The organism is Nocardioides aurantiacus (assembly GCF_003752505.1).
In the GTDB taxonomy this organism is placed as follows: Bacteria; Actinomycetota; Actinomycetes; order Propionibacteriales; family Nocardioidaceae; genus Marmoricola; species Marmoricola aurantiacus.
In genome coordinates, this window is the sequence record NZ_RKHO01000001.1 from 2,669,103 (window position 1) to 2,719,585 (window position 50,483).

The window sequence follows — 50,483 nt, forward strand, 5'->3', positions numbered from 1 at the left end:
CCGGACACATGACCCACCAGATCGGAGCAAACCATGAGTGATCGCACGAACCAGATGAAGACCGAGACCCTGACCGTGATGACCCGCCACAGCCTTCTGATGTACCCCCACATGCGACTGTCCGACGACGGGCTCGTGGCTTACTCGACCGTTGAAGACGAGAGCGGTGTGCGTCAGCGAACGATCTACCTACACCGGACCACGGTCAACGAGATGGGCGGCCCGGTCTGCATCACGGTCACCGTTGAGCCCGGCGACCACCTCAACCCCGCGTCGGTGGCACCGTGAGCCACGGACGCCACCTCCACTTGAGCGACGACAACCTGACCGCCCGTCGCACCGCCCAAGACGCGGTTGAGGCTGCGCTGGTCCTGGTGCACGACGTCATATACGGGACCGCGAAGCCGATCGAGACGCTATATCGGGTCGGGGTAGTGCTCGAACACTGCTCGGTCGTCAAAGGGGGGGAGTAATGCAGAGCCAGCCGAACAGCGAAGACCGGGCTGCCATGCAGCGCCTCAATGACTACCTGAACCAGAACCCGACGCTCACTTGGCGACGGCTACGGGCTAGACAGAGCCGTCCGCTACCTGGCCACCGTCTGCGCCGGCCACCCCGACTATGAGGTTGACTGGAGCCCATGAGGCAGGTTCGCGAGTACGTCGCCAAGGACGGCACCAAGACCCACCGTGTCCGCTACCGCCTCGACGGCACCGAACACAGCCAGACCTTCCGCAGCAAGAAGGACGCCGATACGTTCGCCAAGATGGTCGACGTCGGAGTCATCGACGCGCTCAGGTGGCTAGCCGACCGAGGAGCAGGCACACCCGACGGACCCACCTTCGCCCAGTTCTTCGAGACCTACGTCGACCAACTCACCGGCGTCACCATCCGCACCCGCGACGACTACCGCGCCCAGAAACGCCGCTACCTCACCGAGCTCGACCCACTCCCCCTGCCGCTCATCACCCGCGGGCGTGTGACCAGCATCGTCAACCGGCTCGAGCGTGAAGGCCGCTCACCGAAGACGATCCGCAACGTCGTGCACATGCTGTCCTCCTGCATGGGTCTCGCGCTCTACGACGGCCACATCGCACGCAACCCCTGCCACCGGATGCAGCTGCCCAAGGAAGGCGTCAACCGCGACCGGGCACGCTTCCTCACCCACGACGAGTTCGGCGCCCTCTACGACGCCATGCCCGATCACTACCAGCCACTCGCCGCGTTCATGGTCGGCACCGGACTCCGCTGGTCCGAAGCCACCGCGCTCTACTCCCGCCACGTCGACCTCAAGGCCGGAACCGTGCGCGTCGAACAGGCATGGAAGAAGGTGCCCGGCGGCTGGGAGATCGGACCACCCAAGTCGGCAAAGTCCTGGCGCACCGTCAACGCCGCCACCGGAGCACTCGCCGCAGCACAGCCGCTCCTGCGTCGGCCGCGCGACCACGTATTCACCACGCCCAACGGTCTCGTCGTGCGTCACGCCAACTTCTACAACCGCGTCTGGCAGACAGCCTGCGTCGACGCTGGCCTAGGCGACTGGGTAGACGGACCAAACAAGCGCCAGTGGGAAGGCCCGAGCCCCCACGACCTGCGCCACACGCACGCGTCGTGGCTCATCAGCGACGGACAATCGCTGGAGTCCGTCCAGGACCAGCTGGGCCACGAATCGATCCTCACGACCCGCAAGGTCTACGGCCACCTCCTGCCAGCGATCGGCGTGGAGGTGGGCCGTAGTGCCTCGGCGGGGCTTGAGCGCGCCCTAGCGAACCGGGTGCAGCCCCTCGCTCTCGGCTGACCTGGCCGCGTCACGCATCAACAGCGTCCGCATCAGCGTCTGCGTCCGGCACGTGAAGCGCCGGATATGCAGCGTCGCCGCCACGGCTGACGACGCGCACGCCGTGAACCCGCACGCCTGAGCCACCGGCTCGTGCCCAACCCACAGCGATACCCATAGGCCGACGATCAACGCGCCGACCACTCCCCACGCGCCCCAAGTCGCTACTGCCATCGTGCTGTGCTGCTGTCCTTCGTTCATCCCCGAGTCTCCACTCTCATCCTTGACTTCCAAAGAGGAGTCAACGACCGAGGTGTGACAACCGGCACGAGTTCGGCGTGTCCTGTCCCGGATGGTGAACAGAAGGTGCTAACGCCACCCCTCGGGGTGAGGTTGGTGGGCCGCGCGGCAACCGGTGAACCATCACGACGCCTCCTCCGCCCGCTGCTCACGAAGCTGCCGCAGATAAAAGCCCACCACGACGTGCTGCCGGTCCTCGCTCAACTCTGAGCGGTACACGGCAGCCTCGACCGGATCGCCGGCGTAGTCATAGGCGCCCAGCAGGTCGCGCAGTTTCGCGCGGTCGGACTCGCTCGGCATCGTGTGACCGGCGCGCCAGTTGTAGACCGTCTTCTTGCCTACGTCGATGGCGTCGGCCAGCGCCTCGTTGCTCACGCCATGCGACGCCATAGCCGCTTTCAGGCGCTTGCCGTGGTCTGCCTTGTCCATGCCCCAAGACTGCCGCAGGTTGCCGCTTAGGGCGAGGTTCTGTGCCTTTCAAATGCTGAGACAAGTCTGAAAATCCGGCTTGAAACACAAGATTCCGATTCGCAGCAGAACCGCAGGTCAGCGCCACTTTCGGGCAGTTTCAAGGCGATCATTTGCAAGAACTTGCCGCGTTGGCGTTGACCCTGTCGGTAGTCGGGTGCATCCTTACGTCTATGAGTAAGAGAGTGGTTCTCCACCGGGGCCTGCGGACCATCCGCCAGCTCAAGTCCATGAGTCAGGGCCAGCTCGCAACGGCGGCATACATCTCGTCGCCGCAGCTCAACAACATCGAGGCCGGTCGACGGCCCGCCAGCCAGGAGTCCATTCCGCTCCTTGCTGCCGCCCTCGGCGTCGAGGTCGACGCCATCTCCTACGAAAGCGAGTCCGTCGCATGACGCTCCCCGAGCTCCACCCCCTGGCCCAAGTGGCGAAGTCGCTCGGCATGTCCGAGCGGTGGGTCCGCCAGAAGCTGGCCGAGGGTGCCGAGCACACCCGCCTCGGCCACAAGATCCGCTTCACCGACGAGCAGGTCGAGGCGCTGATCTCCTCGCACGCCCAGGTGCCGGTCAAGCAGTCGATCACCACCGGTCGCCGGAAGAAGGCGTCGTGACCACCACCCCCCTCGCCCTCAAGACCCACGGCCAGCACCAGGCCGAGTCCGCAGCCGACCCCCGAGTCATCGCCGCCATCGACGCAGCGATCGCCCGTCACGCGAAGTCGGGCCGGCGCTTCTCGGCGAACACGATCCGCGACGAGTTCCCGACGACCTCGAGCCGCGGTCTCGTCGGAGCCAGGGTCGACGCAGCCAGGAAGCGCGGCGAGCTCATCGCCACCGACCAGCGCGTGAGGTCGACGCTGCTGTCGACGCGGGGTGCGTGGCTGACCGTCTGGGTCGGTGTGTCGTGAGCGCCGCCGAGGTCCGGCTGGCCGAGAACCTGTCCCGCCGCATCGAGCTCATGTGGCAGCGCTTCGACGAGACCGGCGACGTCCGCTGGCTCATCGCCGCCGACAAGTCCGAGGCGGCGTTGCAGCGGCTCAGGCAGCGGGTGGCGTCGTGACGACCTCGCTCATTGGCGGCTTCGGTGTCGTCGGCCTGGGTGTCTCCGGTCAACCCGCGCGCCACCGTCCGAGCCCCGAACTGTGCGCCGAGTTTGACCACCCGGGCGCGACCTACAACCCGTGGCAGGACAAAACGTGGTGCCTGTGTGGCGACGTCATCCGTCAGGGCAACCACGCGACGCACGACGCCTGCTGCTGCGGTGGTCGGCTCGTCGCCTGCCAGCACCCCTAGCCCCACAACAGCAGCGAAGCCGGCTGCCACATCCCCGCAGAAACCGGCCTCGCTACCAACGGAAAGGTACCGCAAATGAACATCCTTGAGGCGCGTGCTGCGATCGAGGCCATCTTGGCCGCGATCCCGGACAAAGAGCTTCCCAAGTTCGACAGGCGCGAGGTGCAGGCCGATGGCCGTGTCCTCGTATGGTGGGGCGGCACCGGGCACTACCTCGGCAGCGCCACCACCGACGGCGAACGCGACCCGCTGGCTTACCGCCGCAGTGCTTCCTGGTCCGCCATCGAAGGCGAGATGACGTGTCGCGCCGACGCTAAGCACCTCAAGCGCGAACGTGCCGGCCGCGCCAAGCAGGTTTCGGCATGACCCCCCTCACCCACCTCCACACCGGCCGCATCGCCAACACCCTCGTCCTGGTCCGCACCTACGCCGACCACACCCTCACCATCGAACCCCTCGACGCTGACGGACGCGGCACGGGCGAGTGCGAGCTGACGGCGCAGGGAGTGTCGTGATGTCGCGCGAGTTCGAGTTCAAGATGCGCGTCACTGCTTGCGACCGCGAGGGCTACTACTACCCGCGCTGGGACCAGGCCCGCACAGTCACCGCGATAGCCACCACCGAGCAGCAGGCCATCAACGATGTCGCCGCCGCCCTCGGTCCGTGCCGCGACGGTCGCAACTGGTACTGGGGCTTCAAGGTCGACGCCATGAAGGCGGTGACCCCATGATCCGCCTGGCTCCCGACCTCGCCCTCGTCACCCACAACGGCACCTCGACCGTCCACCACATCCCCACCCGCGGCGAGGTGCTGGACAAGCACGGGCTGCACGGGGTTGTTGGGCTCGCTGACGTGCTGCACGGGTGGGCTGTCCAGTGAGCGCCGAGATCTGTCCCGTATGTGGTGGACCCAACTCAACCGGAACGCGGGCATGCGGCGTCAGTTGCGACCTGGTAATGGGCTCGCCGGAACCCTTCGGAGAAGTGCTGCTTTCGCTGTCCTTTGGCCTTGCTTCTCTCGTGGTGGGCATCTGGATCTTGGCGGTGGTCCTCTCATGACCCCCGACCACCTCGTAGGCGCCGCACTGGTCCTCCTGTCACTCGCCGTCCTCCTCGTGATCTACGGCCCCCGGTTCGCCGCGTGGGTCGGGGGGCGCAAGGACGACCTCGCCCGTGACCGACAGGCGCGCGACGACAAGGCCGTGCGGACGTGGATGGACCGGGGTGCGGCATGAGCGGGCGCAGGTTCGACCACGGCGAGCTCAACATCCCCGGCCGACTCAAGAACCTCGACCGCGAGATCGACCGCCACCTGGCCGAGCAAGCGCGCGAGGGACGCAAGCAAGCACGTCTCGACATCGCTCAGCGGAAGGCGGACCGCGAGGCCGAGAAGGCAGCCGAGGCAGCGCGGGTCAAGTTCACCGCCGCCGACCTCGCCGACGCCATCGCGGTCCGCGACAGGTGGGGATGGCACCGAGTCGCCCGCGTCTCAGCCAAGTCCGTGACGGTGGAGACCGCCTACTCGTGGACTGAGCGCATCCCGCTCGCCAACGTGCTGGAGGCCAAGCCATGACCCGCCGCCGACCACCCACCTGGATCACCACCGCCGCGGGATGGGTGGGGGGCAAGGTCGCCGACGGGTGCAGCTGGTTCTTCGAGACGAAGGTGGACGAGCCCCGCTGTCGGTGGGCGAACGAGACGCACATGGGGCGTGGTCCCGATGACTGAGTCCCACGCCCTCGCCGCCGAGCGCGACGAGCAGAACCGCAACCCCGACCGCCGCAGCCACCTGTCCGTGGCGCGGGAGGAGTGGGCGGGGGGTGAGCCGATGCCGACACGACTCGTCTACGGCCCACGAGGGTCCGACCCCTGGTTCTGCTGGTGCGGCGAGGCCATCGACATCGACGAGCCGGCGTGCATCCACGGTCGATACCTCTGTCCCGAGCACGTCGACGAGTGCGGTGAGTGCGTCGACGAGAAGGCCGACGCGCGTGAGGACTTCGAGCGCAAGTACGAGAAGGAGCAAGGCCGATGACGCTCGTTGAGTACCCCCGCCTGGAGCAGGGCACATCGAAGTGGCACGAAGCCCGTCGCGGCATCGTCACGGCCTCAGTCGTGGGTCGCCTCATCATCCTGGGGCCGCCTGACGCCACGACTGTCGCCTGCCCGGCATGCAAGGTCGAGGTGGGCGCATGCATCAGCCTGTCGCGCAAGGTTCCGACCGCTCTCAAGAAGGTGCATGACGAGCGGGCCGCGGCCGCCGGCGAGCTGCCGTCTATCCCTCGGGTTGCCGACAACGAGACCTCGAGCACCCTGACGGCCAGCCTCGTCGCTGAGCGCATCACCGGCATCAGCGAGACCCTGCCGCCGAACCGCGACATGAACCGCGGCATCTGGTCCGAGCCCTACGCCCGCGACCTCTACGCCGCCCACTACGGCAAGGTCGCCGAGGTCGGCTTCATGCGCTACGACGGCGACGGCTGGACGCTCGGCTACTCCCCGGACGGCCTCGTTGGAGACGACGGGCTGATCGAGATCAAGGCGCCCAGGTCCAAGACGCAGGTGCTCACCGTCCTCACCGACGACGTACCCGCTCACTACATGGCCCAGTGCCAGGCCGGGCTACTCGCGTCAGGCCGCAAGTGGCTCGACTTCGTGTCGTACGCGGGCGGGATGCACGTCTACGTCAAGCGCGTCCTGCCCGACCCTGCGTGGTTCGCAGCCATCGAGGCCGCCTGCCGCACCTTCGAGACCACCGCCGCCGCGATGGTCGCCGACTACCACGAACGCGTCGCGGGTCGGCCCGTCGCGCCTCTCATCGATTTCGAACTGGAAGTGATCTGACATGCCCGACATCACCGACACCCTCGCCCCCAAGAGCGACCAGCTCGACAACATCGACCTCCGGGGAGGCGAGCCGCGCATCTTCACGGTCACCGGGGTCGACGTCCGAGTGGGCAGCGACCAGCCCGTCTCGGTCTACCTCGCCGAGTTCGATCGCCCTTGGAAGCCCGGCAAGAACATGCGCCGCGTCATCGCCCACTGCTGGGGCCGCGAGTCCGACAACTGGGTCGGCAGGCGCGTGGAGCTGTTCGCCGACGAGAGCGTGACCTTCGGCAAGGAGACGCCGGGCGGGACTCGGATCTCGCGGATGTCCCACATCGACGGCGTACAGAACGCTCCGATCCTCGTCAGCCAGGGACGCGCCGGCACCTACAAGGTGTCGCCCCTCCCCGACACCCCCAAGCCGCCCCCCGAGCCCACCGCCGAGGAAGTCGCCGCGTGCGTCGACCTGGACGCACTCCGGGGCATGTGGCGTGCGTCCGGCCCGGATCTTCGCAAGGTGATCGAGGTGCGGATCGAAGACCTCAAGAACGAGCCGACGCGTGACGAGCTGCCGATGGACCAGCCATGAACTCCCTCATCCGCCGCCGCCTCAAGCCCGACGCCCAGCGCAGCAACTACGGCGACTCATGTGCGGGTTGCGCGCCACATCGGTGGCACGGGCTCGCCTGCAACGTGAGCCTCTGCCCGTGCCCGACGTCGTGGATGGAGCCGGCATGATTACCGAGCTCACCTTCGAGATCCCCAAGTCGTTGTGGCTCACCAGCAACCGCCACATCGTCAACCTCCCCTACCGCGCCCGTCTCGTCCGCGACCTGCACCAACTCGCAGCAGCCACCGCGACCATCGCGCGGCTCGAGCCCGTCAAGGGACAGGTGCACGTCCACTGGACAGTCCGCTACCCCAAGGGCGTCCGGCGCGACAAGGGCGAGGCTAGCAACGCGCAGCCCACGACGAAGGCGCTTCTCGACGGCTTGGTGCCGACCTGGCTGACAGACGACGGCCCGCAGTACGTCGTCGCCGAGACCTTCCAGCGCGGCCCCAACCTCGACGAGCGCGAGATCCACACCGTGCGGCTCGTGATGACGCCGCAGGAGGTGCCGTGGTGAGTTTCGACTACCGCACCCTGAGGAACGAGCCCTTGCTGCTCGAGTCCCCGATGTTCCGCTACGAGTGCTGCGAGCACTGCCGCACGAGTCGGTGCCCGCGACACGACGGGCACCCCGACCCGTGCTCAGCCGACCCGCTAACGACTAACGGGTGCCAGGCGGGCAACACGATGCTCGGCGAGGTGAGGCCATGACCGACACCCCGCACCCCCCAGCCCCCTTCCCCCACCACCTCACCCCCAAGGTCCGCGCATCCATCGCCGCCCACGAAGCCGTCGCCCGTCGACAGCGCGAAGCCGACACCGAGCAGGAGGAAGCAGCATGAAGACCCCCGAGAACAGCCCGCCACCACCATGTGCCGGTCAGCACGAACTGTTCGACAGCCGCGAGGAGGAAGACCACCTCCAGGCGCGCGCGCTCTGCAACGGCTGCCACGTGTTCGCCGCCTGCTGGGACAACTTCCAGGCTGTCAGGAACGCGCCCTCCCACCTCGGCGGCGCACCCGAAGGCACCTGGGCCGGGATGCTCATCGGCACCGCGAAGCTCCCGTCCAAGTTGGCGCCGTGCGGCACCGAAAGCGCCTACCAGCGGCACCGCTACAACCGCGAGGACGCCTGCGAGGACTGTCTCCAGGCGCACCGCGACATCGTCAGGCAGCGAGCGGCAGCCAAGCGTGCTGAGGCGAACCCGATGGACGCGGCATGACAGGCAATTCGGCGTCTGACCTGCGGGTTTACGGCAATCAGTCTGCTAGACTGTCGTTGGAAACAACGGAGCCCCAGCCGCGTTTTTGGCGATCCGCAGCTGAGGCTCCTATCGACTGTAAGGAGTCGACAGTGCCTAGTTTGCCACCCACCACGGCCACCCGCATAGGTGACCCGCTGACTGCCGCGATGAGCCGCCTCGATGGCTGCCCGCGGTGCGTCCACAACACCGAGACGCCCACCGCCGCTGTGCCCACCGATACCGGCTGGCGATGCCACTACCGATGCACCGACTGCGGACACACGTGGGTCGCCTGCTGGATGGAGGACTGATGGCGAGCAATCGTGAAGCTATCGGGGCCCGACTGCGGTTCGAGGTTCTGCGCCGCTGCAACTTCGCTTGCTACTACTGCGGCGTCCCGGCCTCGATGGGCATCAAGCAACTGCACATCGATCACGTCGTCCCTGTCGACCTGGGTGGCGCCAATCAGCCATGGAATCTCGTCGCTGCGTGCTGGGACTGCAACGCAGGCAAGACCAACGGCGTCCCGACCAGGGAGTTGATCGACCGCGTTCGCAGCGACTACTGCGGATATCTCGAGTCCACTGGCGAGCAGGTCGTCTCCTGCAAATTCTGCTCCTTGCCCTTCCAGCTTCTTCCCGACGAGGACTGGACCGACCGTTGCGACACCTGCGACGCGATCCTGTTCTACGGGTATGACGCCGGCGCCGGAACCCCTCGAGAGTGGGTGGCTCCCTGATGCGCATCCGATCCATCCGACCAGAGTTCTGGTCATCCGAGGACGTCGCAGCGATGGACTGGCACACCCGCCTCGTCTACATCGGACTGTGGTCCTACGTCGATGACAACGGCGTCGGGCGCGACAAGGAGCAGCTGGTGACAGCCGCCCTCTTCCCGCTAGACGAGGCACTACGGGAGTCCTCCCGGAGGGTTACCGGAGCCCTCCGGCACCTTTCCGACCATGGTCAGATCACCCGCTACGTGGTCGACGGCAAGCCATTTCTGCACGTCACCGCCTGGACCACCCACCAGCGCATCGAGAAGGCGTCGAAGGGTCGCTACCCCCTTCCGACCTGCGACAAAGCAGAAATCACGGAGCCCTCCCGGAATACTCCCGGAGCCCTCCCGGACATGTCGACCCTTGGAGAAGGGGAGAAGGGGAGAAGGGGAGAAGGGGAGAAGTCTTCTTCGTCCGACACGTCGGACAGCCCCGACCGCTTCGATGACTTCTGGGCGACCTACGGCTACAAGATCAAGCGGGCCGATGCGGCGAAGGCGTGGGCGAAGGCCGTCAAGAAGGCGGACGCGGACCAGATCATCACCGCCGCTGCCGCCTACGTGAAGCGAGTTCGAGCCGACAAGGCAGCCCGAGGGGACCGGGCGCCCGACCAGGCGCACGCCTCCTCCTGGCTCAACGCCGAACGATGGGCCGACGAGCCAGATGGCGGCAACATCCACTACCTCCCAGGTGGCGAGGTCGACCCAAGCACGATCGTGTGGCCCGAGCACCAGGCTGACTGGATGAACTCGTGATGGGCGACGACGAGCGGCCGACCTACGACCGCAACGCCGAGGTCTCAACCCTCGCCGCCTGCCTCTCGACGCGCACCGCCCGCGACGAAGCGCGCCGCTACGTTTCCGGTCGCGACTTCCTCGATCCGGCCCACGAGCTGCTGTGGAACACGATGGCCGACCTTGACCGCACCGAGGCCGGGGTCGACCCTGCGGCGCTCATGTCCAAGGTGCAGGGCAAGGGGCCGCTCAAGGAGACCGCAGCCCGACTGCTGCCCGACCTGATCACCTGGCCCGCGCTGCCCGACCACGTGGCGCAGTACGCCGAGACGGTCCGCGAGTGGGCCACCCGTCGCCGGCTCATCACTGAGGCGACCCGCACCACCCAGCAGGCGCTCGACACCAGCGAGCCTGCGACCAGCCTCGCCGCGGCCGTTGCCAACCGGTTCGCTGCGATCCGCGACACCGGCAACCCAGACGACGTCGAATCGCTGACGCTGGGCGAGGTTCTGTCGCAGCCGGAGGACGAGCCGGACTGGCTGGTGCCGGGGCTGCTCGAGCGCCGTGACCGGTTCATGCTGACCGGCGAGGAAGGGCTCGGCAAGTCGCACCTGCTGCGGCAGATGGCGATCCTCCCCGCCGCTGGCCTCGACCCGTTTGGGCTGGACCGGATCGACCCCGTCTCGGTGCTGATCATCGACTGCGAGAACTCGGTCCGTCAGGTGCGGCGCCGGGTCCGCGGCCTGGTGGAGAACGCCCGCCGCTGGGGCAACGGTGACCCCGACCGCGTCAACCTGCTCTGCTCGTCGCGGATCGACATCACCGCCGACCGCGACCTGGCCCGCATCCACCGCGAGCTCGACGCTTGCCAGCCGGACCTCGTCGTCATCGGCCCGCTGTACCGGCTGGTCCCGCGTGCATTGCAGACCGACGACGACACGGCACCGATGCTGGCTGCGCTCGACACGATCCGTGACCGGGGTGCTGCGTTGCTTATGGAGGCCCACGCGGGTCACGCGGTCGGCAAGCAGGGTCAGCGCGACCTGCGGCCCCGCGGGTCCTCCTCACTGCTGGGTTGGCCGGAGTTCGGCTACGGCCTGCGAGGTGTGGCGTCCAAGTACGCGGCGCTCACCAAGTGGCGCGGCGACCGTGACCAGCGCGCATGGCCGACGCAGCTTCGTCACGCCGACGACGGGACTCGCTGGGTTCCGCACGACCTGCCTGAGCCCTGGGAGGCCGCATGAGCCACGCACCCCGCCCCACACCCGTCCCCGCAGATGACCACCAACCGGAGGAAGCATGAGCACCGAGATCCGCCGCACGACGCAGTCCAGGTACGCCGTGACCGTTGAGGACGGCGAGATCCGCGCATGGCCGTACACCAGCTCGGGTCGACGATTTCAGGTTTCCCGGGTGGAGGTGGTGGTCGACCACGAGCGCGGTGGGCCTGCGCTACAGACGCCCCACCTGCTTGGTCCGCTGGTCAAGAAGGACGGCAGCCACGGAGTCGACTGGGCCGACGAGTCGATCTGGTACTCGGATGAGACGCCTGAGTGGCTCCCCGCCGTGCTTGAGCGGGTCCGCAAAGACGCCGACCGCCTGACGTGGACCACCACCGAGACCCACCGATGACCCCCACCCTCGCCCTCACCGACGCCATCACCTGCCTCGGCATGGAGTGGGCCGAGCGGGTCCGTGAGGCAGTAGACACCACCACCCGCACCAGGCCCACCCGGGCCGCCAACCAGGAGGACGACCGTGGGAATTGACGTGAACCTGTACGCCGAGGTCAACCCGACCGACGAGCGACTAGCGCAGGCCGAGGAGGCGTTCTTTGCACGCTGTGGAATCGCTGACCGCTACGAGAGCGACGGCAAGGTGCGCTGGCTGTCGCTGGCCCGCGAGAACTACGAGTGGACCGGCCCGCGGGTCGTCGCCAACGTGACGTGCCGCTACTGGGGTCCGGGCTACGAGCGCGGCGACTGGCCCGCGATCTACGGCGCGATCCGGCTGATGCAGGCGCTGTTCCCGGAGGCGCGCGTCTTTTACGGCGGCGACTCGTCCGACGACGGCGAGATGTGTGACGAGGCCATGTTCGCCGAATTCTGGGAGCACTACCTGAGCCCGGCTGGTGACAACTACCGCAACCGGATGCGCGTCGAGTTCAGCGAGCACCCGCCGTCGCCGTGGCCCACAACCCCCACCCCCGTTGCCTCGGCGACCGACACGACAGGAGCAGGCGCATGAGCGAGACCGGCTACCCGGCGTTGATCTGCGACCACGAGGACGGCTGCGACGAGTACGCACTCGACCACACGCTCGGTGGTTTGGGTCGGCTCATCGACAGCGAGACGCAACTACCTGAGGGCTGGTCTGGTGCGCGGCCGGGCGACAAGGGCGAGCACTTCTGCCCCGAGCACAGCGCCGACCGAGCCACCGAGGGGGCAGGCGCATGAGCGAGACGCTGCGGGAGCGCCAGTTGCGGTCCATCGTCCGGCGCATCGAGAGCGAGGCCGATACCTCGAGCCGAGCCGGGCAGTACGCCAGCCTGAACCGAATCGCCGACGATCTGCGCGAGGTGATCGAGGGGCTGGCCGCCACCGCCCCGACGCCCGAGGCGCACGGTGTCGCAAGCCTCAGCCTGGAGGAGCGGGACGAACTGACGCCCTTCGACAACGGGTCGTACATCTGCGCCTGTCCGACCGACCAGTGTCCAACGCTTCCCTGCCCGACCGCCGAGGGTCTGACTCACGCCGTCGAGCGCATCCTCGCCGCACGCACCCGGGCCGCCCCAGTTGTCCACCAGTGCCCGGCTGGCGACGACACGCTGACGGGCTGCTGCAACCGCTCGCCAATGTCGCTGCCGCGCACCGACCGCATCACGGTCGACGACGCGCTGGTGACGTGCGCCACCCCCGACCCCACCCGCACCGTCCACCCGGCCGGCGCGGCAGACACGCACACGACAGGAGCAGGCGCATGAGCGAGCAGGTGGCTAGGGCAGTCGACGAGGTGCTGGCACCCAAGACGTGCGCAATGGACGACCCGGCGGTGAACATGTGCCCGCACGATGCGTGCTGGCTGGGCATCACGTGCGCGGTTCCCAACGTCACCACCGAGGGGGCAGGCGCATGAGCGAGACGCTGCGGGAGGTTGAGCGGTTGGGTCGCATGGCCGCGCAACAGGGCGACGACTACTGGCTCACCCACCTCCGCGCTCTGCTGGCCGCCACTGCCCCGACGCCCGACGAGGTGGGGTTGGTGGAGTACCCGCTTGCTGGCCTCACTGAAGACGAGGTGGCCGAGATGACGGGCCGTTTCATCGGCACCTCGTTTGCACGAACGGGAACGGCCGATGTGAATCTGATCCCGCACCTTCTGGGTGACGTCATCAAGATCCTCGCCGCACGCACCGGAGCCCGAGCATGACCGCCCCGGTGCCCGAGGTCGACCCGGGGCTGCTCGAGGTGTTGGCGGCGAGGCTGTCCGAGCTGGACATCGAGCGCGGCAACGAACTGGCCACCCACCTCGCTCGTGCCGTGCAAGCCCACGTCGAGGGTCGCGTCGAGGCGGCTGTGGTGGGGGCGCTGGAGGGGGCGGCTGCTGCTGTCGAGGGCGTCACGCGAAACCACACGTTCGGCGACTGGAGCGACGCTGAGCAACACTGCCTGACCATTGCCGCCCGCATCGTCCGCGAGCAGGCCCCAGACGCGCGACGTTCGCCGGAGACGGCCTCAACGCCTGACGGTGGGCGCGAGCTGTGACGCCCGCCATGTGCATAACCGCAGGTCAGCGGCCTGTTGTGCTAAAATCGGAGGACAACACAAGACGGCGCCGGACGCGGAGTTGGTACCTCCGGCCGGCGCCTAATCGACTAACGAGGAGTCGACTAGTGACAGATGCTATGCCCGCCCTGCGCCCAGCGCAGCAGCACCCCACGTTCCAGTTTCAGCACAAGGCACGCTCGCCCCGATGGATGGGCGCCCGAGGTCTCTACCAGCGGGCCGCGCTCGCTAAGTACGCCTCCACGACCGGCCGTGACGTGTCGATCTGGGCCTACGTCACCACGGCTTGCGACCTGGACGACTGCCTCGACGTTGAGTGCATGTTCGTCCATGCGCCAACCCACATCGACTACCCGAGTCGGATCTGCGTCTACTGCGGCGACCCGTCCGGAACCCGCGACCACCTCGTGCCCCGGGCGTGGTCCAACGGTGCGGCTCGCCTGTTCGTAGCGGTGGTCCCGGCCTGCTCGGACTGCAACGGGCGGATCAACGATTCGTGGGCGGTCTCGGTCTCGGAGCGGCGCAAGGTGGCTCACGCCTCGCTGCGGAAGAAGTATCGCGACCTCCTGACCGAGAAGCCGTGGCGGCAGGAAGACCTGGACGAGCTGGGGCACGCTCTGCGTGAGCACGTCATCAAGGGCCAGCACAAGCGGGAGTGGGTGAAGGCCCGCCTCGCGTGGCCCATCGACCCCGAGTACGACCTGCGCGCGTTCCAGCGCACGGGCATTGAGGACCCGGCCGAGAGGGGGCTGATCTGATGAGCCAGCAAGGTGACTTGCTCAACGGCCTGCGGACTCACGACCTGCCGCCCAAGTGGGATGGGCGCGCGGTGTCTTGGACCGCGTGGGAGTACGCGCGGTCCGGCGTGTTCATCTGCCCGCCACCCAGGAACGAAGTGTGCGAAGGCTGCCGGAAGCCGACGACCGAGAAGGGCTTTCCCCTCTGGTCCATCTGCAAGGGATTGCGGGCCGACTCGCCTCACCTGACGCTGGATGACTTCGCAGCAGAGGAAGCCGCGCGGGCACGGCTGCCGTGGTTGGTCCGAGGCAAGATGCCGCGCCACTGGTGGATCGAGCTCTATGCGTCCCGGTGCCACCTCTGCGACCTCGACACCGTCACCGACATGACATCCGGCGAGGTGTGGACCTTGGACCACACGGACTACGGCGACGAAGGCTCGAGTCAGCCCGAGGGCGTGCGGGGCGGTGAGGGGGCGTGAGGGGCGAGGTTGGCAACTGGCGGCCCCTGCGTCGACGACTGGCAGACGAAGCCGTGGCGCTGATGGATGAGCAGCGGGCGGCCGGACACAAGCCGCTGCGGGTTCACCTGATGCTCGTCAACGACGACACCGGCCGCGGACGCACCGGCTGTGACGGCGGGCTCGGTGAGTGGGTTACGGGCGACACCGCTCAGGTGACGTGCAGGCCATGCCTTGAGGTCGCGCACGCATGACACACATCCCCGGACCCAGCTGGAACGTCCAGGACTACATCGACCACCTCGTCAGCCGAGTGCAAGTCACCAACCCGCCACTGCCGCCCGCGTTCCGACCGTTCCCCAAGGCCGACCTCAGCGCCTACATCCACGTCATGGACCTCTACTGCCGCCAGGTTGCAGCAGCGGTCGCCACAGAGCCCGCAGCCAAGGAGAAGCCATGAGCAGCATCAGTGACGTCAGCGACAACCTCGCCAAGATCATCGACATGGCGGGCAGGCTCGAAGACCGCGCCATCGACCGCGCCTGCGACCGACTCATGCCCGGCGGGGAAGCACTCGCAGCGATGATCCCCACCGCCAACCGGGAAGCGTTCGGCTACCGGCTCGACACCGCCGAACAGAACGAGATGGCACGCAGGTTCCGAACCGGCGACCACTCCGAGAAGCCGTTGGTCGACCTGGAGCACGAAGACCCCGACGAGCTGTGGACCCCGGAGCAGATCCTGCGCTGGTGGTCCGACGACTACCGGCAGCAGCTGGGCATGGAGCACGACGACCCAGCGTGGCGACCAACCCTCGTCAGTGAGGCGACGTTCCTGCGAAACCGGGACGTAGCCGAATGGATCTGGGAGCACGAAACACAGTGGGACGCCTACGCCGCCGACGTGTCACGGGCGCGCGCCAAGATGGAGTCGATCCTCCTCGAAGGCAACCGCTCCGAGAGGTCGCGTGTCGTCTGCGGCAACGAGCAGTGCGACGACCCGCGGACCCTGATCCGGGTCTACGCCAAGCGGCAGCCCGTGCTGTGGGGTTGCGGCGCGTGCGGCGAGACCCAGGACCACCCCGAAGCGTGCGGCACCTGTGGGTCGGCGGCGCTGGTCGAGGAGGCGTGGTCGTCCAACAAGGACGACGACCTGTGGAAGTGCGGGTCGTGCCGCAACAAGTACACCCACGAACAGGTGCGCGACTTCTACGCCAAGCAGCTCCGACGAGTCCCCGAGAAGTGGATGTCGATCTCCCACGCCATGCAGTTGATGCGCGAACAGGGCTGGCAGGAGCGGGTGTCGCGGTCGTGGCTGGACGACCTTGAGGTGCGCACCGAGGACGTGTCTGGGCGGCGTGAGGTGTTGTGGTCTTCGCTGTGGCGCCGGCACCTGTTGGAGACCAACGCCCGGCAGCAGCGGGCGCACGAGAGGGCCAAGAAGGCGCCGAATGTGGCGTAAATCCTCAGCGTGTGATTTACTTAAGGGGCAGGGGTCCCGAATCGCTGTTTTCAGTGGTATTGACGACCCCTGACGGCAGGGCTTTTACTCACCTCGTTCGCTCGTCGGCGAGGTCCCTGCCCCCCTCTCGGACCAGAAGCTGCCGCGGACCGTCGCGTTGCGCAGGCAGGAACCCCGCGGCCAGGTCGTGCGCCGCCGGCAACCCGTGCGACCTGGCTGGTCGGGAGGTACCTCGTGATGGTTGGCGACAACTCCCCCGCGCCCGCCGACTGGCGACTCCCGCCCCGTTGCTGCGGCGACTGGTGCGTTGATCCGTTCTGCCCCATGTGCGGCAACCGCGTCGTCGAGACCCACCTGGTTCGCGGCGAAAACTAGCACCACCCCGATCCGCAGGACGCCGATGCCTCCTGCCGACGTGAGGACAACGGTATGGCTCTGTCTCAGCTCGCAGCCGCCAAGCAGCGGCCAGTCGGTCGCTGCCAGGTCTGCATCGCGCTCGTTGAGCTGCCCTCCGATGAGGCTGCGGCTCTGCGTCAGATGCTCGCTGACCCGGCGTGGCGCTACACCGAACTGTCGGACGCACTCGCTGCCGACAAGGACTACCCGCTGCACATCAACGGGGACGTCCTCGGGAAGCATGCGCGGGGTAAGTGCGCAGGCGGCGAGAAGCTGCGATGAGCCTGACCGAGATCGCGCGCAGGGTGACCATCGTTCCCGGCGTACGTAACCGCATCCTCATCCTCGACGTCGAGCGCCTGGACGGAATCACCCAGCAGCACTACTGGGACCGGGGCGATCTCAAGAACCGGTATGTGCACTACGAGACCGTGATCCGGCACCCGAGGACCACGGTCTTTTGCTCGAAATGGCACGACTCCGACGAGGTCACGCGCCTGGCCGAGTGGGACGAGGGCGGACGGCCCGAGTTCCTGCGCAAGGTCCACGCGATCCTGTCTGAGGCCGACATCCTCATCGGGCACAACATCGACAACGCGGACGTGCCCTGGTTGCGTGGCGACCTGTTCCTCGAGGGTGGCCTGCCTCCGCTGCCGCCGTTCAAGACGGTGGACACACTCAAGGTGCTGCGCCGGGAGTTCAAGTCCGGTGCGCCCTTCAAGAGCCTCGACGCCTTCACCCAGATCGTGAAGCTCGCCGACACCAAGACCGACCACTACGACCGGCATGCGATGGAGCGTGCGGTCACTGAGGGTTCGGTTGAGGACCGTGAGCGCTTGGTCGAATACTGCGCCGGGGACGTCATTGCGACCCAGGGCCTGGTCGACTACTTGCGTCCGCATATCCGCAACCATCCGGCGCTGTTCGTCGATGGCGAGTCGCGGATGAACGTCTGCAATCGGTGCGGCTCCAGTGAGACGCTGCCCACTGGTAAGCGGTACGTCGCAAACGTGCTGACCTACACGCTTCTCAGGTGCGCGAACTGCAAGGGCTACCGCCGGCTGTCGATTGAGCCCGAGCGCATGTCTCTTGTGCGGGGTGTCTGACATGAGCGCCCCGTTCCGAGTTCGTAAGGCTGGCAACGGCTGGGTCATCTCCAGCCGCGGCTGGAACTTCGCCATGGTCGGTTTCGAGACCGCTGGCGACGCGATCGACCACGTCTACCGCAACTGGCCGTGGTGGCCGTGAAGCCCCACAAGAACTGCATGATTGCCCAGGGTCAGACGGACCCGGCGACTGTCCGCTGCCGGTACTGCCGCCTGATCGCGGTGGCTTGCCAGTCGGTAGCTGACGGCGACTGTTGCAGCGAGTGCTCGCATGGCTGACTGCTCATGTGGCTCGCCGGCCAACAACACGGGCGGTCTGATGTGTCGCTCTTGCTACGCCTACTGGTCGGCTGTCGATGACGCCGAACTGGAACCCCACGATCCCCGACCGTGACGCGAGCCCAGCGCCACGCACGGTCGGCACAACGTAGCGCCGTTTGGATGCCGGGCTTTCCGGAGTAGGCGCGAGGAGTGACGGCGGAACCGCAGCGTCGTCAGCTGGATTACCGAGGCATCGGACCAGACCCGGACAGGCCATCACGGGCGACACTGCGGCCAGCTTGCATAACCACCCACCCACTACTTGCCCTCGCACCTGGCACTCCAACAACCCCCGGCCGCGGCTTAGGTCCGACGGCAGACACCAGCGTGCTTCCAGTTGATGCGAGCGGCAGAACTTCATTCCGGCGACCTGAACCTCAACGCTTAAGAGGTGGCGGCATGGCGAAGGTGACCATCAGTCGGTCTTGGCCCGACGACGACTTCCTGCGGGTTGTGGTCGTGGCTGACAGCGGCTACCCGCAAGAGCTCAGCGAGGCCAAGCGGGTTGCGCTCGATGCCTTCACCGAAGCGGTGGGCGTGATCGCTGGGGTTGCGCGCGAGGACCGGCCGTGAGTGTGCCGGTCGTTAGCCGCGAGGAACTACTCGCTTTTGTACTTGATGAGAACCGGCAGGCCAAGCGCGAGGTCTGCGTCGTGCGCGTGCCCGGTCCCTACCCGAGCGGCTGGGACAAGCGGCACCAACACCTCAACGACCTGCTCGACGACTACCTCTCGTTCATCGCTCTCGAGGCGCTGGAGGTCTGATGCCTGACGTGACAGTGGCGGCTGGGAAGGTCGCGGCGCACGGAGTGGTGCTGGTTGCCACCCAGATCAGTACCGTGGCGTTCGCCGACAACATTGAGTCCGTCGACATCATCAGCGACGGAACCGCCGCCGTGTTCTACACCGTCGACGGCAGCGACCCCACCATCGCGGGACAGCACTGCTACCCCATCCCCGCAGGCGTACTCAGCGTCGACAACCGGCACACCCTGAACAGCAGCACCACCCAAGACAAGGTGAAGCTCATCAGCGCCGGCACACCCACCGTCACCGTCGTGCGAGCCTGACGTGGCGCTCAGAGTCATCGGCATCGTCGGACAAGACCTATCCGGTCTCCAGTCCCAGATCGACGCGGCAATGCAGGCAGCTACCACCGCCCAGGCAACCGGCGCCAACGCCCGCAACATGGTGCTCACCCGCGACGCCACACTCAACACCCTGACCAGCGGACAGGCCACGCTCGCCACCCAGCAGGCCAGCCTCGAGTCACTGGCTGCGACCCTCGGCGCTGCGATCCCTGCGTCCGAGGTGACACACGCCGCGCAGTGGGCTGCCATCAACGCGCTCATCGCGAAGGCTGCAACGTTCAAGCTCAAGCGCGTCAGCAGTGCAGCCACCCTCGCGCTCGGTGCCACCGTCGACCTGGCTGTCACGTGGGACGCGCCGTTCCCCGACGCCAACTACGTGGCGCTGCCCGTCCTCGACGCGGCAACCGGGGTCGTCAACATCACCACGCCCGGGATCAAGAGCCAGACCGCAACCGGGTGCGTCGTGTCATTCAAGACGAACATCGCCCTGCTTGCTGCGGTCAACATCAACGTGATCGGGCTGCGGTTCGGGTAGTGGCCACCGCGCCGGCAAGCCGATGCCCGGACTGCAAACAGCTTCACGCGGGCCCGGGTCGCTGCCCACCTTGCGACCGGGCCAAGGACCAGGCTCGAGGTACGCGACAGCAGCGCGGTTACGGCGCGGCCCACGAAGCGGAACGCCGGCGTTGGGCCCCGCGCGTTGCGCTCGGACTGGTCCAGTGCTGGCGATGCCGCCGCCTGATTTCAGGCAACGAGCCGTTCGACCTTGGGCATGACGACAACGACCGCAGCAAGTACCGCGGACCCGAGCACGTGTCCTGTAACCGTGCAACCTCGGGCCGCCGCTAACTCAACAGAGAACAGGTAGCCCCCGCGCGACTGCGAATCGCCGGGGGCTTGGTCGATTCCCTCGGAAGGGGAACCAACATGGCTAATCGTACTTGCACCATCGGCGCCTGCACTCGCAAGCATGTGGCTCGCGGCATGTGCGGCACCCACTACAACCAGACGCGCTACACCCCAGAGCAACGCCACCGCACGCATGACGTGGCGTGCGTGGTGTGCGGCACTCAGGTCAGGCGCAGGGTCGAGAGCAAGTACGCACCCACCTGCTCGGTCACCTGCCGCACCGCCGTGCAGTGGGGCGAGCACCACGCGCCGGCCGACCCGTACACTTGGCGCCGAGATGCGATCACGCGGGCCAAGCGATACGGCGCGCGGATCGTGGATGAGTTCGACCGCGGGGTTGTGTTCGACCGCGACGACTGGCTGTGCCAAGAGTGCGGCATCACCTGTACGCCACCCGATCCTTACGTGCTGACCTCAGCGACTGTCGATCACGTCGTGTCGCTCGCTGCTGGTGGCCCCCACTCACTGGCTAACGCCCGGACCTGCTGCCTGTCGTGCAACTCGCGACGCGCGGGAAACCTCGCCGCCTGACCCCAGGGGGAGGGGGGGGCGCGACACCCCCTATCGGGACCGGGGGGCAGGTCAACTCACGCAATCTCAACCTCAGCGATAGGGGGTCGGCGTCATGGGAGCACAACAGCCGGCCGCCTTGCAGCTCCTCAAGGGCCGCGGCAATGGCACAGACTCTGGTGGCCGCAAGGTCAAGGAGCCCCCGAACTTCAAGCGCGTCCCGCCGACCGCACCTGACTGGCTGAGCGCCGAGGCCGCCGCCGAGTGGGCCCGGGTGGTACCCGGCTTACAGCGGCTCGACCTCCTCAAGGAGGAGGACCGTGCCGTCCTGGCGGCCTACTGCGAGACGTGGTCGACCTACGTCGTCGCTGTCCGCCTGGTCGCAACCGAGGGCCTGACGATCGAGGCCAAGCAGGGGATGCTCCCGCATCCGGCGGTGGGCATCGCTCGCAGCGCGGGTCGCGAGCTCCGAGCCTTCGCCGGTCAGTTTGGCCTCTCCCCCGTGGCCGAGATGGCTCTAGGACAGGTGGGCGACGATGGCGCGGAGGACAGCAACCCCTTCTCCGGCTGACGTCGAACTGCCTGACGCCGACACTTTGGCGCGGCTGAAGCTCAGCCCCGAGGTCGCCTGGTACTTGGTCTCGCGCGGCATCGCGCTCCCCGACTGTCCGCCGCTCATCAAGACCCCTGAGCCTGGCGAGACGTGCCCTGGCGCCCAGTTCGACCCTGAGCGGGTTGACAAGGTGCTCGTGTCGTTTGGGTTGCTACGCCACACGAAGGGCAAGTGGGCGGGCACCCCGCTCAAGCCTGACCCGTGGCAGGTCGCCTACGTCCTGGCGCCCGTCTTCGGGTGGGTGCGCTTCGACGAGGACGCCGACCGATGGGTTCGCGTTGTCCGCGAGCTCTACGTGGACATCCCTCGCAAGAACGGCAAGAGCACGACGCTCGGCGGCATCGCGATCTATATGACCGCAGCCGACGGCGAGTCGGGCGCGGAGGTCATCGCCGCTGCGACTACGACGGCCCAGGCGGGCTTCGTGTTCGCGCCGATCAAGGCGATGTGCGACAAGGCTCCGGCGCTCAAGGGTCACCTGAAGGCGTACACGGGTCGCATCGTCCACCCGGCTTCGGCGTCGTACTTTCAGGCGATCTCGTCGGTGGCCGATGCCCAGCACGGCGCGAACATCCACTGTGCTGTGATCGACGAGCTGCACGTCCACAAGTCGGCCGAGATGGTCGAGACGCTAGAGACTGGCACCGGCTCGCGCGACCAGCCGCTGGTTGCGACGATCACGACCGCCGACGATGGTCGACCGGGCACGATCTACGCGCGGAAGCGCAACCGGATCGAGCAGTTGGCCCAGCGCGTGCTGCACGACTCGACCACGTACGGCGTCATTTGGGCGGTAGAGGAGACCGACGACCCGTTCGCCGAGGCGACATGGCGCAAGGCCAACCCTGGCTTCGGGATCTCGCCGACGCGCTCGTACCTGGCGAAGGAAGCCGCGCGGGCGAAGGACTCCCCCGCCGACCTGGCAAAGTTCCTGCGCCTACACCTTGGACGCCGGACCAAGCAGGACACCAAGTACCTCGAGTTGCCCTCGTGGGATGCATCCGCCGGCCTGGTGGTGCCCGAAACGCTCAAGGGCCGCACCTGCCACGGTGGGCTCGACCTCGCAAGTGTCAACGACCTCACGGCGCTGTGCTGGGACTTCCCTGACGGCGACAAGCACGAGCTGCTGTGGCGGTTCTGGCTGCCCGAGGATCGCCTCAAGGATCTGGACCGCCGCACGGCCGGCGAAGCCACAGTGTGGGTCCGCGAGGGTCGCCTGACGACCACGCCCGGCAACGTGATCGACAACGACTTCATCGTGACCCAGATCCTCAAGGACGCAGAGACGTTCGACGTCAAGACGCTCGGATTCGACCGCTGGGGCGCCAATGACGTCGTGAGGCGACTGGGTGACGAAGGCATTACCTGCGTCCCTGTCGGCCAGGGCTTCGCCACGATGTCGGCGCCGCTCAAGGAAGTCCTGCGGCTTGTCCTGTCCAAGCGCTATATCCACGGCGGCGATCCCGTCATGCGATGGATGGTCGACAACCTGGCCGTAGCGATGGACCCCTCCGGGAACGTCAAGCCCGACAAGGCCAGAGCCGCCGAGAAGATCGACGGCGTTTCCGCCGCCGTCACTGCCATGCGCGAGGCGATGGACGCCACCGCCGCCGATGAGTCCGATACGACCGTGCTCGTCTTCCGCCGCTAGAGAGGTTGGTGACCGCTGTGCCGCTGACCAAGGATGAGACGGACACACTCCTTCGCCTCAAGTCGCGTCTCGACCGTGACGCCCGCGACCACTGGGTCAACAACCAGCGGGTGCCGGGGTTTAAGTCGCTACGGCACTACTACGACGGCCTCCAGCGCCTCGAGCAGCTGGGTCTGGCGGTGCCGGAGGATCTGCGGAAGTTCACGACGATCGTGGCGTGGCCGCGGACCTACGTGGATGCCGTGGTCTCTCGTCTTCGCCCGCAGGGGTTCCTGCTCGACGGTGAGGCGGACGCCGAGATGTGGCGCCGCTGGCAGGCCAACAACCTCGACGGCGAGTTCCGCATGGCGCTGGTCGACATGCTGGTCTGTGGTCGCGGGTACCTCTGTGTCGGCACCAACGAGGACGACGCCGGCACGCCGCTCATCACGGTCGAGTCGCCGCTGGAGATGATCCACGAGTGGTCGAACCGCTACCGCAAGGTGACGGTCGCTGCCCGCTTCTACTCCGAGGACGTCGCTGGCCGCAAGGTCCCGAAGGCTGTCCTGTACTACCCCGACGCCACCATCTGGATCACGATGGAAGCCGGCCAGTGGGAGCAGGAGGGCGAGCGCGACGAGCACAACCTCGGCCGCGTCCCCGTGCACCCGCTGGTCAACCGCGGCACCTCCGACGACCGCTATGGCACGTCGGAGATCATCCCCATCATCGGCCTCACTGACGCCGCCGCTCGCGCGCTGACCAACGCCCAGGTCGCGACCGAGGTCATGGCACTTCCCCAGCGGTACGCGGCCGGCATGACGGCTGCGGACTTCAAGGACCCGGACACGGGTGAGGCGCTGAGCGCCTGGGAGTCCTACTTCGGTGCGGTGTGGGCCACGTCGAGCAAGGACGCCAAGTTCGGGCAGTTCTCTGCTGCGGACCTGAGCAACTTCAAGACGATCGTCGAGATGTACGCCGGTCTCGTTGCGAACGTGACCCGTCTCCCGATGCGCTACTTCGTTCTTCGCGGCGGTAGTGGTGACGCCCCCTCTGAGGGCAGCATCCGCGCAGAGGAGGAGGGCCTGATCGGGATCTGCGAGGAGAAGCAGGAGTTTGCCTCGGATGGCCTCGAGGACACTCAGCGGACCGCCGACCGTCTCGTCACTGGCGAGATCGACCTGCTGTTGGTCGAGATGGTCACTGATTGGCGCAGCCCGGCCACCCCGACGCTGGCCCAGGCTGCCGACGGTGCCGTGAAGCTCCATGCACAGGGCTTGTTCTCTCGGCGTGAGGCGCTGCGCACGATGGGCAAGTCTCCCAAGCAGATCCAGGTCATCGAGACCGAGCTGCGCGAGGAAGCCTTCGACCCCATCACGGCTGCACTCGCGGCCCAGGTGACTGGCAATGGCAGCACAGCCCCCGCCGTCAGCCAGTAGCCACTACGCCACGTCAGCCCTGGTTGCACAGCAGGCCGCCGCCGCTGCGCTGAAGGTTCGCCCCCAGGGGGCCGCTGCTGTCGCAGGTCTGGTGAACACCTATCAGGCGACACAGGCACTCCTCTCGGAGCGGGCTGTCGCGCAGATGCTGGTTGAGCAAGAGATCGCGGTCGAGGCCGAGGCGATCCTCAACTCGTTGGCGTTCACCACCGATGTGCAGTCGTTCACGGCGATGGCTGAGCAGACCGACACGGACGCCGAGTTCGAGCGGCTGGTGGCGTCGCTGGTGCAGGACGCCGGCCGGGCGGCTGAATCCGTCTCGGTGGCGGTCCGCGAGGACGTCCACCACGTCCGCTTCGTCTCGCTCCCCTGTTGCTCTCGGTGTGCGCTACTTGCAGGTCGGGTCTACCGCTACTCGGACGGGTTCCTACGACACCCGAACTGCGACTGCTTCATGATCCCCACGACGGTCGCGAGCCCCTTGCGTCAGAGCCCCGAAGACCTGGCTGCCACCGGCCAGGTGCGAGGACTCTCGAAGGCTGACACCGCGGCACTCGCAGCTGGTGCCGACATGGGCCGCGTCGTCAACGTGCGAGCCAAGTCCGCCGGCCTCAAAGAGGCGGGGCGCGTCCTCGCCCGCGCGGGTCGCCCAACGCCCGAAGGCATCTACCGCCTGGCCGGGACTGACCGAGACGAGGCGGTCGCCCTGCTCGCCCAGTTCGGCTACATCCGCTGAATCTTCCCGCCTTTCGGCGGAAGGCGTCACGTCCGCGCTCAAGGACGGTGCAGCACCTGACGAGGTTACGGAGCCACGCCCATGAAGAAGACGCTCACCCCTACCCTGTCCGCGTTCGCGCGCGGCGAGGCAATCCAGCCGATCGGCTTCCTGCCGAACGGACGCCCGGTCTACCCGATCGCTGGCGGTGCAGAAGATCCCCCGGTCGACCCCCCGGCGGACAAGACGTTCACGCAGGCCGAGGTTGACGCGATCGTGCTCAAGCGCGCTGAGCGTGTGGCCGCAGACAAGTTCCCCGACTACGCCGACCTCAAGGCCAAGGCCGCACGGGTCGACGAGCTCGACGCCGCCAACGCGACCGAGCTCGAGAAGGCCGTCGCTAAGGCGCGCGCCGAGGGTGCGGCCGAGGTTCAGTCCTCAGCCAACACGCGCCTGGTCAACGCCGAGGCCCGCGCCTTGGCGGCCGAGCAGAAGTTCCGCAACCCGGGCCTCGCCGTCAAGGCGATTGACCTGCGTGACGTCAAGGTCTCCGACGACGGAACCCCCGACGCGGCGGCCATCAAGACGCTCCTCGCTGATCTGGCGAAGGACGAGCCCTACCTGATCGACGAGGGCAAGAACACTCCCCGCCCCGACCCCACCCAGGGCGGCGGGCAGGGGAGGCCCAGCAAGGCCGCGGATGGTCTCGCTGAGGCAGAACGACGTTTCGGCAAGCAGCGCGCCGGGACGCAGCAGTAAGCGGATCGGTACCAGTCCGTCCGCCTCAACCCCAAGTAGTTAGGAACCCACATGACTGACATTTCTGTCGTCAGCACGGGCTACCAGGCGGAGAAGCGGAGCTGGCTCCTGAGCCAGCACGGCACGGACCCTGGCGCCAACCCCGGCATCACCCTCGACGCCTCACTGTTCACGGCGGGCACCCACTTCCCGAACGGCTACCTGCCGTCCGGGACCGCGATCTCCCCCGCGGGTGGGCCGTACTCGGGCACCGGCGCCTGCGCCGGCATCCTGTTCAGCTCGGTGCGGTTCGCGACCCCCACGTCCAAGGTCGGCGGCGCTCTCGTGCGTCACGGCTTCGTCAAGACGAGCAAGCTCCCGTTCTCGTCCGGCACCGGTTCGCTCGGTGCTGGCGGCGCGGCTGCCCTTCCGCTCATCGACTTCTCCTGATCGGAAGGAACTGACTCATGGCTATCGTCTTCGACGGTCCGGTCACCCCGGACGCTCTCACCACGTTCGTCCGCGAGGTCCCCTCGCCGGCCGACCAGGTGCTCAACACCATCCTCCCCGACCGCGTGCTCAACCGGAACACGGTCGACCTCTCGGAGTTGACCCGCACCAACCGGACCGCGCGGTTCCGGGCGTTCGACGCTCGCCTGCACGTCTCCGAGCGGGACACTGTGGCGACGAAGCAGGTCAAGCTGCCGCCGCTGTCGTCCTCGGTGAGTGTCGGTGAATTCGAGCGTCTCCAGCTGGAGTTCGCCCGGCTCGGCGGCACCAACCAGGCCGCGATCGTGGACGCCATCTACGACGACGCGACCAACCTGACCCGCGAGGTTCGCGCCCGCATGGAGCAGGCTCGAGGTGACGTCCTCACCGACGGCAAGTTCACGCTTGCTGGCGAGGGCAACCTGACGATGGAGGCCGACTTCGGCGTCCCCGCCAACCACATCGTGGCCCCGGCCACCCTGTGGTCGAACGTGGCGTCGGCGACCATCATCGCCAACCTCACGGACTGGGTGAACGTCTACGTCGCCACCAACGGCTCGCGTCCGACCGGCATGATCGTCTCCACCCGGGCGATGAACTACATGCTCCAGAACGCCGAGATCCGCAGCCTGGCCGCCAGCCTGGCCGGCGCTCCCGGCCTGGTGACCCGTCCGGCTCTGGACGCGGCTCTGGCTGCGTTCGGCCTGCCGCCCGTGTCGCTGGTCTACGACTCCAACGTGGACGTGGACGGGGTCTCCACCAAGGTCATCCCCGACGACCGGGTGATCCTGTTCGGCGAGAACGTCGGCTACACCGCCTGGGGCATCACCGCCACGGCGCTGGAGCTCGTCGGCGCGGCCGAGACGGACCTGTCGTTCGCGGACGCGCCCGGCATCGTCGGTGTCGTCATCAAGGAGGGCCCGCCCTTCCGTCAGTTCTCCTACGTGGACGCGGTCGGTATGCCGGTCCTGGAGAACCCGCGTCGCCTGCTGATCGCTGACGTCGCCTGATGGCGGCCAGCAAGAAGCTGGCGGTGTACGTCACGGTCGACGGGCAGCAGTACGGCCCCGACAGTGACGTGCCCGCCGAGGTGGCGAAACAGATCGACAACCCCGACGTCTGGGCTCAGGCCGAGAAGTCGGACGGCAAGTAGTCGGGAGGGGGCGTCATGGGTAACCCTGCAACGGTCGAAGACCTGGAGATCCTGTGGCGCCCCCTTGCTGACGATGAGCGCGACCGCGTCCAGGCTCGTCTGGATCGGACGTGGCGCGCGCTCGTCGCTGAACTGCCCGGCCTTGAGGCTCGGATCGCGTCGGGCGAGGTGGCCGCGGAGACGGTCGCCGACGTGGTGATCGACGCCTCGCTGCGGGTGCTGAACAACCCCGAGGGTCTGACGACGTTCGATGAGTCGATCGACGACTACAAGCATGCCGGCACGTACGGCGAGCGGTCACAGTCGAACGACCTCTACTTCACCGCTGCCGAGCTCCGGCGCCTGTCGCCGCGGTCGGTCGGCGGCAGTGCGTTCACCATCACTCCGGGGCGCTGACCGATGCCACCGATCCCGGTCACTCCTACCCCCACGGTGGCAGCACCTGGGCCGACTGATCGACTCGTTGCGCACGCGCGTCGTCGAACCGAGTCCCGAATGACGTCCCGCGTCACCATCCACCGCGAGACCTACCCCGACCCCCCAGAGACTGACGCGGCCGGCTTCACGGTCCGCAGTTTCACCACGATCGCCACCGACGTCCCGTTCCGTCTCGCCAGCCCCCGCAGCACCACGGGCTCGAGGACGTTGCGTGTGGGCGACTCCGAGGTGGAGATCGCCACGCAGGAGGGTCACCTGCCCACCTGGCAGACGGACCTCGCAGACCGCGACCTGCTGCGCGTCACGGCTGGCGAGCACGCCGGCCGGTGGCTGCGTGTCGTCGAGGCGTCCGCAGCCGATCAGCAGACCGCCCGCCGCGTGCCGGTGGTCGAGGACCAGAAGCCGGAGGTGCTGTGATGGCTGCGCGTCGCCAACGTGTCGAGATCGTGATGCACGACGACTTCTCTGGGCGCCTTGCAAACCTCGCCGACGCCGTTAGGTCAATGGGCGCTGCGGTAGATCGTCGGTCGCGCAACACCCACCGCCTCGACCGGATTGACCGCGCACAGCAGGCCGATCCCCACCGCTGGCCCGGTGATGACTCGTGAGGGTCGTCCGCAACACGCTTGACGGTCTGGAGCGCGACCTCAAGGCCCTCCCCGCCAAGTCCGTCCGCGACTGCAAGGCCACGATGCGACAGGCCGGCATCGTCGGCAACACCGTGGCCCGCGACAATGCCCGAAAGTCGTCTGGCACTCACGGCAAGCTGTACCCGCGTGCGTTCACCTGGGAGACCGGCGCGTACGTCGGCGGCTTCGGTGCGTCGTTCACCGCCACCTACGGCCCGGACGCGAACCGGCCCCAGGGCGGGATGTCGTTCGAGTTCGGTTCACGCAACCAGTCCGGCCCTCACCTTGACCTGGCGCGTTCCGCTGACCTGATGGGTCCGGTCGTGGCGAAGGAAGTCCGCGACATGGTGGACGGCTGGTTCTGGTGAGCGAGGCCAAGAGTCTCGCCGTCGTGATCGCCGCCCTCCGCGCGCAGGGTTCCAACGCCCAGTCGCTCGCTGACCTCAACCGCATGACGACGAAGCCGGAGCGTTACAACCAAGTCGTCCTCACCGAGCGCCCCGAGTCCACCCGCCGCGTCGGTGGCTCTGGTGGCGCCCGTGCGTGGCGGATCTCGATCCTGTCGGTTGGCCGCATCTACGGCGACGCACAGAACGAGCGCGAGGTCGCTCGCCGCGCCCTCAAGGACCAGTTCCTCACCTTCGAGGACGGCTCGACCGCTGGTGTCGGCGTCGACTCCGTGGAGCACGACCCGATCGTGCCTGACGAGGGCTGGTTTAGCGGCTCTTCGAGCTACGTCTTCGACAACTAGCGCCACCCCACCTGTTCGACCAACCAACCCGACAAGGGAGCACAGCCATGCCCGACTATCTGCGTGTTCGCGACAAGAGCACGGGTCACGAGTACAGCGAGATCGCGTCGGTCGTGGAGGCCAACCCCGACGCCTACACCGTGTTCTCGGAGAACTCCAAGGATCACCCGGCGCTCGACCACAACGGCGACCCCGCCGCTCCGGTCTTCGCCAAGGAGAGCGGCCAGAAGGCCCCCACCCAGAAGGAGAGCAACTGATGGCTGCCCCGACTCGCCCCGCTGATGCCAAGTGGTATCTGCGGGAGAAGATCATCTTCGTCCCCACGCTCGCGAACCCGGCCGTGCCGACCGTGACCGAGCTGACCGGCACGTCCTCGCTGGACGTGACCTACATGTTCTACGCCTCGGCCGCAAAGCCGTCGCTGTCGACGAACATGGCGACCGCTCCGAAGCGCGTAGGTGACGGCCAGACGTACCAGTTCGTCGGTGAGTCGCAGGCGTCGATCGGTGAGGTCCGCTATTCGTTCGACCCGCAGTCGGCGGCGCTGGCTGAGGGCCGCAAGGCGTTCGAGAAGTTCCCTGCCGGCACCACGGGCTACCTCGTGTACCGACTGGGCAAGAACCGCGACCTGGACATCACCGCGACCGACAAGGTCACGGTGTACCCGGTGGAGGCCGGCGAGCAGCACGAGACCCCCGAGGGTGAAGGTGAGGGCGCCGTGGTGGCGATCGTCCAGTCATTCGCGCAGACGGGTCCGAAGAAGCTCAACGTGGCCGTCGCTGCCTGAGCCCCTTGACGACGTGCGGCCGGTTGTCGAGGGCCGGCCGCACGTCCCTACCTCGACTCCTCGACCACCTCGACAGGAGTTCCCATGAGCACGAAGGTCACGATCTATGACGGCGACGACAAGGCGCGACTGATCGACCTGCGCCAAAAGGCTGCGGTCGCTCAGGGCCGCTACTTTGAGGCGCTGGACCGCGAGGAGCACGCCCCGCTACGTGCCGGCGATGCGCTGGAGAGCACGAGTTTGCGTGAGGCGTGGGAGAAGGCTGAGGCTGACTTTGACGCTTTCGTCGACAAGGCCGCCGAGCGTGCCACTGAAGTTATCGTCGGCCACATTGGTCGTCGCCGGTTCCGCCAACTGCGGCTCGAGCACCCGCCCCGCACCCACGAGGTGGAGCGCGACGGGGAGACGGTCAAGGAGACGCTGCCCGACGACGTGCAGTTCAACTTCAACACCGACACCTTCCCGTCGGCCCTCTTGGCGTTCGTTGATGTTGACGACCCCAAGGTTCGCACGGTCCTAACGCCAAAGAAGACGCCCGCGAAGATGACGGCGTGGCTTGACGACGAGCTTTCCGAAGGCCAGTTTGAAGATATCTGGGCGGCAGCCTGGACCGAGAACACCGGGGGCGTGGGGCCGGACCCTCGCTTGTTGAAGTTCTCCGACGGTCCCCCGATCTTCGACGAGACATCCGCCTAGGTCGTCTCTACGGCCTCACGGGGTCGCAGTTCGCCGACCTGCCTGACTACGCCGAGATCGTTGCTGACGACTCGGTGCCGCGGTGTCCGACCTGCGGCCTGGACCCCGAGTTGTGTGGCGACGAGCAGCGGGTCTGGTATCCGCACCGCAACGTCTGCTATCGGGATCGGGCGCAGAAGGTCGCCGAACGGAAGTGGCGCGAGCTGCACGCCAAGGAGCCGTTCCACGACGGCACGGGCAAGCGGTGGGCGAAGGAGTATTCGCCGCAGACGCCCTACCACTACGACGACGGCGTGACGGTCAGTGTGCACCCGACGGACCTGTCGCCCGACGACACCTTCCAGACGGAGCGGCAGGCTTAGTAGCCCGAGTTCAGGCGCAGGAACACGTAGAACCATCCGAAGCCGAACAGCAGCGACAGCGTGAGAATCCACCAGGACTCTTTGCGCTCGAGCACGATCCCGACGATGAACCCGCCTATGGGAAACAGGATCGCCAGGGCGAACCCGAGTGCGACCAGCGCCGACTGGTCTTTGGGTGCCGTGGCGGCTTGACCTGGCGCGCGGTGGTTGGTCCAGACCTGTCCGTCCCAGTAGCGCAGTACGCCCTGGGATTCGGGGTCGGGGTGCCAGCCTGCGGGCGCGCTCATGTCGTTGAGAGTAAGCCGCGACCGTTCGCGGCGCTAGAGATCCAACTTCAAATCGACCGACAGGGGGCGCCGAGATGGCCGTGCGCCGCGAGTCCGTCGTATTGGACCTCGAGACGAACTTCCCGCCCGAGGCCGTCAAGGCTGCTGCGGCGATCCAAATGCTCAACGACAAGGTCAAGGGCCTCAACAAGGGTGCGGTCGAGTCGTCGCGCGCTAACCAGCAGTTGGCTAAGTCGGTCGACGAGGTTGGTCGGTCCACGCAGCGAAGCGGCAAGGAGATCGACCAGTTCTCGGGTCGTCTCAAGCTGATCGCGCAGGCCGTTGCCGTCCTCGGTCCCGGCCTGGTCCCGATCGGCGCTGTCGGCATCCCGGCGATCTCCGGTCTCGCTGCGTCGATGGGCTTCGCGGCCATCGCTGGCGGCACGATGATCGCCGCGTTCCAGGGCGTCGGTGACGCACTCAAGGCCGCCAACGAGGCTGCGATCAACCCGACGGCCGAGAACCTGGACAAGGCCCGCGAGGCGATGTCTGCGATCTCGCCCGAGGCTCAGGGGTTCGTGCGGCAGATCCGCGAGATGGCTCCGGCCCTCAAGGGCCTGCGCGACACCGCCGCTGCTGGCATGTTCCCCGGCTTCGTCGAGGGTCTGCGCGAGATCGAAACGGCGCTCCCGAAGGTGGAGCGCATCATCGCCGCCGTATCCGGCGAGCTCGGTGACATCGCGGCTGACGCGGGCGGTTCACTGGCTGGTCCGCGGTGGGCTGAGTTCTTCGACTTCCTGGCGACCGATTCGGCTCCGGCGCTTCGTCAGATGGCTACGGGTGTCGGCAACATCGCTCACGCGATGGCTGAACTGTGGATGGCCTTCGACCCGCTGAACGACGATTTTGGGTCGTTCCTGGTCAACACCACCGGCAAGCTCGATGACTGGGCCTCGAGCCTGTCCGAGACGCAGGGTTTCGCCGACTTCATCAACTACGTCCGCACGACGGGTCCGCAGGTCGCTGAGACGTTCGGCGCCATCGCCAACATGGTGGTGCAGATCGTCCAGGCTGCGGCTCCGCTGGGTGGTCCGGTTCTCGCGGGGCTCGAGGCCGTCGCCAACGTCATCGCGTCGATCGCCGACTCTGACCTCGGTACCCCGATCTTCACCGCGCTTGCCGCCCTAGCGCTCTACAACCGGGCGCTCCAGGCGACCGCGGCGCTGTCCAAGACGGCGTTCTTCGGCGGCGGCACCAAGGCTCCCGTAACCGGAGTGCCGGCGGCGCCTACTCGTCGCCAGCAGCTCACCACGATGCGCTCCGACTACGGCGCAGCGCGCGCTTCGCAGGCACAGACCCGCGCTACGACGTCGGGCATGGTGCCGATCCCGTTGCTCAAGCAGGGCACGGTCGAGTCTGACCGTCTGCGCACTTCGCTCACCGGCATGGGCGCTGCGGCCGGAAAGGCTGGCGCTCTCGTCGGCGGTCTTGCTCTGGCCTCGTCCGGCGCTGCGGACAGCATCGGCGTCACAAACACGGTCTCGCTGGGCCTGCTGGGCACGATGGCTGGCCCGTGGGGTGCGGCGATTGGCACCACGGCTGGCGCGATGATGGACCTTCGCGCCGCCAGTGACGACGTGCGCGACGCGATCACTCGGGCTAACGCAGCCATGTCCGACATGGACGTCTCGGGCATGGCTGCGAGTTACGACCAGATCACCGCCAAGCAGCGCGAGTGGTCGAAGTCGATGAACGATCCGATCAACAACCCGTTCGACATCGGGGCGATTCAGGCTCGGGCGACGATGCTGATGTCGCTGCTGGACGGGACTGCTCGTGCGGCCGAGAAGGCGAAGCGCGAGCTCGCTGGATCGATGAACGCGGGCGCCGCCCTTGGTGCGGCCGGGTCGATTCTCCAATCGCAGGGTCTGCTTGCGAAGGGCATGAACCTCACGGCGGACTCGGCCAAGAAGCAGGCCGCCGCTCTGGCCGCCGCCCGCACTGCTGCGAACTCGACGGGCGCCGCCTTCACTGGCCTCGGTGCCGACGTCAACAACGCCGAGGTGTCGCTCAATGGGTGGCTGCGGTCGCTCGAGCAGCAGAATGCGGCGCTCCAGGGGTTCGCTACCAACAGCATTCGTGCGGCCAACCGCGGCCTGCGTGACGGCCTCATCAAGCAGCTCCAGGCGGCCGGTCCCGAGGGTGCGATGCGACTCAAGCAGCTCGCTAACGCCACCGACCGCGAGATCGGTCGGGCCAACCGGACGTTCGTTCGCGGCAAGCAGGCGGTCGACCAGTACGGCGACGCTGTTGAGCGGAACATGACCGGGTCGGCAGGCAAGGTTGAGCGGTTCTCGGGTGCAATCAAGTCGCTCCCGAAGAAGGTGCAGACCGAGATCCGGCAGAACGGCCTCGAGCGCACCCGGTCGGCTGTCGTGGACCTGACGCGCCGCTACAACCTGACCCCCCGCCAGATTCGCACGCTGATCCGCGAGCAGGGCGGCGCGGGCACGAAGCGTCAGGTCGACGCGGTCATTGCCTCGGCTCGCCTGCTTGATCGTCAGAACCCCAGGCCGCGGCTGAGCGTTCTCGACCAGGCGTCTCGGGCGATCTTTGGCGTGCGGGCCGAGTTGAACTCGTTGAACGGACGGGTAGCCACCTCAACGATCCGCATCAACACGCTTCGAACCACGACGTTCTCGGTCGGCGGGATGCGGGCGTCCGCTGACGGCGGCTCGGTTCCCAAGACGGGCATGCCCTACGCAGACCGCCACCACTACCTGCTTGCTGACGGCGAAGAGGTCATCTCCAACCGTTACGGCCAGGCTGACCGTCACCGCGACCTGTTGAAGGCGATCAACGCGAACCGACTGGCTGACGGCGGGACGGCGTTGGATGCGGTGAAGTCCAGCATCGCGTCGGCGAACCGTGGCGGCGCGTACTACGGCAGCGGGTCGTCTTCGTCGGCCCCGTCGCTGTCCGGCCTGCGGATCTCGGGCCAACTGATGACCCCGTTCGGTCCCGCTGACATCGAGGGCATGATCGTGGACGCCATCGCAGACGACCGTGAGATGACCAGCATGGTCGAGAGGACGGCTCCGGCGTATGGCGGTTACTAAGGTCACGTGCAAGGTCACCGCCTCGACGCGGATTTCTTCGACGAAGCCGACGAGTGCCCTGTCTGCTGCGGCTCAGTCGCAGCTTGCGGTGAAGTCGGGCCAGGCGCATTCGTTCGTGCAGTTCGGCCTCCCCCGCGACTTGGGTGGCTCGGTTGTGCTGTCGGCGAAGTTGCAGCTGTGGGCGACCGGTGTCTGGGGTGGCACGCGGACTTTGACGGCTCAGCGGATCAGTGGTCCGCGGACGTATTCGAAGATGACGTGGAAGAACTCGGTGTCGAACATTCTGGCGGCGGGTTCGACTGCTCGCACGGGTGGTCCGGCGGGTGCGCGCGCCCACGAGATCGACTTGACCGACGACTTCCAGTTGATCGCGTCGGGCGCGAAGTACTACGGCCACCGCATCCTCGGCTCGGAGGACGTGGCGCGGTTCTTCTACGGCCGCACGAACGCCACCCAGTACCCGCGGTTGATTCTGGAGTACGCCCGGGAGACGCCGGCGCCGGCTCAGGTGTCCCCGGATGGTGTGGTGGGTGTCGCTAAGCCGACGTTCACGTGGGCTGCGTCGTCGGACATCACGAAGGTGCAGGCTCAGGCGGATGTGGTGGGCGGTTCGTTCGCTGCTCCGTCGTGGGATTCGGGCGACCTTGTGACGAACCTGGGCAACGTGAACACGAACGCCGCGGGTTGGTCTGGTCTCGCTGACGGTGGGTCGGCTGATCTGCGGTTCCGGCAGTACGGGTCGCTGGGTTGGTCGTTGTGGTCGTTGCCGGTGACGGTGACGCGCGAGGACTACCCGGTGTTGACGACGACGCTGCCGACTCCTGGTGGCACGTCGAACGACCCGACGCCGCAGCACGACTGGACGTTCGCTGGGCAGACGCAGTTCCAGCTCCAGATCCGTGACGCCTCGAACCGGGTGTTGTACGACTCGGGTGTGGTGGCGTCGGATGACGATTCGTGGACTCCGGTGGCGTCGTCGTTCAAGGTGTCGTCGAAGGCGACCCTGACGTCGGTCCTGCGGGTGTGGGATGACGTCGATGGTCGTGTGGCGTCTCCTGGTGACCCTGGGTATGTGGAGCGGCGTTGGTCGTGGACGATCACGCCGACTGCTGCGACGACTGGCGTGACGGGTTTCTCAGCGCAAGTGTCGGCTGAGCGTCCGGTGGTGCGGCTGTCGTGGTCGCGGGCTACTGGTGCGGCTGACGAGTTCGTGGTGTACCGCAACGGTTTGCAGGTGGCGCGGTTCGACGGCGGCGAGCATCAGGTGTCGAGCACGACGTGGCGTTTCGAGGACTGGTCGGTTGAGCCGAACCGGGAGTCGGTGTACAAGGTGCACGCGGTGGTGGCTGGGAAGATGTCTCTGGCGTCGTCGGCGGTGTCGGTGCAGTTCGACCTCAACGGTCTGGTGATCTACGAACCGTTGTCGGGTGCGTGGTTCAACGTGGCGGGCCCGTCTGCTGGCGACAACCTGTCGAAGGGTGAGGCGTCGGTGATGTACCGGAGCCCGTTCGCTCAGGCGCCGATCAAGCGCGTCATGTCGCTGGGTGGTCTGGGTGGCAACGTGAGCGGCTTCTTGCACCCGTACGGCGACCGTCCGGTGCTCGAGCAGCTCGCGGATGTGGCGACGGTGCGGGCGAACCCGACGCGCGAGTGTCGGCTGATATGGGGTTTTGAGAACGTGCCGGTGACGGTGTCGATGCTCAGTCCGGTGTTGTCGTCGGACGCGGTGCGGCCGTCGATGATGCACAAGGTCGACTTCACGGTGGATCAGGTGGACGAGTTCGACACGGACGTGACCGGCGCGGAGGACTGACGTGGCGATCCCCTCCGGCTGGTCCGCAACCGACTGGGCGGCCTACAAGCAGCAGACGCTGCTCCCCTCGCGGATCGCCAACCGCGTCAAGATCCTGGACCTCAACCACAAGCTCCTAGTCGACGTGCCACCGATCGCGTTCACCGAGGGCCAGTGGAACCTCGTCCCCGAAGCAGACGGCGGCGTAGACCGCACCTTCCAGGGGACGTTCTTCGACTTCGCCGACACCCTGGGCGCGCACCTCGACCCCGAGATCGCACCCCGCAGGCTGATCCGCGTCGAGCAGGGCATGTGGATCGAGTCGCTGTCGAAGTGGCTGTGGGTGCCGACGTTCACCGGCCGCCCCCACGTCTCCAACGACAACGGCGGCGGACTCTGGGGCATCGAAGCGCAAGGCAAGGACTGCTTCCACAACCGGGGTGTCCCCGCACAGACGTTCCGCAAGGGCTCCCGCATCGTTGACGCGATCCGCAACTACCTCGTCTCCACGGGCGAGACGAAGATGCTGATCCCGTCCTCCACGGTGTTCACGAAGCGGCTCACCTCCGACATCAAGTTCGGTGGTGCGTCCGACCAGATGACGCCCCTCGCGGCACTGAGGAAGGCTGCGTCGCTACTCGGCTGCCAGCTCTACTGGGACGGCGCCGGGACCGCGATCCTCCGACCCTGGCCCACCGCGTCGTCGCCCGTGTTCTCGTGGGACGGCGAGAAGGGCGCGGTGCTGTCCGAGCCCACGTTCGCCACCGACATGTCGACGCTGAAGAACCGGTGGACGGGTGGCGGTCGGAACACCCTGCGCGCCGACGTGCCCGCGATTGGGGCCTACTCCCCCACGTCGCTCCAGCGCGGCGGTGTCGCATGGTCCGACATCGACTTCGGCGAAGACAACGACTCGCTCTCGTCCACTGCCCTCGCGCAGTTCGGCCGGACCCGCGTCAACCAGCTCGTGACGCTTTCCACCAACGTGTCGTGTGACCTGCTGCCGTTCTTCGCTGTCGACCCGATGGACTACGCCGAGATTCGCATCCCCGGCCGGACCGAGAAGTGCACCATCCGCACCGCGTCGTTCCCCATCGTGGGCGCGTGGACCGCTGGCAGCGACGGGCCCACGATGTCGCTCGGGTCGCACCACAACACCCGCCGCGGGTCCTACGGGTCCGTGCGCGTCACCGGCACCTCACGGAAGCCCACGAAGAGGAGGAAGCGGTGATCCAGCGCGGCACCCTCGACAACGTCACCGCGATCCCCGCCGGCACACTCCTCACCGCCGACGTCGCTGCCGGGGAGGCCGTGCTGCCGGTGGACTGGACGGCCGAGTTCGACGAGTTCGGCGGGCTGCTGTCACTCAACGGCACCGCGCTCGCCTACGTCTCGGCCGACGAGGACGCTTCCACGATCCTGCTCATCGACCCGCTCGCGGCATCTGCTGCGGCTGACGACCAGGTGCTGTCACTGTCGGCTGCCGGGGAGCAGCGCAACCGGATCACCGCCTACGTGCAGATCGACGAGGGCGAGGAACCAGTGCCCCACGAGGTGCCGTCGTCGCTCGAGGGCCGCCTCACCGAGACCACGCCGTCGGGCACGCTCGTCCAGGTCGACACCTCCACCCGCATTGTCGTGGGCGTCGACAACGTGGAAGCGCCGATGGATGGCGCGGTCGTGTGGAACCCCTACCTCGTGCGCCGCATGGCTCCGGCTGTGGTGCCGACCGGCGAGTGGTACACCCCTGAGGCGTGGCTCGATGAGTTCGTGCAGATGGTCGACTACACGACCACCTCCGCGACCGTGAAGATCCCCGGCCTCTACGACGTCAAGGCAGCAGTCGCGTTCGTCATCAACTCCGACGACCGCCGCTACATCCGCATCCTCCTCAACGACGTCCAGGTCGGGTTCAACGCCGCCAGCGCTGAGGCTTCGATCACGACGTTCGTGGACTGTTTCGCCACGGTGGTTCTCGAGGAGGGCGACGTGTTGCAGGTGCAGGTCATGCAGGGCACGGGTGCCGGGTTGGCGCTGTCCACTGGCGCCGGTCGTTGTGCGTTCTCGATGTACCGGGTGTCGGTGTGACCCGCTTCGACCAGATCACCCTGCCCCGCCCAGCCGACTCGGTCGACGTGTCGCCTGCGACCACCGCCAAGCGCACCGGTCCCGCGATGTGGATCGCGCCCGGTTCGCTGGAGGTGCCGTTCGACCGCGAGCTCACTACCACCGAGGTCGCCGCGGTCCGGGCACTGCTCACCGTGCCCACCGACGAGGCGGCAACGTGGCGCAGCGACCTGGAGAAGTACCTGGCGCTGACCACGCCGACGACCGCGCAGAACACTGCCGCGATCCGAACCCTCGCGCACCTCGCGCTGGACATGCTCGACCGCAAGTAAGTGACGGGCGACCGGTCGCACTGACCGGCCGCCCTCCCCGCAGAGCCCTGGCTGCAACCGGTGCCCTGCGGATAGCGCGTCAACCTACCGACCCACCGCCCTCCGCACTAGGGCCGAGAGGGGACTAATGCCTATCCAGCGAACCTCAGCCAAGGTGGCGTTCCGTCGCCCCTGGCCGGGGACACGTCGCGGCCTGAAGCTCTGGCTGCTGTCCATCGTCATCGGGCTACTCGGGTTCAACTACATCGTCTCCCCCGTGCCGACCTCGACCGAGCAGGCACTCACACTCCCCGGCGAGGTGATGCCGCTGGAGTGGTGGGGCATCGGCATCGTGGGGCTCTGCGTCGTGGCTGGTTTCTGCTCCTACTGCCACATGGGCCGCGACCGCTACGGCTACTACATGCTGAGCGTGTTCGCCGTCGCGTGGGGCACCGCGTACCTAGTCAGCCCGTTCCTGTTTGACGCATCGACACGCGCCTTCTCGGGTGCGCTCTCCTGGTACGTCATCTTCGGGTTCCTGGTGCTTTCGGCTGGTGACGAGTGACTGCGGCGCAGGCGACCGTGATCGGTGCGCTGCTGGTGTTCTCGGCGTCCATCATCGGCGCCCTGCTGGTCCGCAACAGCACGAAGAAGGCTCAGGCTCTCGACGCCCGGAAGGTCGACCTCGACGAGTTCCGTGAGGTGCAGGCCCGTAACGAGGCTGCGCTAGATCGTGCGGACAAGCGGATCGCCGACCTGGAGGCCCGTCTGGTGACTGAGCACGAGGCCCGGCAGCGGTCCGACGAGCGCGCGGACGAGGCCGAGAAGGCAGCCCAGCGCGCCGAGCGACGTACGGCCGAGGTCGAGGAGCAGGGCAAGCGCCTGGCCCGTCGACTGTCGCGTTCTGAGCGGCGCGTGAAGCAGCTCGAGAAGGCGATGGCCGACGCGGGCGTGCCCGTGCCCGACCCACTCCCCGACGACTGACCCGCCACCCCCATCTACGAAGCCCCTCGAAGGGCGGTCTCGTCATGCCCACCAACATCTCTGTCACCCACGCCTCGATGCGTTGGGATCGCATCCGCAGCAAGACCATCGCGGCCGACCTCGCGCACCTCCAGGAGTCGTGCCTGGTCGTGACGCTCACCGAGATCGGCGGGCTGACGGACCTCGAACTGCGGAAGCTCGCGAACGGGTGGCCCTTCTTCCGTGGCGCGAACGTCCCCGGGGTCGACGAATGCGCGATCCTCTGGCACCCCAGCCTCACCGCCGCCGCGCCCGGCTACGTGCAGAAGATCTCCGACCTGCAATACCAGCAGGCCGACGCCGACTGGGTGCCCAAGGTTCACGCCGCCGTCCAGCCGCTCCGGTTCCCCGACGGCCAGGTCGTCACCTTCATCACCCTGCACGCCGCGCTTCGCAACACCCCCCGCCGCGTCAAGGTCTCCGACGACGGGCTCCGGTTTCTAGGTGCGTGGCTGCCGACGATCGCCGGCCCGAAGGTCGTCATGGCCGACTGGAACCTCGGCTACCGCGTCGCTGCCCACCGCGCCGCCCTTGAGCGCCTATCCAATGCCACCGGCATGACGTGGGCGTGGCAGGACAACGTCGAGGGCTTCGACACCAAGAAGTCGCTGATCGACGGAGTGCTGACCGACCTCCCCGTCCGCGAGTCGACTCTGCTGCCTGCCATCGCGTCGTCCGACCACTGGCCCGTGCGCGTCGACCTGACGCTGCCCGACTCCGCTCCCCTGCCCACACCGCCCCAGGAGGCACCCGTGGCACGACTTCCGATCGACCTCCCCACGACTCTGCGCAAGGCGGGTCTCAAGGTCCAGGTCCACGGCAACGACTGGCAGGCGCGTGGGCGCCCGGGTTCCTTCAACCCGGTCGGTGTGCTGTGCCACCACACGGCCACCTCGAAGCGCACTTCGGACGGGGCGACCATCCAGTTGCTGATCGACGGTCGCCCGGACCTGCCGGGGCCGCTCTGCCAACTGGGTCTCTCGCGAGATGGAACTGTCCACGTGATCGCGGGCGGTCGCACCAACCACGGCGGCAAAGCGAAGTCGTCGGGCACGGTTTCGGCGGGTGACGCCAACAGCCTCTACATCGGCATCGAGGCGTTCAACGACGGCGTGGGCGAGCCCTGGCCCAAGGAGCAGGTCGACGCCTACGTACTGCTCGCCGCGACGCTCTGCAAGAAGGTCACGGGCAACTCCGCCGAGACGGTCCGCGGCCACAAGGAGACCAGCGTCACCGGGAAGATCGACCCGACCTTCTCGATGCCGGACTTCCGCAAGCGCGTCGCCGCGGCAATCAGCAGCGGCCCCACCAAGCCCTTCAGTCCCAGCAAGGAGGCCCCCGTGGTCAAGCTGAACGGCGTCCAGATCTTCCAGCGCGAGGCTCTTGCCCTGGTCGACAAGCACGCCCCCGCGATCATCGCCGCCCGCAGCAAGCAGGCAGGCAAGGGCGTCGGGGCCAGGGCGTACTTCGCTCTGCTGCGAACCACGATCAAGGGGTTCAAGTGACCGCGATCAACGTCCCGGCGCGGGTTCGGTTCTGGCTCTACATCGTTGGCGCCGTGGCTGCGCCGCTGGTCACCTACCTGTTTGCCGAGGGCATCTTCAACGCCGCAGCGGTGGCTCTGGCGACGGCCTACATCTCACTGCTCAACGCGCTCGCTGCCGCCAAGACGGACCTGAGCGAGCCGAACACCCGGCCCGTCCACCCGGTCGAGCCCGACGGTCACTGACGATGCGCGCCTGGCTCCGCGACAACGGCTGGACCGGCGTCCGTGAAGCCGCCTCGATCTTCGCGCTCGTCCCCGTCGAATGCGCCCGCAACGCACGCGACGCCCTGCTGCGCCGCCCCCACACCTACCGCTAGGAGCGCCACGTGCCGATCCCCGCCGCCGACCCGTTGACCGACGGCGTCACCGCAACCATCAGCGGACCCGTCAAGCTCCCCGGCGGTCTCGCCCCACTCGAGGGCACCTGGTACGCACGCATCCGCACCCTCAACGGTGCCACCATCGACTCCGACGGCACGATCCGTGGCGGCATCCAGGGTGTCTACGACGACGGAGACGGCGCCGTGATGGTGCTGCCGCTGGGGTCGTATGAGTTCCGGTTCGAGTCCTCCAACATCAACCCCCACACCGGACAGCGCGACCAGTACGGCTGGTACCCCTTCGACCTCGTCGAGGACACCCTGTGGGGCGTCATCATGGAGACCCCCGTCGAGGTGCCCGTCACCCCGTCGGACGTCACCCGCGCTGAGGCTGCACGCGACACAGCCGAGCAGTTCGCGGCCGACGCCCAGGTCGCCGCAGAATCGGTCTACCAGATCGGCACCGACAACGACACCGCGGTCGCTGGCGCAGTCAACACCACCGGCACGGCGCGAGAAGCCGTCAAGAACGCCGCCACCACCGTCGCCGTCACCATCAAGGAAGCGCCCCTCTCCCCCTTCCGCTACGGCCTGACCGTGGCGATGGAGGGCGACCCTAGTGCCGTCGCCGCCGTCACCGCCGCATTCCAGGCCACCATCAACGCACTCCCTGCCTCGCAGGGCGCCATGCTCATCCCCCGCGGCAGCTGGTTCTGCTCCGGCCTTAAGAGCCAGGGCCGACAGTTCGACATCCACGGCCTCGGTCGCCAGGTCAGCGCACTGCGACTCGTGCACCACGCGGGCACTGCGACGCCCATGATCCACATCCTCGCCGACACCGCACCCAACTATGGTGCGGGCGTCATCCGCGACTTCACCATCGGCCTCGCCTCCGGTGTCGAGGCCGCGACCCCCGGTGCGTGCATCAAGGTCGAGGGCGCCTACGCAGCCGATATCGGCGTCGAGGACATGTGGCTCGGTGGCGGCTCGGTCGGGGTCTGGTGGGCCGGCGCCACCAACGGCCACGTCTCCCGGACCACCATCGAAGGCTGCCAGGGGTCCGGCATCTACGCCGAGAACTCCAAGCTCCTCAGCTTCGACACGATCCAGACGTTCCAGAACAACGCCAACGGCATCGAGCTCCAGAACTGCCAGAGCATCGAAATCCTAGGCGGGAAGCACATCGAGAACTACGGCAACGGGCTGCTCGCAAACTCCGGTGGCGCCATCAAGGTCGTCGGCGGGCTCTGGGACAACAACTCCAAGCAGTTCGCCTACAACCCCGCCGCGCCGGGCTTCTCGACCTACGACAACATCCGCTACATGGGGGTCAACAAGGGTGAGGTCACCGCGACAGCGCACGTCTCTTCCCTCGGTCAGCCGTGGGCAAAGCGCGCCGTCTACATCGACCCCACGTCGTACCACGTCAGCATCCTCGGCGGCGAGGTCGACGCCGACGCGGTGACCACCGACTCGTTCGTCAATCTCTCCGAAAACGGCCAGGTCATCACCCGTGACCGGGTGCAGTTGCGGTCCCCCATCAAGATTGGCGGGATGTTCCTCCGTGACGGTGGTGGTCTGCTCCAGCAGTCCGCCAACGGTTCGACGTGGACGAACCTCTAGCCGGTCGCCAGCATGAGGTAACGCTTGCGACCCGACTCGGAGTGCCGATTCAGGTCCGCCAGCGTCACTAGCTCAGGTGTCTCGGCCACGAAGGCGTCGACCGCCTCGGTGACACCGGGCCAGTCGGGGTGGTCGTAGTCATCAGCCACGATCACCCCACCCGGCAGCAGGTGGCGGCGAGCGAGCCGTAGGTCCGACAGGACGTCGTCGCGTTCGTGGCTGCCGTCGACGTGGACGAACCGGAACCGGGCGGCGTCGTCCAGGTGCAGGTCGGTCGAGTAGACCTCGTGGATCACCAGCCGCGCCTGGTCGAACCCGGGCACGCCGCGCGTGACGTTGCGGCGCAGACCTGTCGGCGTCGGCGGGTCGGCAACGTACACGTCGCCGCTCTGGAACGGGTCGCACACCACTAGGGTCTCGCCGTCGCGTACTTGCTCGGCGAGGACGATCGTCGACCGCCCGTGAAACGGGCCGATCTCAAGGATGTCGCCGTGGAGCCCTTGGGCTGACTGCATAGCGAGGACGAGCGTGAAGTGGGCAGCGTCGTCGTAGGTGAACCACCCCTGGATGCCCCGCATCGAAGCGAACGTGGTCGCGGTCGGGCCGGGCCGGGCGTCTTTCGCGAACGTTGTCGAGTCAGGGTTTGCGCGGCCCTTGACTACAAGGTTCTTCGCTCGGATCTGCGCCGCCCGGACGGCTCGCGTCGGGTCGTTCCGGATCACGTCGAGACGGCGCTTGTCCAACAGCATCGCCGCAACTTAACAGCGCCGCGCTCGGTCACAGCGGCCAAATCGTGGCGACTTTCCGCCACGAACCCGCCACCGCCGATCACCGCCACCCGCTGCGTCATGCCCGAACGGTATGCCCAACAGTTCACCTTTGAGGAGCCCCACATGGCCGGAATCACTGTCGGCGGCACCACAGACGACTGGATTCTCAACTCGTCGACCGGGCTGCCCCTGAAGCGCGCGTCCAAGCTTCGCCGGTACGCGACCCTCACGGGCGGGTCACCGCTGACTCTGACGCTGAATGGGCAGTCCGTCACCGAGATCCCCGTGCCGCCCGGTGGGTTCTACCCCGAGCACACCCTGCCCGAGGGTGTCTCCACCACGTACGTCGTCGCTCTCGAGACCGCCAACGCCACCGACGCGAACTTCGCAGCCGCGCCCCGCTATAAGGAAGTCCCGCCCGGAAGTGGTGGCGGTGGCGGGACCAGCGACTACAACGCGCTGCTCAACAAGCCGACCCTCTCGACCGTCGCAGGAACCGGCGCCTACGCGGACCTCACCGGCAAGCCCACCCTCGCCGCCGTCGCTGGCACCGGGTCGTACGGCGACCTGTCCGGGAAGCCGACGATCCCCACCACCCCCGGTGAGGTCGGTGCAGCGGCGGCCACCCACACGCACTCCGCGACCCAGATCAGCAATTCCACCACCACGGGCCGCAACGTCCTCACCGCCGCAGACAAGGCAGCCGCACGGGCCGCGATCGGGCTGGTCACCGGGAGCCCCGCCGCCGACGAATACCAGCTCCTCGACACCGCCAACGTCGGACTCGGGGCCGTCCAGCCGCCGCCCGCCAAGGGCCAGTTCGTAATGCCGTCCGTCACCCACGGCGCACAAACCCCCCGCGCCGGCACCCACTACGTGCCGCTGTACCTCACCCCCGGCACCTACGACGCACTCGGCTGCAACGTCAACGTCCAGCAGGTCGGCGGCTCCACCACCTTCAAGCTCGCACTGTTCAAGGCGCACCCGCTCGGCCTATGGGACGACTCCACCGGCCCGCTGCGTGAAGCGACCGTCGACCTCACCACAGGCGGGACCGGACAGCGCACCGTCACCGTCACCGACCTAGTCGTCACCGAACCCGGCTGGTACTACGTCGCCGCGCTGTACGCCGTCACCACCGCACCCACCACCTCCGCGACACTGCTGTGCTCACAGGGCACCACCGGCTACTCCCTGCCGTGGACCACCATTACCGGCAACGTCCCCAAGACCGCCTACATCTACCTCAGCGTCACCGCTTGGCCCACCACCACCATCGCAGCCGACGGAACCGTCAACGCCTCGCTGACCGTCAACGGCAACCTCAACTCGCCCATCGTCGGCGTCCGTCGCAAGGCCGCCTGATGGCCGGGTTCCTGGCCGCACGCCCCCCCGCCGGGACGCCTCCACCGACCATCGACACGACCCGGTTCGTCGACGCCCACGACATGACGTCCTCCGCGCTCGACATGAACCAATCCGGGACCTACTTCGCGAACAACTACATCAACCCCGCAGGCGAAGGTGGGGTCCATGCGGCCTACGGCGGCTTCACCCGCGACCAACAGATCGCCTACCCCGGCACCACCACCTCCGCGTGGCAGCTCGAGTACGCCCGCACGGAGGTCGCCCGCGCAAAGGCCGCCGGGATCGACGGGTTCCTCGGCAACATGATGTCCGCCAGTGGCGACAATCAGACCCGTGCGCTCGCGATGGCTCAGGCGTGCGCCGAAGACGGCACCATGCGCTACACCCCGAACGTCGACACCAACGGCAGCATCGCGTCCTTGTCGGCAGCCGGGATCGCGGACGTCCTCGAGGCCGTCTACGAAACCGGGTCCGCACGGGTCGTCGGCGGGAAGTACCTGCTGTCGTCGTTCAAGGCCGAAGGGAAGACCGTCGCCTGGTGGACGGCACTCAAGACCGAGCTCGCCAACCGCGGCTACCCCGTCGAGTTCATCGCCGTGCTCCTCAACGCCTCCGACGCCAACATGGAAGCGTTCGCACCGATCTCGTGGGCGCTGTCGGTGTGGGGTCCCGCTCGACCGCAGAACGTCGTCAGCCTCGCCGGGCGCGCACAGAAGGCACACGCGCTGGGCCGCAAGTGGATGGGTCCGATCCGACCGCAGGACTTCCGCCCCCGTGACGGCGACGTGGCCGAGGCGCAGAACACCGACCTGTGGCGCGGAATGTGGGGCGCCGCGATGCAGGCCGGCACCTCGGGTGCCGACTGTGTGCAGCTTGTGACGTGGGATGACTACGCCGAACACACCCACATCTCGCCATCGGTGGGCGGCGGCTATGCGTGGGCGAAGCTGACGAAGGTCTATGGGGCGGCGTTCAAGGCGCAGGCCTCGGTGGCGGTGACGAGCCCGCTGGTGGTGCTGACCCACCGCAAGCACCCCGCCGCGGCAACGCCGAGCAACCAGACCGAACTCGCGTCACCCACCCTCGACGGCACCTCCACGATGCGGAACACCACCGAGGCGCTATGCATCCTCCCCGCGGCCGGAACGGTGTCGGTCAACGGCGGCACCGCGACCGCCGTGCCTGCGAACACCCCGACCGCCGTCACCGCCCCCCTCGTCGTCGGGGGCGCGAACACTGCGGTCGTCACGGGGCAGTCGGGCGGCACGTTCACCGTTACCTCAGCCCACACCACGACCGCCACCCCGGCCGTGCAGGACCTGCACTACAAGGCCACCGTCTACGGCTGAGACTCACCCGCACGAACCGCTCCCCCTTCCTGGCTCACGCAGCCAGGGAGGGGGTGCTTTGTCGTACCCACCTGGCAACGTGACGCCCATGCTCAGGGATGCTCGGCGCGCCATGCTCGACTTCGAGCGCAACTACTTCCTCTTTACGTACCTCGCCAGGTAGGCCCGCAACACAGCCCCAAGGTTCGACCCCTCGGCACGCGCCTTCTCCTGCGCCGCCCGCCACAACTCGACGTCGCAGCGAAACGACTGGAGCGGCGTCTTTGGCTTGTTGGGCACGCGCTTGACAGTAGCGGGTGTCATAACGCCACGAACTCGGACTCGGTCTCTACGTAGGCGCAGGGGCGGCCCGGGGTTGAACCGGGATCTACCTCTCTGTTCCCACCCGAAGGCGAGGTGGCCACGGCTCGCTCTGACGTTGAGCTACCGCCCCTGCTGGTATCAGTGTAGTCACTCATTCGACCGGCCCCCGCTCAGCGCCACAGACCCAGCACCGTTGCCACACGGGGCGGCGGCTACTGGTGGGCGACTCTCGGGTGATGCGCCACTCGTGGCGGCCGAAGACGCAACGCAGGACGGTCACGACGGCCTCGCCGCAGCCTTGCGCCAACGTCGCAGCGCGAGATACGCCGTCGCCGGGTTGGCGTGGCGGGACACCCCCCGACAGCCGTCGCTCACGCCGAACCGCTCAAACCGCGGCTCGCGGCGGTCGTACTCCCATGTAAGCCCGAACAGACGCTTACGGGGCGCGGCCTTCTTGAACTGGAGGCCGTCGAGTGCGGGCAGGTTGACCTTCTGCCAAGTGAGTGTCGAGTTCTGGTTCAGGTAATCACTGAGGCGCTGCATTGCCGCCCGATCCTCACTGTTCGGCTGGTGCTGCATCACTCCCCCCCTTTGACGACCGAGCAGTGTTCGAGCACTACCCCGACCCGATATAGCGTCTCGATCGGCTTCGCGGTCCCGTATATGACGTCGTGCACCAGGACCAGCGCAGCCTCAACCGCGTCTTGGGCGGTGCGACGGGCGGTCAGGTTGTCGTCGCTCAAGTGGAGGTGGCGTCCGTGGCTCACGGTGCCACCGACGCGGGGTTGAGGTGGTCGCCGGGCTCAACGGTGACCGTGATGCAGACCGGGCCGCCCATCTCGTTGACCGTGGTCCGGTGTAGGTAGATCGTTCGCTGACGCACACCGCTCTCGTCTTCAACGGTCGAGTAAGCCACGAGCCCGTCGTCGGACAGTCGCATGTGGGGGTACATCAGAAGGCTGTGGCGGGTCATCACGGTCAGGGTCTCGGTCTTCATCTGGTTCGTGCGATCACTCATGGTTTGCTCCGATCTGGTGGGTCATGTGTCCGGCGTCTTCCTCCCAGGTTGCTTGCTCACCGAGGACGCGGAAGATCGGCTCCCAGTGCTCAGGGCAGACCTTGTGCATCGACCCGTCGTTGAAAAACACGGGGCCTCGCTGGTCGGCCTCATCGTTCTCACAGCCGCGAATGGCGCAGGTGTCGGGTAGCGCAAGCCATTCGTCGATGCGCCACTCACGCTGACCCGCGGGGGGAGTGAGTGCGAACGTGTGGGCGCATGGCACCTGCTCACAGACGCAGTGCGCGCTTTCCGGATGACGAACGCAGCCACGAACGTGCGCCATCGAACCCTCGCCAGGACAGCACCGGTCGGCACTCATAGTGCCTTCGCCTCGATGTTGAGCACGCGCAGGGCGGCGTAGACCGACTCGATCTTCTCGTCGGCCGCGACGTACTCCGGCGTGCCGGGCTTGTGCTTGCGGCGCTCCGCGTAGGCCGCATCCATGTCGTCGCCGAGTTCGTCGTACAGGAACCCGAGCGGCTTACGCTCACTGGTCGGTGTCATAACACCAACCCTACCACGGTGTTATGACACCAAACTACAATCTGACCAGCGCCTACGCCCGGCTGTCAGACCCCGCTGACAACCTGCGCGGATGGGCGACCTCACCGACACACACCGCGCGATCATCGACTTCGAACGCGACCACCCCGTCTGGCGCTATCCGGCCGCGAAAGAGACCGCCGTGCGTCAACGGTTCGGGATGACAGCGGCCAGGTACTACCAGGTGCTCGGGTGGGTGATCGAGCAGCAGGAGGCGGTGGAGTATGCGCCGTGGACTGCCAACCGTTTGCGGCGGCTGACTGAGAAGCGGCGTGAAGCTAGGAGCTCAAGTCGCGGGGAGTGAAGCGGTGGGGTCGTCGTAACGCGGGCAGTCAGTACCGTGCTCACCCGACGACTCGGGGTTACCGCACCCGCCGCAGTAGGTCTCGACCCAATTGTGGTGCATCTGGAATCCAAGGGACTCTGCGTTCATGTCCTCATCCTCCCTCTCGTTTGACGTGCGACTGAGCATTCTGTGTGCACGGTCAGGGGTTGGGGGCTAGGCGAGCTGCCGCGGGAACAGATTGTCCAGCGCGGCGACCGCGGCCACCCCGGCCAGCTGGTCACACAAGTCGTAAGGGTCGATCTGCCAGTCGCCCGCGATCTCTTCCCAGTCGACCTCGGCAAACATGGCGGACGACAGCCGGGCGACGAGATCTGGCGCGTCGGCGGTCACTGCGCGGCCATCTCCATCTCAGACGAGCACTCGGCCACCGGGGTCTCGATGAACACCGCCTCGAACACGACCGGCGTGCCGTCGTGCGCGGGCCAGGTGGCGCGGAGGGCGTGGTGGTAGGTGCCGTGGTGCGTGAGGCGGTCGCCGCCCGTGAGCTCGACGCCCAGCATCTGCGCCCACTCGCGCATGTCGGCCAGGGTGTCGAACGCCAGGTTGACCTCGGCCTGCCGGTGGAGCGAGCCGTAGATGTGGACGGCGCGGGGCTCGGGCAGGTCGCCGGCCGTGGCGCGCATGAAGCCGGCGAAGGCGGTGGCTGCGTGGAGGGTGTTGGTGGTGGTCATCGCTGTCCTCAGATCGACTAGTGCCGGGTACGCCGTACCCCCTGACGAGTCCTACCCTGCCACTACCTGCCCTTAAAGCGCAAGGCCCTGCCACCTTAGTTTGCATAACCGCAGGTCAGAAAGGCACGAGTAACGGATTCAAGTCCCGTTACTCACCCCAGAAGCACGAGAGCCGCAGACCCGGGTGGGTCTGCGGCTCTCGTGCTGTCAGGTCGTACGCCGGGTCAGCGACCCAGCCCGGTCCGGTCGACCTTGCGGTGGAACCGCATGCCGGCCAGGCCGCCGACGATCGCGCCCAGCAGCGTGGCGAGGAGCACCGCGACCAGGGCGATGATCCCGCCGGTGGTGAGGTCGCCCTCGCTGACGGGGATGCGCGGGAAGCTGTTGAGCTGCGACAGCACGTTGTACTTGCTGCCGAAGACCGCTCCCAGCACGGCCACGACGATCGCGATCACGATCGCCCAGACCCACACGGCGATGCCCTGCTTGATGCCGTCGAAGCGCGCCATGCGAGCAGCGACGTAGCCGCCGCAGTAGTACGCCAGGAACAGGATCACCAGCAGCACGATGCCGCTGACGATGCCGATGGTGTCCGCCGAGGACTTCGCGCTGCTCGCGCTCGTCGTGCCGGTGGACAGCCCGACGGCCGCACCGGCCGCCGTGGCGATCGCCGTGAGCAGGACGCCCACGCCGACGGCGGTCAGGAAGCCGAAGAAGGCCGACCCGATCTTGATGCCGCCGTGCTCGGCACGCTCGCGCGCCACG

85 protein-coding genes (2 of these 85 cut by a window edge) are annotated in these 50,483 nt (G+C 67.3%); 74 read left to right on the forward strand and 11 right to left on the reverse strand.

Annotated features, from left to right (window positions below; all coding sequences use genetic code 11):
• The 3 genes from EDD33_RS19785 to EDD33_RS12785 all read left to right on the forward strand — a co-directional run.
• Positions 1 to 41: the final stretch of a hypothetical protein gene (locus EDD33_RS19785; protein ID WP_148077073.1), read on the forward strand. Its footprint begins 328 nt before the window's first position; the window shows 41 of its 369 coding nt (coding positions 329–369); its start codon lies beyond the left edge, outside the window; it ends in the stop codon at positions 39 to 41.
• A 13-nt stretch (positions 42 to 54) separates the two neighbouring features.
• Positions 55 to 288, forward strand: a complete 234-nt coding sequence (locus EDD33_RS12775) for a hypothetical protein (protein ID WP_123391316.1) — start codon at positions 55 to 57, stop codon at positions 286 to 288.
• A gap of 352 nt (positions 289 to 640) precedes the next feature.
• Complete coding sequence (locus tag EDD33_RS12785; protein ID WP_123391320.1) at positions 641 to 1,798, forward strand: tyrosine-type recombinase/integrase; 1,158 nt, start codon at positions 641 to 643, stop codon at positions 1,796 to 1,798.
• Between the two features lie 402 nt (positions 1,799 to 2,200).
• On the opposite strand, the gene EDD33_RS12795 is transcribed toward EDD33_RS12785, so the two are convergent.
• A complete protein-coding gene (locus EDD33_RS12795; protein WP_123391323.1) occupies positions 2,201 to 2,506 on the reverse strand; it encodes a helix-turn-helix domain-containing protein in 306 nt (101 codons plus the stop codon).
• Positions 2,507 to 2,718: 212 nt separating this feature from the next.
• On the opposite strand from EDD33_RS12795, the gene EDD33_RS12800 reads away from it, so the two are divergent.
• From EDD33_RS12800 to EDD33_RS13040, 57 genes are all read left to right on the forward strand, one after another.
• Positions 2,719 to 2,940, forward strand: coding sequence for a helix-turn-helix domain-containing protein (locus tag EDD33_RS12800; RefSeq protein WP_148077074.1), 222 nt, complete (start codon positions 2,719 to 2,721; stop codon positions 2,938 to 2,940).
• Entirely contained in the window at positions 2,937 to 3,155 is a 219-nt protein-coding gene (locus EDD33_RS12805) for a hypothetical protein (RefSeq protein WP_123391327.1), read from the forward strand. Before EDD33_RS12800 ends, EDD33_RS12805 begins: the two co-directional genes overlap by 4 nt.
• On the forward strand, positions 3,152 to 3,451 hold the full coding sequence (locus tag EDD33_RS12810; protein WP_123391329.1) for a hypothetical protein: 300 nt from the start codon (positions 3,152 to 3,154) through the stop codon (positions 3,449 to 3,451). The genes EDD33_RS12805 and EDD33_RS12810 overlap by 4 nt, the downstream gene beginning before the upstream one ends.
• Positions 3,448 to 3,603, forward strand: coding sequence for a hypothetical protein (locus EDD33_RS20045; protein ID WP_170169806.1), 156 nt, complete (start codon positions 3,448 to 3,450; stop codon positions 3,601 to 3,603). The genes EDD33_RS12810 and EDD33_RS20045 overlap by 4 nt, the downstream gene beginning before the upstream one ends.
• Positions 3,600 to 3,836, forward strand: coding sequence for a hypothetical protein (locus tag EDD33_RS19790; protein WP_148077075.1), 237 nt, complete (start codon positions 3,600 to 3,602; stop codon positions 3,834 to 3,836). The genes EDD33_RS20045 and EDD33_RS19790 overlap by 4 nt, the downstream gene beginning before the upstream one ends.
• Positions 3,837 to 3,911: 75 nt before the next feature.
• Positions 3,912 to 4,202, forward strand: a complete 291-nt coding sequence (locus EDD33_RS12815) for a hypothetical protein (protein WP_123391331.1) — start codon at positions 3,912 to 3,914, stop codon at positions 4,200 to 4,202.
• A complete protein-coding gene (locus EDD33_RS20050; RefSeq protein WP_170169807.1) occupies positions 4,199 to 4,351 on the forward strand; it encodes a hypothetical protein in 153 nt (50 codons plus the stop codon). The genes EDD33_RS12815 and EDD33_RS20050 overlap by 4 nt, the downstream gene beginning before the upstream one ends.
• Positions 4,351 to 4,566 (forward strand): hypothetical protein, encoded by a 216-nt coding sequence (locus EDD33_RS12820; RefSeq protein ID WP_123391332.1) that lies wholly within the window; start codon positions 4,351 to 4,353, stop codon positions 4,564 to 4,566. The genes EDD33_RS20050 and EDD33_RS12820 overlap by 1 nt, the downstream gene beginning before the upstream one ends.
• Complete coding sequence (locus tag EDD33_RS20055) at positions 4,563 to 4,715, forward strand: hypothetical protein (protein ID WP_170169808.1); 153 nt, start codon at positions 4,563 to 4,565, stop codon at positions 4,713 to 4,715. The genes EDD33_RS12820 and EDD33_RS20055 overlap by 4 nt, the downstream gene beginning before the upstream one ends.
• Before the next feature lie 175 nt (positions 4,716 to 4,890).
• On the forward strand, positions 4,891 to 5,070 hold the full coding sequence (locus tag EDD33_RS12825) for a hypothetical protein (protein WP_123391333.1): 180 nt from the start codon (positions 4,891 to 4,893) through the stop codon (positions 5,068 to 5,070).
• On the forward strand, positions 5,067 to 5,408 hold the full coding sequence (locus EDD33_RS12830) for a hypothetical protein (RefSeq protein WP_123391334.1): 342 nt from the start codon (positions 5,067 to 5,069) through the stop codon (positions 5,406 to 5,408). Before EDD33_RS12825 ends, EDD33_RS12830 begins: the two co-directional genes overlap by 4 nt.
• A gap of 147 nt (positions 5,409 to 5,555) precedes the next feature.
• A complete protein-coding gene (locus EDD33_RS12835) occupies positions 5,556 to 5,870 on the forward strand; it encodes a hypothetical protein (protein WP_123391335.1) in 315 nt (104 codons plus the stop codon).
• The gene (locus EDD33_RS12840) at positions 5,867 to 6,679 is read left to right on the forward strand and encodes a lambda exonuclease family protein (protein ID WP_123391336.1); all 813 of its coding nucleotides are present in this window, start codon (positions 5,867 to 5,869) and stop codon (positions 6,677 to 6,679) included. The genes EDD33_RS12835 and EDD33_RS12840 overlap by 4 nt, the downstream gene beginning before the upstream one ends.
• A 1-nt stretch (position 6,680) precedes the next feature.
• Positions 6,681 to 7,250 (forward strand): hypothetical protein, encoded by a 570-nt coding sequence (locus EDD33_RS12845; protein WP_123391337.1) that lies wholly within the window; start codon positions 6,681 to 6,683, stop codon positions 7,248 to 7,250.
• 118 nt (positions 7,251 to 7,368) lie between these two features.
• A complete protein-coding gene (locus EDD33_RS12850; RefSeq protein ID WP_148077076.1) occupies positions 7,369 to 7,788 on the forward strand; it encodes a hypothetical protein in 420 nt (139 codons plus the stop codon).
• A gap of 190 nt (positions 7,789 to 7,978) precedes the next feature.
• Positions 7,979 to 8,113, forward strand: coding sequence for a hypothetical protein (locus tag EDD33_RS20700; RefSeq protein ID WP_281274164.1), 135 nt, complete (start codon positions 7,979 to 7,981; stop codon positions 8,111 to 8,113).
• A complete protein-coding gene (locus tag EDD33_RS12860; protein ID WP_123391342.1) occupies positions 8,110 to 8,493 on the forward strand; it encodes a WhiB family transcriptional regulator in 384 nt (127 codons plus the stop codon). Before EDD33_RS20700 ends, EDD33_RS12860 begins: the two co-directional genes overlap by 4 nt.
• Positions 8,494 to 8,797: 304 nt before the next feature.
• Positions 8,798 to 9,253 (forward strand): HNH endonuclease, encoded by a 456-nt coding sequence (locus EDD33_RS12865; RefSeq protein ID WP_170169809.1) that lies wholly within the window; start codon positions 8,798 to 8,800, stop codon positions 9,251 to 9,253.
• 53 nt (positions 9,254 to 9,306) lie between these two features.
• Complete coding sequence (locus tag EDD33_RS12870; RefSeq protein WP_123391344.1) at positions 9,307 to 10,047, forward strand: hypothetical protein; 741 nt, start codon at positions 9,307 to 9,309, stop codon at positions 10,045 to 10,047.
• Positions 10,047 to 11,270 (forward strand): AAA family ATPase, encoded by a 1,224-nt coding sequence (locus EDD33_RS12875; protein ID WP_123391346.1) that lies wholly within the window; start codon positions 10,047 to 10,049, stop codon positions 11,268 to 11,270. Before EDD33_RS12870 ends, EDD33_RS12875 begins: the two co-directional genes overlap by 1 nt.
• 55 nt (positions 11,271 to 11,325) lie before the next feature.
• Positions 11,326 to 11,658 (forward strand): hypothetical protein, encoded by a 333-nt coding sequence (locus EDD33_RS12880; RefSeq protein WP_123391347.1) that lies wholly within the window; start codon positions 11,326 to 11,328, stop codon positions 11,656 to 11,658.
• Complete coding sequence (locus EDD33_RS20060; protein WP_170169810.1) at positions 11,655 to 11,795, forward strand: hypothetical protein; 141 nt, start codon at positions 11,655 to 11,657, stop codon at positions 11,793 to 11,795. Before EDD33_RS12880 ends, EDD33_RS20060 begins: the two co-directional genes overlap by 4 nt.
• Positions 11,785 to 12,273 (forward strand): hypothetical protein, encoded by a 489-nt coding sequence (locus tag EDD33_RS12885; protein WP_148077077.1) that lies wholly within the window; start codon positions 11,785 to 11,787, stop codon positions 12,271 to 12,273. Before EDD33_RS20060 ends, EDD33_RS12885 begins: the two co-directional genes overlap by 11 nt.
• Positions 12,270 to 12,482: a hypothetical protein gene (locus tag EDD33_RS12890; protein WP_123391349.1), complete on the forward strand. Its 213-nt coding sequence runs from the start codon at positions 12,270 to 12,272 to the stop codon at positions 12,480 to 12,482. The genes EDD33_RS12885 and EDD33_RS12890 overlap by 4 nt, the downstream gene beginning before the upstream one ends.
• Entirely contained in the window at positions 12,479 to 13,009 is a 531-nt protein-coding gene (locus EDD33_RS12895; RefSeq protein WP_123391350.1) for a hypothetical protein, read from the forward strand. Before EDD33_RS12890 ends, EDD33_RS12895 begins: the two co-directional genes overlap by 4 nt.
• Positions 13,006 to 13,161 (forward strand): hypothetical protein, encoded by a 156-nt coding sequence (locus EDD33_RS20065; protein WP_170169811.1) that lies wholly within the window; start codon positions 13,006 to 13,008, stop codon positions 13,159 to 13,161. The genes EDD33_RS12895 and EDD33_RS20065 overlap by 4 nt, the downstream gene beginning before the upstream one ends.
• Positions 13,158 to 13,454, forward strand: coding sequence for a hypothetical protein (locus EDD33_RS12900; protein WP_123391352.1), 297 nt, complete (start codon positions 13,158 to 13,160; stop codon positions 13,452 to 13,454). The genes EDD33_RS20065 and EDD33_RS12900 overlap by 4 nt, the downstream gene beginning before the upstream one ends.
• Complete coding sequence (locus EDD33_RS12905) at positions 13,451 to 13,789, forward strand: hypothetical protein (RefSeq protein WP_123391353.1); 339 nt, start codon at positions 13,451 to 13,453, stop codon at positions 13,787 to 13,789. The genes EDD33_RS12900 and EDD33_RS12905 overlap by 4 nt, the downstream gene beginning before the upstream one ends.
• 140 nt (positions 13,790 to 13,929) lie before the next feature.
• On the forward strand, positions 13,930 to 14,568 hold the full coding sequence (locus EDD33_RS12910; protein ID WP_123391354.1) for an HNH endonuclease: 639 nt from the start codon (positions 13,930 to 13,932) through the stop codon (positions 14,566 to 14,568).
• Positions 14,568 to 15,029 (forward strand): hypothetical protein, encoded by a 462-nt coding sequence (locus EDD33_RS12915; protein WP_123391355.1) that lies wholly within the window; start codon positions 14,568 to 14,570, stop codon positions 15,027 to 15,029. Before EDD33_RS12910 ends, EDD33_RS12915 begins: the two co-directional genes overlap by 1 nt.
• Before the next feature lie 53 nt (positions 15,030 to 15,082).
• The gene (locus tag EDD33_RS12920) at positions 15,083 to 15,262 is read left to right on the forward strand and encodes a hypothetical protein (protein ID WP_123391356.1); all 180 of its coding nucleotides are present in this window, start codon (positions 15,083 to 15,085) and stop codon (positions 15,260 to 15,262) included.
• The gene (locus EDD33_RS12925) at positions 15,259 to 15,468 is read left to right on the forward strand and encodes a hypothetical protein (RefSeq protein ID WP_123391357.1); all 210 of its coding nucleotides are present in this window, start codon (positions 15,259 to 15,261) and stop codon (positions 15,466 to 15,468) included. Before EDD33_RS12920 ends, EDD33_RS12925 begins: the two co-directional genes overlap by 4 nt.
• Before the next feature lie 44 nt (positions 15,469 to 15,512).
• Positions 15,513 to 16,469: a hypothetical protein gene (locus EDD33_RS12930; RefSeq protein ID WP_148077078.1), complete on the forward strand. Its 957-nt coding sequence runs from the start codon at positions 15,513 to 15,515 to the stop codon at positions 16,467 to 16,469.
• 429 nt (positions 16,470 to 16,898) lie between these two features.
• Positions 16,899 to 17,147, forward strand: a complete 249-nt coding sequence (locus EDD33_RS12935) for a hypothetical protein (RefSeq protein WP_123391360.1) — start codon at positions 16,899 to 16,901, stop codon at positions 17,145 to 17,147.
• The gene (locus EDD33_RS12940) at positions 17,144 to 17,971 is read left to right on the forward strand and encodes a 3'-5' exonuclease family protein (protein WP_123391361.1); all 828 of its coding nucleotides are present in this window, start codon (positions 17,144 to 17,146) and stop codon (positions 17,969 to 17,971) included. The genes EDD33_RS12935 and EDD33_RS12940 overlap by 4 nt, the downstream gene beginning before the upstream one ends.
• Before the next feature lies 1 nt (position 17,972).
• The gene (locus tag EDD33_RS20070) at positions 17,973 to 18,113 is read left to right on the forward strand and encodes a hypothetical protein (RefSeq protein ID WP_170169812.1); all 141 of its coding nucleotides are present in this window, start codon (positions 17,973 to 17,975) and stop codon (positions 18,111 to 18,113) included.
• A 578-nt stretch (positions 18,114 to 18,691) separates the two neighbouring features.
• The gene (locus EDD33_RS20075) at positions 18,692 to 18,865 is read left to right on the forward strand and encodes a hypothetical protein (protein WP_170169813.1); all 174 of its coding nucleotides are present in this window, start codon (positions 18,692 to 18,694) and stop codon (positions 18,863 to 18,865) included.
• Positions 18,862 to 19,056, forward strand: coding sequence for a hypothetical protein (locus tag EDD33_RS12945; protein ID WP_148077079.1), 195 nt, complete (start codon positions 18,862 to 18,864; stop codon positions 19,054 to 19,056). The genes EDD33_RS20075 and EDD33_RS12945 overlap by 4 nt, the downstream gene beginning before the upstream one ends.
• Complete coding sequence (locus EDD33_RS12950) at positions 19,056 to 19,361, forward strand: chitobiase/beta-hexosaminidase C-terminal domain-containing protein (protein ID WP_148077080.1); 306 nt, start codon at positions 19,056 to 19,058, stop codon at positions 19,359 to 19,361. Before EDD33_RS12945 ends, EDD33_RS12950 begins: the two co-directional genes overlap by 1 nt.
• 1 nt (position 19,362) lies before the next feature.
• Positions 19,363 to 19,917 carry a hypothetical protein gene (locus EDD33_RS12955; protein WP_123391364.1) on the forward strand — a complete coding sequence of 185 codons (555 nt, stop codon included), beginning with the start codon at positions 19,363 to 19,365 and terminating at the stop codon, positions 19,915 to 19,917.
• A 449-nt stretch (positions 19,918 to 20,366) separates the two neighbouring features.
• A complete protein-coding gene (locus EDD33_RS12965) occupies positions 20,367 to 20,822 on the forward strand; it encodes an HNH endonuclease (RefSeq protein WP_123391367.1) in 456 nt (151 codons plus the stop codon).
• A gap of 94 nt (positions 20,823 to 20,916) precedes the next feature.
• Entirely contained in the window at positions 20,917 to 21,372 is a 456-nt protein-coding gene (locus tag EDD33_RS12970; protein ID WP_123391368.1) for a phage terminase small subunit P27 family, read from the forward strand.
• 25 nt (positions 21,373 to 21,397) lie between these two features.
• Entirely contained in the window at positions 21,398 to 23,065 is a 1,668-nt protein-coding gene (locus EDD33_RS12975; RefSeq protein ID WP_211332539.1) for a terminase large subunit, read from the forward strand.
• A 17-nt stretch (positions 23,066 to 23,082) separates the two neighbouring features.
• A complete protein-coding gene (locus EDD33_RS12980) occupies positions 23,083 to 24,483 on the forward strand; it encodes a phage portal protein (RefSeq protein ID WP_170169814.1) in 1,401 nt (466 codons plus the stop codon).
• A gap of 91 nt (positions 24,484 to 24,574) precedes the next feature.
• Positions 24,575 to 25,219: a hypothetical protein gene (locus tag EDD33_RS12985; RefSeq protein WP_123391371.1), complete on the forward strand. Its 645-nt coding sequence runs from the start codon at positions 24,575 to 24,577 to the stop codon at positions 25,217 to 25,219.
• Positions 25,220 to 25,300: 81 nt separating this feature from the next.
• Positions 25,301 to 25,957, forward strand: a complete 657-nt coding sequence (locus tag EDD33_RS12990) for a hypothetical protein (protein WP_123391372.1) — start codon at positions 25,301 to 25,303, stop codon at positions 25,955 to 25,957.
• A 51-nt stretch (positions 25,958 to 26,008) separates the two neighbouring features.
• Positions 26,009 to 26,386, forward strand: coding sequence for a head decoration protein (locus EDD33_RS12995; RefSeq protein ID WP_123391374.1), 378 nt, complete (start codon positions 26,009 to 26,011; stop codon positions 26,384 to 26,386).
• Positions 26,387 to 26,403: 17 nt separating this feature from the next.
• Positions 26,404 to 27,435, forward strand: coding sequence for a major capsid protein (locus EDD33_RS13000; RefSeq protein ID WP_123391375.1), 1,032 nt, complete (start codon positions 26,404 to 26,406; stop codon positions 27,433 to 27,435).
• Positions 27,435 to 27,578 carry a hypothetical protein gene (locus EDD33_RS20080; protein WP_170169815.1) on the forward strand — a complete coding sequence of 48 codons (144 nt, stop codon included), beginning with the start codon at positions 27,435 to 27,437 and terminating at the stop codon, positions 27,576 to 27,578. The genes EDD33_RS13000 and EDD33_RS20080 overlap by 1 nt, the downstream gene beginning before the upstream one ends.
• A gap of 15 nt (positions 27,579 to 27,593) precedes the next feature.
• The gene (locus EDD33_RS13005; protein WP_123391376.1) at positions 27,594 to 27,974 is read left to right on the forward strand and encodes a Gp19/Gp15/Gp42 family protein; all 381 of its coding nucleotides are present in this window, start codon (positions 27,594 to 27,596) and stop codon (positions 27,972 to 27,974) included.
• A gap of 3 nt (positions 27,975 to 27,977) precedes the next feature.
• Positions 27,978 to 28,433: a DUF6093 family protein gene (locus EDD33_RS13010; protein WP_281274166.1), complete on the forward strand. Its 456-nt coding sequence runs from the start codon at positions 27,978 to 27,980 to the stop codon at positions 28,431 to 28,433.
• 187 nt (positions 28,434 to 28,620) lie between these two features.
• Positions 28,621 to 29,013, forward strand: a complete 393-nt coding sequence (locus EDD33_RS13015) for a hypothetical protein (protein ID WP_123391378.1) — start codon at positions 28,621 to 28,623, stop codon at positions 29,011 to 29,013.
• Complete coding sequence (locus EDD33_RS13020) at positions 29,010 to 29,396, forward strand: hypothetical protein (protein ID WP_123391379.1); 387 nt, start codon at positions 29,010 to 29,012, stop codon at positions 29,394 to 29,396. The genes EDD33_RS13015 and EDD33_RS13020 overlap by 4 nt, the downstream gene beginning before the upstream one ends.
• A gap of 47 nt (positions 29,397 to 29,443) precedes the next feature.
• Positions 29,444 to 29,653, forward strand: coding sequence for a hypothetical protein (locus EDD33_RS13025; RefSeq protein WP_123391380.1), 210 nt, complete (start codon positions 29,444 to 29,446; stop codon positions 29,651 to 29,653).
• Positions 29,653 to 30,183: a phage tail tube protein gene (locus EDD33_RS13030; protein WP_123391382.1), complete on the forward strand. Its 531-nt coding sequence runs from the start codon at positions 29,653 to 29,655 to the stop codon at positions 30,181 to 30,183. Before EDD33_RS13025 ends, EDD33_RS13030 begins: the two co-directional genes overlap by 1 nt.
• Before the next feature lie 84 nt (positions 30,184 to 30,267).
• Positions 30,268 to 30,879, forward strand: a complete 612-nt coding sequence (locus tag EDD33_RS13035) for a hypothetical protein (protein ID WP_123391383.1) — start codon at positions 30,268 to 30,270, stop codon at positions 30,877 to 30,879.
• Between the two features lie 110 nt (positions 30,880 to 30,989).
• Positions 30,990 to 31,241 (forward strand): hypothetical protein, encoded by a 252-nt coding sequence (locus EDD33_RS13040; RefSeq protein WP_148077081.1) that lies wholly within the window; start codon positions 30,990 to 30,992, stop codon positions 31,239 to 31,241.
• Here the strand turns inward: EDD33_RS13040 and EDD33_RS13045 are convergent.
• Positions 31,238 to 31,528 (reverse strand): DUF2510 domain-containing protein, encoded by a 291-nt coding sequence (locus EDD33_RS13045; protein WP_123391385.1) that lies wholly within the window; start codon positions 31,526 to 31,528, stop codon positions 31,238 to 31,240. The genes EDD33_RS13040 and EDD33_RS13045 overlap by 4 nt on opposite strands.
• A gap of 74 nt (positions 31,529 to 31,602) precedes the next feature.
• Here EDD33_RS13045 and EDD33_RS13050 point away from each other — a divergent pair, with 74 nt between their 5' ends.
• The 11 genes from EDD33_RS13050 (at position 31,603) to EDD33_RS13095 (ending at position 43,308) form a co-directional block, all read left to right on the forward strand.
• Complete coding sequence (locus EDD33_RS13050; protein ID WP_123391386.1) at positions 31,603 to 34,626, forward strand: hypothetical protein; 3,024 nt, start codon at positions 31,603 to 31,605, stop codon at positions 34,624 to 34,626.
• Positions 34,613 to 36,439, forward strand: a complete 1,827-nt coding sequence (locus EDD33_RS13055) for a DNRLRE domain-containing protein (RefSeq protein WP_123391387.1) — start codon at positions 34,613 to 34,615, stop codon at positions 36,437 to 36,439. Before EDD33_RS13050 ends, EDD33_RS13055 begins: the two co-directional genes overlap by 14 nt.
• 1 nt (position 36,440) lies before the next feature.
• Positions 36,441 to 37,649, forward strand: coding sequence for a hypothetical protein (locus EDD33_RS13060; protein WP_123391389.1), 1,209 nt, complete (start codon positions 36,441 to 36,443; stop codon positions 37,647 to 37,649).
• Entirely contained in the window at positions 37,646 to 38,506 is an 861-nt protein-coding gene (locus EDD33_RS13065; RefSeq protein ID WP_123391390.1) for a hypothetical protein, read from the forward strand. Before EDD33_RS13060 ends, EDD33_RS13065 begins: the two co-directional genes overlap by 4 nt.
• A complete protein-coding gene (locus EDD33_RS13070) occupies positions 38,503 to 38,817 on the forward strand; it encodes a hypothetical protein (RefSeq protein ID WP_123391391.1) in 315 nt (104 codons plus the stop codon). Before EDD33_RS13065 ends, EDD33_RS13070 begins: the two co-directional genes overlap by 4 nt.
• Positions 38,818 to 38,944: 127 nt before the next feature.
• Entirely contained in the window at positions 38,945 to 39,361 is a 417-nt protein-coding gene (locus tag EDD33_RS13075; RefSeq protein WP_123391392.1) for a hypothetical protein, read from the forward strand.
• A 17-nt stretch (positions 39,362 to 39,378) separates the two neighbouring features.
• Positions 39,379 to 39,780, forward strand: coding sequence for a hypothetical protein (locus tag EDD33_RS13080; protein WP_148077082.1), 402 nt, complete (start codon positions 39,379 to 39,381; stop codon positions 39,778 to 39,780).
• A 149-nt stretch (positions 39,781 to 39,929) separates the two neighbouring features.
• Entirely contained in the window at positions 39,930 to 41,324 is a 1,395-nt protein-coding gene (locus EDD33_RS13085) for a peptidoglycan recognition protein family protein (protein ID WP_170169816.1), read from the forward strand.
• On the forward strand, positions 41,321 to 41,548 hold the full coding sequence (locus EDD33_RS13090) for a hypothetical protein (protein WP_123391396.1): 228 nt from the start codon (positions 41,321 to 41,323) through the stop codon (positions 41,546 to 41,548). The genes EDD33_RS13085 and EDD33_RS13090 overlap by 4 nt, the downstream gene beginning before the upstream one ends.
• Positions 41,549 to 41,550: 2 nt before the next feature.
• A complete protein-coding gene (locus EDD33_RS20705) occupies positions 41,551 to 41,682 on the forward strand; it encodes a hypothetical protein (protein WP_281274167.1) in 132 nt (43 codons plus the stop codon).
• Positions 41,683 to 41,691: 9 nt separating this feature from the next.
• Positions 41,692 to 43,308: a right-handed parallel beta-helix repeat-containing protein gene (locus EDD33_RS13095; protein WP_123391397.1), complete on the forward strand. Its 1,617-nt coding sequence runs from the start codon at positions 41,692 to 41,694 to the stop codon at positions 43,306 to 43,308.
• Here the strand turns inward: EDD33_RS13095 and EDD33_RS13100 are convergent.
• On the reverse strand, positions 43,305 to 44,057 hold the full coding sequence (locus EDD33_RS13100) for a class I SAM-dependent methyltransferase (protein WP_123391398.1): 753 nt from the start codon (positions 44,055 to 44,057) through the stop codon (positions 43,305 to 43,307). The two genes, EDD33_RS13095 and EDD33_RS13100, sit on opposite strands and share 4 nt — an antisense overlap.
• A 144-nt stretch (positions 44,058 to 44,201) precedes the next feature.
• Here EDD33_RS13100 and EDD33_RS13105 point away from each other — a divergent pair, with 144 nt between their 5' ends.
• Together EDD33_RS13105 and EDD33_RS13110 are read left to right on the forward strand one after the other, a co-directional pair.
• Positions 44,202 to 45,443 carry a hypothetical protein gene (locus EDD33_RS13105; protein ID WP_148077083.1) on the forward strand — a complete coding sequence of 414 codons (1,242 nt, stop codon included), beginning with the start codon at positions 44,202 to 44,204 and terminating at the stop codon, positions 45,441 to 45,443.
• Positions 45,443 to 46,795, forward strand: a complete 1,353-nt coding sequence (locus EDD33_RS13110; RefSeq protein WP_123391400.1) for an endo-1,3-alpha-glucanase family glycosylhydrolase — start codon at positions 45,443 to 45,445, stop codon at positions 46,793 to 46,795. Before EDD33_RS13105 ends, EDD33_RS13110 begins: the two co-directional genes overlap by 1 nt.
• Positions 46,796 to 46,927: 132 nt before the next feature.
• Here the strand turns inward: EDD33_RS13110 and EDD33_RS13115 are convergent, their stop codons facing one another.
• The 5 genes from EDD33_RS13115 to EDD33_RS13135 all read right to left on the reverse strand — a co-directional run bounded on the left by EDD33_RS13115 (position 46,928) and on the right by EDD33_RS13135 (position 48,662).
• Positions 46,928 to 47,074 (reverse strand): ribbon-helix-helix domain-containing protein, encoded by a 147-nt coding sequence (locus EDD33_RS13115; protein ID WP_211332540.1) that lies wholly within the window; start codon positions 47,072 to 47,074, stop codon positions 46,928 to 46,930.
• A gap of 300 nt (positions 47,075 to 47,374) precedes the next feature.
• Positions 47,375 to 47,677 (reverse strand): hypothetical protein, encoded by a 303-nt coding sequence (locus tag EDD33_RS13120; RefSeq protein ID WP_148077084.1) that lies wholly within the window; start codon positions 47,675 to 47,677, stop codon positions 47,375 to 47,377.
• A 184-nt stretch (positions 47,678 to 47,861) separates the two neighbouring features.
• The gene (locus EDD33_RS13130; RefSeq protein WP_123391316.1) at positions 47,862 to 48,095 is read right to left on the reverse strand and encodes a hypothetical protein; all 234 of its coding nucleotides are present in this window, start codon (positions 48,093 to 48,095) and stop codon (positions 47,862 to 47,864) included.
• A gap of 13 nt (positions 48,096 to 48,108) precedes the next feature.
• Positions 48,109 to 48,477 carry a hypothetical protein gene (locus EDD33_RS19795; RefSeq protein WP_148077073.1) on the reverse strand — a complete coding sequence of 123 codons (369 nt, stop codon included), beginning with the start codon at positions 48,475 to 48,477 and terminating at the stop codon, positions 48,109 to 48,111.
• A complete protein-coding gene (locus EDD33_RS13135; RefSeq protein ID WP_123391404.1) occupies positions 48,474 to 48,662 on the reverse strand; it encodes a hypothetical protein in 189 nt (62 codons plus the stop codon). Before EDD33_RS13135 ends, EDD33_RS19795 begins: the two co-directional genes overlap by 4 nt.
• 91 nt (positions 48,663 to 48,753) lie before the next feature.
• On the opposite strand from EDD33_RS13135, the gene EDD33_RS13140 reads away from it, so the two are divergent.
• A complete protein-coding gene (locus EDD33_RS13140; protein ID WP_123391405.1) occupies positions 48,754 to 49,005 on the forward strand; it encodes a DUF3263 domain-containing protein in 252 nt (83 codons plus the stop codon).
• 195 nt (positions 49,006 to 49,200) lie between these two features.
• Here EDD33_RS13140 and EDD33_RS20085 read toward each other — a convergent pair whose 3' ends face one another.
• The 3 genes from EDD33_RS20085 to EDD33_RS13150 all read right to left on the reverse strand — a co-directional run.
• Positions 49,201 to 49,377, reverse strand: coding sequence for a hypothetical protein (locus EDD33_RS20085; protein ID WP_170169817.1), 177 nt, complete (start codon positions 49,375 to 49,377; stop codon positions 49,201 to 49,203).
• A complete protein-coding gene (locus EDD33_RS13145) occupies positions 49,374 to 49,718 on the reverse strand; it encodes a hypothetical protein (protein WP_123391406.1) in 345 nt (114 codons plus the stop codon). Before EDD33_RS13145 ends, EDD33_RS20085 begins: the two co-directional genes overlap by 4 nt.
• 224 nt (positions 49,719 to 49,942) lie before the next feature.
• Positions 49,943 to 50,483 carry the 3' portion of a hypothetical protein gene (locus EDD33_RS13150; RefSeq protein WP_123391407.1) on the reverse strand. It continues 131 nt past the right edge of the window, so 541 of the gene's 672 nt are visible here — the last part of the coding sequence; its start codon lies beyond the right edge, outside the window; it ends in the stop codon at positions 49,943 to 49,945.

Bases quoted from the DNA above. Each gene is read 5' to 3' on its own strand.
- EDD33_RS13055 (WP_123391387.1), top strand. From the start codon at position 34,613: ATGGCGGTTACTAAGGTCACGTGCAAGGTCACCGCCTCGACGCGGATT.
- EDD33_RS12815 (WP_123391331.1), top strand. From the start codon at position 3,912: ATGAACATCCTTGAGGCGCGTGCTGCGATCGAGGCCATCTTGGCCGCG.
- EDD33_RS20050 (WP_170169807.1), top strand. From the start codon at position 4,199: ATGACCCCCCTCACCCACCTCCACACCGGCCGCATCGCCAACACCCTC.
- EDD33_RS12900 (WP_123391352.1), top strand. From the start codon at position 13,158: ATGAGCGAGACGCTGCGGGAGGTTGAGCGGTTGGGTCGCATGGCCGCG.
- EDD33_RS13130 (WP_123391316.1), bottom strand. From the start codon at position 48,095: ATGAAGACCGAGACCCTGACCGTGATGACCCGCCACAGCCTTCTGATG.
- EDD33_RS20075 (WP_170169813.1), top strand. From the start codon at position 18,692: ATGGCGAAGGTGACCATCAGTCGGTCTTGGCCCGACGACGACTTCCTG.
- EDD33_RS12860 (WP_123391342.1), top strand. From the start codon at position 8,110: ATGAAGACCCCCGAGAACAGCCCGCCACCACCATGTGCCGGTCAGCAC.
- EDD33_RS12795 (WP_123391323.1), bottom strand. From the start codon at position 2,506: ATGGACAAGGCAGACCACGGCAAGCGCCTGAAAGCGGCTATGGCGTCG.
- EDD33_RS13030 (WP_123391382.1), top strand. From the start codon at position 29,653: ATGGCTGCCCCGACTCGCCCCGCTGATGCCAAGTGGTATCTGCGGGAG.
- EDD33_RS12830 (WP_123391334.1), top strand. From the start codon at position 5,067: ATGAGCGGGCGCAGGTTCGACCACGGCGAGCTCAACATCCCCGGCCGA.
- EDD33_RS12905 (WP_123391353.1), top strand. From the start codon at position 13,451: ATGACCGCCCCGGTGCCCGAGGTCGACCCGGGGCTGCTCGAGGTGTTG.
- EDD33_RS12845 (WP_123391337.1), top strand. From the start codon at position 6,681: ATGCCCGACATCACCGACACCCTCGCCCCCAAGAGCGACCAGCTCGAC.
- EDD33_RS12840 (WP_123391336.1), top strand. From the start codon at position 5,867: ATGACGCTCGTTGAGTACCCCCGCCTGGAGCAGGGCACATCGAAGTGG.
- EDD33_RS13010 (WP_281274166.1), top strand. From the start codon at position 27,978: ATGCCACCGATCCCGGTCACTCCTACCCCCACGGTGGCAGCACCTGGG.
- EDD33_RS13025 (WP_123391380.1), top strand. From the start codon at position 29,444: ATGCCCGACTATCTGCGTGTTCGCGACAAGAGCACGGGTCACGAGTAC.
- EDD33_RS13100 (WP_123391398.1), bottom strand. From the start codon at position 44,057: ATGCTGTTGGACAAGCGCCGTCTCGACGTGATCCGGAACGACCCGACG.
- EDD33_RS13050 (WP_123391386.1), top strand. From the start codon at position 31,603: ATGGCCGTGCGCCGCGAGTCCGTCGTATTGGACCTCGAGACGAACTTC.
- EDD33_RS20070 (WP_170169812.1), top strand. From the start codon at position 17,973: ATGAGCGCCCCGTTCCGAGTTCGTAAGGCTGGCAACGGCTGGGTCATC.
- EDD33_RS13140 (WP_123391405.1), top strand. From the start codon at position 48,754: ATGGGCGACCTCACCGACACACACCGCGCGATCATCGACTTCGAACGC.
- EDD33_RS12825 (WP_123391333.1), top strand. From the start codon at position 4,891: ATGACCCCCGACCACCTCGTAGGCGCCGCACTGGTCCTCCTGTCACTC.
- EDD33_RS12775 (WP_123391316.1), top strand. From the start codon at position 55: ATGAAGACCGAGACCCTGACCGTGATGACCCGCCACAGCCTTCTGATG.
- EDD33_RS12930 (WP_148077078.1), top strand. From the start codon at position 15,513: ATGGCGGGCAGGCTCGAAGACCGCGCCATCGACCGCGCCTGCGACCGA.
- EDD33_RS12950 (WP_148077080.1), top strand. From the start codon at position 19,056: ATGCCTGACGTGACAGTGGCGGCTGGGAAGGTCGCGGCGCACGGAGTG.
- EDD33_RS12915 (WP_123391355.1), top strand. From the start codon at position 14,568: ATGAGCCAGCAAGGTGACTTGCTCAACGGCCTGCGGACTCACGACCTG.
- EDD33_RS12880 (WP_123391347.1), top strand. From the start codon at position 11,326: ATGAGCACCGAGATCCGCCGCACGACGCAGTCCAGGTACGCCGTGACC.
- EDD33_RS12875 (WP_123391346.1), top strand. From the start codon at position 10,047: ATGGGCGACGACGAGCGGCCGACCTACGACCGCAACGCCGAGGTCTCA.
- EDD33_RS20080 (WP_170169815.1), top strand. From the start codon at position 27,435: ATGGCGGCCAGCAAGAAGCTGGCGGTGTACGTCACGGTCGACGGGCAG.
- EDD33_RS12935 (WP_123391360.1), top strand. From the start codon at position 16,899: ATGGCTCTGTCTCAGCTCGCAGCCGCCAAGCAGCGGCCAGTCGGTCGC.
- EDD33_RS13005 (WP_123391376.1), top strand. From the start codon at position 27,594: ATGGGTAACCCTGCAACGGTCGAAGACCTGGAGATCCTGTGGCGCCCC.
- EDD33_RS19795 (WP_148077073.1), bottom strand. From the start codon at position 48,477: ATGAGTGCCGACCGGTGCTGTCCTGGCGAGGGTTCGATGGCGCACGTT.
- EDD33_RS12970 (WP_123391368.1), top strand. From the start codon at position 20,917: ATGGGAGCACAACAGCCGGCCGCCTTGCAGCTCCTCAAGGGCCGCGGC.
- EDD33_RS20060 (WP_170169810.1), top strand. From the start codon at position 11,655: ATGACCCCCACCCTCGCCCTCACCGACGCCATCACCTGCCTCGGCATG.
- EDD33_RS12835 (WP_123391335.1), top strand. From the start codon at position 5,556: ATGACTGAGTCCCACGCCCTCGCCGCCGAGCGCGACGAGCAGAACCGC.
- EDD33_RS13045 (WP_123391385.1), bottom strand. From the start codon at position 31,528: ATGAGCGCGCCCGCAGGCTGGCACCCCGACCCCGAATCCCAGGGCGTA.
- EDD33_RS12995 (WP_123391374.1), top strand. From the start codon at position 26,009: ATGACTGACATTTCTGTCGTCAGCACGGGCTACCAGGCGGAGAAGCGG.
- EDD33_RS12805 (WP_123391327.1), top strand. From the start codon at position 2,937: ATGACGCTCCCCGAGCTCCACCCCCTGGCCCAAGTGGCGAAGTCGCTC.
- EDD33_RS13035 (WP_123391383.1), top strand. From the start codon at position 30,268: ATGAGCACGAAGGTCACGATCTATGACGGCGACGACAAGGCGCGACTG.
- EDD33_RS12870 (WP_123391344.1), top strand. From the start codon at position 9,307: ATGGACTGGCACACCCGCCTCGTCTACATCGGACTGTGGTCCTACGTC.
- EDD33_RS13075 (WP_123391392.1), top strand. From the start codon at position 38,945: ATGCCTATCCAGCGAACCTCAGCCAAGGTGGCGTTCCGTCGCCCCTGG.
- EDD33_RS12990 (WP_123391372.1), top strand. From the start codon at position 25,301: ATGAAGAAGACGCTCACCCCTACCCTGTCCGCGTTCGCGCGCGGCGAG.
- EDD33_RS20705 (WP_281274167.1), top strand. From the start codon at position 41,551: ATGCGCGCCTGGCTCCGCGACAACGGCTGGACCGGCGTCCGTGAAGCC.
- EDD33_RS13000 (WP_123391375.1), top strand. From the start codon at position 26,404: ATGGCTATCGTCTTCGACGGTCCGGTCACCCCGGACGCTCTCACCACG.
- EDD33_RS20055 (WP_170169808.1), top strand. From the start codon at position 4,563: ATGATCCGCCTGGCTCCCGACCTCGCCCTCGTCACCCACAACGGCACC.
- EDD33_RS12890 (WP_123391349.1), top strand. From the start codon at position 12,270: ATGAGCGAGACCGGCTACCCGGCGTTGATCTGCGACCACGAGGACGGC.
- EDD33_RS13105 (WP_148077083.1), top strand. From the start codon at position 44,202: ATGGCCGGAATCACTGTCGGCGGCACCACAGACGACTGGATTCTCAAC.
- EDD33_RS12785 (WP_123391320.1), top strand. From the start codon at position 641: ATGAGGCAGGTTCGCGAGTACGTCGCCAAGGACGGCACCAAGACCCAC.
- EDD33_RS12895 (WP_123391350.1), top strand. From the start codon at position 12,479: ATGAGCGAGACGCTGCGGGAGCGCCAGTTGCGGTCCATCGTCCGGCGC.
- EDD33_RS12910 (WP_123391354.1), top strand. From the start codon at position 13,930: ATGCCCGCCCTGCGCCCAGCGCAGCAGCACCCCACGTTCCAGTTTCAG.
- EDD33_RS20700 (WP_281274164.1), top strand. From the start codon at position 7,979: ATGACCGACACCCCGCACCCCCCAGCCCCCTTCCCCCACCACCTCACC.
- EDD33_RS12820 (WP_123391332.1), top strand. From the start codon at position 4,351: ATGTCGCGCGAGTTCGAGTTCAAGATGCGCGTCACTGCTTGCGACCGC.
- EDD33_RS13120 (WP_148077084.1), bottom strand. From the start codon at position 47,677: ATGCAGCACCAGCCGAACAGTGAGGATCGGGCGGCAATGCAGCGCCTC.
- EDD33_RS12800 (WP_148077074.1), top strand. From the start codon at position 2,719: ATGAGTAAGAGAGTGGTTCTCCACCGGGGCCTGCGGACCATCCGCCAG.
- EDD33_RS13110 (WP_123391400.1), top strand. From the start codon at position 45,443: ATGGCCGGGTTCCTGGCCGCACGCCCCCCCGCCGGGACGCCTCCACCG.
- EDD33_RS13135 (WP_123391404.1), bottom strand. From the start codon at position 48,662: ATGACACCGACCAGTGAGCGTAAGCCGCTCGGGTTCCTGTACGACGAA.
- EDD33_RS12940 (WP_123391361.1), top strand. From the start codon at position 17,144: ATGAGCCTGACCGAGATCGCGCGCAGGGTGACCATCGTTCCCGGCGTA.
- EDD33_RS12965 (WP_123391367.1), top strand. From the start codon at position 20,367: ATGTGCGGCACCCACTACAACCAGACGCGCTACACCCCAGAGCAACGC.
- EDD33_RS20065 (WP_170169811.1), top strand. From the start codon at position 13,006: ATGAGCGAGCAGGTGGCTAGGGCAGTCGACGAGGTGCTGGCACCCAAG.
- EDD33_RS12925 (WP_123391357.1), top strand. From the start codon at position 15,259: ATGACACACATCCCCGGACCCAGCTGGAACGTCCAGGACTACATCGAC.
- EDD33_RS13145 (WP_123391406.1), bottom strand. From the start codon at position 49,718: ATGACCACCACCAACACCCTCCACGCAGCCACCGCCTTCGCCGGCTTC.